At 64.5% G+C, this 47,057-nt stretch carries 48 protein-coding genes; 26 read left to right on the forward strand and 22 right to left on the reverse strand.

Annotation, left to right across the window (positions count from 1 at the left end):
- Window positions 1-619 precede the first annotated feature (619 nt).
- Window positions 620-1,402 carry a hypothetical protein gene (locus UNPF46_RS18520; protein WP_142250954.1) on the reverse strand — a complete coding sequence of 261 codons (783 nt, stop codon included), beginning with the start codon at window positions 1,400-1,402 and terminating at the stop codon, window positions 620-622.
- A gap of 899 nt (window positions 1,403-2,301) precedes the next feature.
- On the opposite strand from UNPF46_RS18520, the gene UNPF46_RS18525 reads away from it, so the two are divergent.
- Genes UNPF46_RS18525 through UNPF46_RS18545 form a run of 5 tightly spaced genes read left to right on the forward strand, consistent with a single transcriptional unit; the run spans window position 2,302 to window position 5,462 of the window.
- Window positions 2,302-2,742, forward strand: a complete 441-nt coding sequence (locus UNPF46_RS18525; RefSeq protein WP_181770001.1) for a hypothetical protein — start codon at window positions 2,302-2,304, stop codon at window positions 2,740-2,742.
- Between the two features lie 26 nt (window positions 2,743-2,768).
- On the forward strand, window positions 2,769-3,881 hold the full coding sequence (locus UNPF46_RS18530) for a tetratricopeptide repeat protein (protein WP_142250956.1): 1,113 nt from the start codon (window positions 2,769-2,771) through the stop codon (window positions 3,879-3,881).
- A 12-nt stretch (window positions 3,882-3,893) separates the two neighbouring features.
- Window positions 3,894-4,625 carry a hypothetical protein gene (locus tag UNPF46_RS18535; RefSeq protein ID WP_142250957.1) on the forward strand — a complete coding sequence of 244 codons (732 nt, stop codon included), beginning with the start codon at window positions 3,894-3,896 and terminating at the stop codon, window positions 4,623-4,625.
- A gap of 2 nt (window positions 4,626-4,627) precedes the next feature.
- Complete coding sequence (locus tag UNPF46_RS18540) at window positions 4,628-5,113, forward strand: hypothetical protein (RefSeq protein ID WP_142250958.1); 486 nt, start codon at window positions 4,628-4,630, stop codon at window positions 5,111-5,113.
- A 31-nt stretch (window positions 5,114-5,144) separates the two neighbouring features.
- Window positions 5,145-5,462, forward strand: coding sequence for a hypothetical protein (locus UNPF46_RS18545; protein ID WP_142250959.1), 318 nt, complete (start codon window positions 5,145-5,147; stop codon window positions 5,460-5,462).
- A 47-nt stretch (window positions 5,463-5,509) separates the two neighbouring features.
- Here the strand turns inward: UNPF46_RS18545 and UNPF46_RS18550 are convergent, their stop codons facing one another.
- From UNPF46_RS18550 to UNPF46_RS18580, 7 genes are all read right to left on the reverse strand, one after another.
- Complete coding sequence (locus UNPF46_RS18550) at window positions 5,510-6,205, reverse strand: branched-chain amino acid ABC transporter ATP-binding protein (protein ID WP_142250960.1); 696 nt, start codon at window positions 6,203-6,205, stop codon at window positions 5,510-5,512.
- Window positions 6,198-6,929, reverse strand: coding sequence for an ABC transporter ATP-binding protein (locus UNPF46_RS18555; RefSeq protein ID WP_142250961.1), 732 nt, complete (start codon window positions 6,927-6,929; stop codon window positions 6,198-6,200). Before UNPF46_RS18555 ends, UNPF46_RS18550 begins: the two co-directional genes overlap by 8 nt.
- The gene (locus UNPF46_RS18560) at window positions 6,919-8,019 is read right to left on the reverse strand and encodes a branched-chain amino acid ABC transporter permease (protein ID WP_142250962.1); all 1,101 of its coding nucleotides are present in this window, start codon (window positions 8,017-8,019) and stop codon (window positions 6,919-6,921) included. The genes UNPF46_RS18555 and UNPF46_RS18560 overlap by 11 nt, the downstream gene beginning before the upstream one ends.
- Window positions 8,020-8,025: 6 nt before the next feature.
- Window positions 8,026-9,243: a substrate-binding protein gene (locus UNPF46_RS18565; RefSeq protein WP_142250963.1), complete on the reverse strand. Its 1,218-nt coding sequence runs from the start codon at window positions 9,241-9,243 to the stop codon at window positions 8,026-8,028.
- A gap of 2 nt (window positions 9,244-9,245) precedes the next feature.
- Window positions 9,246-10,103 (reverse strand): branched-chain amino acid ABC transporter permease, encoded by an 858-nt coding sequence (locus tag UNPF46_RS18570; protein WP_142250964.1) that lies wholly within the window; start codon window positions 10,101-10,103, stop codon window positions 9,246-9,248.
- Window positions 10,104-10,139: 36 nt separating this feature from the next.
- On the reverse strand, window positions 10,140-11,654 hold the full coding sequence (locus UNPF46_RS18575) for an amidase (protein WP_100180808.1): 1,515 nt from the start codon (window positions 11,652-11,654) through the stop codon (window positions 10,140-10,142).
- Between the two features lie 154 nt (window positions 11,655-11,808).
- On the reverse strand, window positions 11,809-12,993 hold the full coding sequence (locus tag UNPF46_RS18580; RefSeq protein ID WP_181770002.1) for a substrate-binding domain-containing protein: 1,185 nt from the start codon (window positions 12,991-12,993) through the stop codon (window positions 11,809-11,811).
- Window positions 12,994-13,172: 179 nt separating this feature from the next.
- Between UNPF46_RS18580 and UNPF46_RS18585 the strand changes: the two genes are divergently transcribed.
- Window positions 13,173-13,616: a MarR family winged helix-turn-helix transcriptional regulator gene (locus UNPF46_RS18585; RefSeq protein WP_100180810.1), complete on the forward strand. Its 444-nt coding sequence runs from the start codon at window positions 13,173-13,175 to the stop codon at window positions 13,614-13,616.
- Window positions 13,617-13,810: 194 nt separating this feature from the next.
- Here UNPF46_RS18585 and UNPF46_RS18590 read toward each other — a convergent pair whose 3' ends face one another.
- Window positions 13,811-14,215 (reverse strand): DUF6006 family protein, encoded by a 405-nt coding sequence (locus UNPF46_RS18590; protein ID WP_142250966.1) that lies wholly within the window; start codon window positions 14,213-14,215, stop codon window positions 13,811-13,813.
- Window positions 14,216-14,750: 535 nt separating this feature from the next.
- Entirely contained in the window at window positions 14,751-17,591 is a 2,841-nt protein-coding gene (gene secA / locus UNPF46_RS18595) for a preprotein translocase subunit SecA (RefSeq protein ID WP_100180811.1), read from the reverse strand.
- 354 nt (window positions 17,592-17,945) lie between these two features.
- Here secA and UNPF46_RS18600 point away from each other — a divergent pair, with 354 nt between their 5' ends.
- Both UNPF46_RS18600 and argJ read left to right on the forward strand, forming a co-directional pair.
- Complete coding sequence (locus UNPF46_RS18600; RefSeq protein ID WP_142250967.1) at window positions 17,946-18,872, forward strand: peptidylprolyl isomerase; 927 nt, start codon at window positions 17,946-17,948, stop codon at window positions 18,870-18,872.
- A 130-nt stretch (window positions 18,873-19,002) separates the two neighbouring features.
- Complete coding sequence (gene argJ, locus UNPF46_RS18605; RefSeq protein ID WP_142250968.1) at window positions 19,003-20,244, forward strand: bifunctional glutamate N-acetyltransferase/amino-acid acetyltransferase ArgJ; 1,242 nt, start codon at window positions 19,003-19,005, stop codon at window positions 20,242-20,244.
- A 119-nt stretch (window positions 20,245-20,363) separates the two neighbouring features.
- Here the strand turns inward: argJ and UNPF46_RS18610 are convergent, their stop codons facing one another.
- Window positions 20,364-21,695: a TadE/TadG family type IV pilus assembly protein gene (locus tag UNPF46_RS18610; RefSeq protein ID WP_100180814.1), complete on the reverse strand. Its 1,332-nt coding sequence runs from the start codon at window positions 21,693-21,695 to the stop codon at window positions 20,364-20,366.
- Window positions 21,696-21,836: 141 nt separating this feature from the next.
- Between UNPF46_RS18610 and UNPF46_RS18615 the strand changes: the two genes are divergently transcribed.
- Entirely contained in the window at window positions 21,837-22,247 is a 411-nt protein-coding gene (locus UNPF46_RS18615) for a (deoxy)nucleoside triphosphate pyrophosphohydrolase (protein WP_142250969.1), read from the forward strand.
- Window positions 22,248-22,370: 123 nt separating this feature from the next.
- On the opposite strand, the gene UNPF46_RS18620 is transcribed toward UNPF46_RS18615, so the two are convergent.
- The gene (locus tag UNPF46_RS18620) at window positions 22,371-23,264 is read right to left on the reverse strand and encodes a methyltransferase domain-containing protein (protein WP_142250970.1); all 894 of its coding nucleotides are present in this window, start codon (window positions 23,262-23,264) and stop codon (window positions 22,371-22,373) included.
- A gap of 19 nt (window positions 23,265-23,283) precedes the next feature.
- Between UNPF46_RS18620 and UNPF46_RS18625 the strand changes: the two genes are divergently transcribed.
- The 5 genes from UNPF46_RS18625 to UNPF46_RS18645 are packed head-to-tail and all read left to right on the forward strand — an operon-like array spanning window position 23,284 to window position 26,099.
- Complete coding sequence (locus UNPF46_RS18625) at window positions 23,284-24,081, forward strand: ComF family protein (RefSeq protein WP_100180817.1); 798 nt, start codon at window positions 23,284-23,286, stop codon at window positions 24,079-24,081.
- 47 nt (window positions 24,082-24,128) lie between these two features.
- Window positions 24,129-24,404 (forward strand): glutaredoxin 3, encoded by a 276-nt coding sequence (grxC, locus tag UNPF46_RS18630; RefSeq protein WP_100180818.1) that lies wholly within the window; start codon window positions 24,129-24,131, stop codon window positions 24,402-24,404.
- Complete coding sequence (locus UNPF46_RS18635; protein ID WP_100180819.1) at window positions 24,401-25,279, forward strand: carbon-nitrogen hydrolase family protein; 879 nt, start codon at window positions 24,401-24,403, stop codon at window positions 25,277-25,279. The genes grxC and UNPF46_RS18635 overlap by 4 nt, the downstream gene beginning before the upstream one ends.
- Window positions 25,276-25,758, forward strand: coding sequence for a DUF1178 family protein (locus UNPF46_RS18640; protein WP_100180820.1), 483 nt, complete (start codon window positions 25,276-25,278; stop codon window positions 25,756-25,758). The genes UNPF46_RS18635 and UNPF46_RS18640 overlap by 4 nt, the downstream gene beginning before the upstream one ends.
- Before the next feature lie 8 nt (window positions 25,759-25,766).
- Complete coding sequence (locus UNPF46_RS18645) at window positions 25,767-26,099, forward strand: hypothetical protein (protein ID WP_100180821.1); 333 nt, start codon at window positions 25,767-25,769, stop codon at window positions 26,097-26,099.
- Window positions 26,100-26,105: 6 nt separating this feature from the next.
- Here UNPF46_RS18645 and UNPF46_RS18650 read toward each other — a convergent pair whose 3' ends face one another.
- The 3 genes from UNPF46_RS18650 to UNPF46_RS18660 all read right to left on the reverse strand — a co-directional run bounded on the left by UNPF46_RS18650 (window position 26,106) and on the right by UNPF46_RS18660 (window position 28,369).
- On the reverse strand, window positions 26,106-27,005 hold the full coding sequence (locus tag UNPF46_RS18650; protein ID WP_142250971.1) for an EamA family transporter: 900 nt from the start codon (window positions 27,003-27,005) through the stop codon (window positions 26,106-26,108).
- 108 nt (window positions 27,006-27,113) lie between these two features.
- Window positions 27,114-27,887, reverse strand: a complete 774-nt coding sequence (gene ubiG, locus UNPF46_RS18655) for a bifunctional 2-polyprenyl-6-hydroxyphenol methylase/3-demethylubiquinol 3-O-methyltransferase UbiG (RefSeq protein WP_181770003.1) — start codon at window positions 27,885-27,887, stop codon at window positions 27,114-27,116.
- Between the two features lie 14 nt (window positions 27,888-27,901).
- Window positions 27,902-28,369: a PH domain-containing protein gene (locus UNPF46_RS18660; RefSeq protein ID WP_100180823.1), complete on the reverse strand. Its 468-nt coding sequence runs from the start codon at window positions 28,367-28,369 to the stop codon at window positions 27,902-27,904.
- A gap of 148 nt (window positions 28,370-28,517) precedes the next feature.
- Here UNPF46_RS18660 and UNPF46_RS18665 point away from each other — a divergent pair, with 148 nt between their 5' ends.
- The 5 genes from UNPF46_RS18665 (at window position 28,518) to UNPF46_RS18685 (ending at window position 35,592) form a co-directional block, all read left to right on the forward strand.
- Entirely contained in the window at window positions 28,518-29,774 is a 1,257-nt protein-coding gene (locus UNPF46_RS18665) for an aspartate kinase (protein ID WP_100180824.1), read from the forward strand.
- Window positions 29,775-30,059: 285 nt separating this feature from the next.
- Complete coding sequence (gene ptsP, locus UNPF46_RS18670) at window positions 30,060-32,327, forward strand: phosphoenolpyruvate--protein phosphotransferase (RefSeq protein WP_100180825.1); 2,268 nt, start codon at window positions 30,060-30,062, stop codon at window positions 32,325-32,327.
- A gap of 57 nt (window positions 32,328-32,384) precedes the next feature.
- On the forward strand, window positions 32,385-33,470 hold the full coding sequence (gene prfA, locus UNPF46_RS18675) for a peptide chain release factor 1 (RefSeq protein ID WP_100180826.1): 1,086 nt from the start codon (window positions 32,385-32,387) through the stop codon (window positions 33,468-33,470).
- Between the two features lie 4 nt (window positions 33,471-33,474).
- Window positions 33,475-34,353, forward strand: a complete 879-nt coding sequence (prmC, locus tag UNPF46_RS18680) for a peptide chain release factor N(5)-glutamine methyltransferase (protein WP_142250972.1) — start codon at window positions 33,475-33,477, stop codon at window positions 34,351-34,353.
- A gap of 462 nt (window positions 34,354-34,815) precedes the next feature.
- Complete coding sequence (locus UNPF46_RS18685) at window positions 34,816-35,592, forward strand: DUF4167 domain-containing protein (protein ID WP_100180828.1); 777 nt, start codon at window positions 34,816-34,818, stop codon at window positions 35,590-35,592.
- Window positions 35,593-35,649: 57 nt separating this feature from the next.
- On the opposite strand, the gene UNPF46_RS18690 is transcribed toward UNPF46_RS18685, so the two are convergent.
- Complete coding sequence (locus UNPF46_RS18690) at window positions 35,650-36,396, reverse strand: methyltransferase domain-containing protein (protein ID WP_100180829.1); 747 nt, start codon at window positions 36,394-36,396, stop codon at window positions 35,650-35,652.
- A gap of 108 nt (window positions 36,397-36,504) precedes the next feature.
- Here UNPF46_RS18690 and gloB point away from each other — a divergent pair, with 108 nt between their 5' ends.
- The 3 genes from gloB to UNPF46_RS18705 all read left to right on the forward strand — a co-directional run bounded on the left by gloB (window position 36,505) and on the right by UNPF46_RS18705 (window position 38,461).
- On the forward strand, window positions 36,505-37,272 hold the full coding sequence (gene gloB, locus UNPF46_RS18695) for a hydroxyacylglutathione hydrolase (RefSeq protein ID WP_142250973.1): 768 nt from the start codon (window positions 36,505-36,507) through the stop codon (window positions 37,270-37,272).
- Between the two features lie 9 nt (window positions 37,273-37,281).
- Window positions 37,282-37,704, forward strand: coding sequence for a cupin domain-containing protein (locus UNPF46_RS18700; protein ID WP_100180831.1), 423 nt, complete (start codon window positions 37,282-37,284; stop codon window positions 37,702-37,704).
- 73 nt (window positions 37,705-37,777) lie between these two features.
- Window positions 37,778-38,461 carry a flavin reductase family protein gene (locus UNPF46_RS18705; protein WP_142250974.1) on the forward strand — a complete coding sequence of 228 codons (684 nt, stop codon included), beginning with the start codon at window positions 37,778-37,780 and terminating at the stop codon, window positions 38,459-38,461.
- A 7-nt stretch (window positions 38,462-38,468) separates the two neighbouring features.
- Here UNPF46_RS18705 and UNPF46_RS18710 read toward each other — a convergent pair whose 3' ends face one another.
- The 4 genes from UNPF46_RS18710 to UNPF46_RS18725 form a co-directional block, all read right to left on the reverse strand.
- On the reverse strand, window positions 38,469-38,726 hold the full coding sequence (locus UNPF46_RS18710; RefSeq protein ID WP_142250975.1) for a hypothetical protein: 258 nt from the start codon (window positions 38,724-38,726) through the stop codon (window positions 38,469-38,471).
- A 23-nt stretch (window positions 38,727-38,749) separates the two neighbouring features.
- Window positions 38,750-39,619, reverse strand: a complete 870-nt coding sequence (gene yddG / locus UNPF46_RS18715; protein WP_142250976.1) for an aromatic amino acid exporter YddG — start codon at window positions 39,617-39,619, stop codon at window positions 38,750-38,752.
- Window positions 39,620-39,761: 142 nt separating this feature from the next.
- On the reverse strand, window positions 39,762-40,487 hold the full coding sequence (gene phbB, locus UNPF46_RS18720) for an acetoacetyl-CoA reductase (RefSeq protein WP_100180835.1): 726 nt from the start codon (window positions 40,485-40,487) through the stop codon (window positions 39,762-39,764).
- A 252-nt stretch (window positions 40,488-40,739) separates the two neighbouring features.
- Window positions 40,740-41,918: an acetyl-CoA C-acetyltransferase gene (locus UNPF46_RS18725; protein ID WP_100180836.1), complete on the reverse strand. Its 1,179-nt coding sequence runs from the start codon at window positions 41,916-41,918 to the stop codon at window positions 40,740-40,742.
- A gap of 313 nt (window positions 41,919-42,231) precedes the next feature.
- Between UNPF46_RS18725 and phaR the strand changes: the two genes are divergently transcribed.
- Both phaR and UNPF46_RS18735 read left to right on the forward strand, forming a co-directional pair.
- Window positions 42,232-42,819, forward strand: a complete 588-nt coding sequence (phaR, locus tag UNPF46_RS18730) for a polyhydroxyalkanoate synthesis repressor PhaR (RefSeq protein ID WP_100180837.1) — start codon at window positions 42,232-42,234, stop codon at window positions 42,817-42,819.
- Window positions 42,820-42,861: 42 nt separating this feature from the next.
- A complete protein-coding gene (locus UNPF46_RS18735; RefSeq protein ID WP_142250977.1) occupies window positions 42,862-43,485 on the forward strand; it encodes a class I SAM-dependent methyltransferase in 624 nt (207 codons plus the stop codon).
- A gap of 117 nt (window positions 43,486-43,602) precedes the next feature.
- Here the strand turns inward: UNPF46_RS18735 and UNPF46_RS18740 are convergent, their stop codons facing one another.
- Window positions 43,603-44,490, reverse strand: a complete 888-nt coding sequence (locus tag UNPF46_RS18740) for a branched-chain amino acid aminotransferase (protein ID WP_142250978.1) — start codon at window positions 44,488-44,490, stop codon at window positions 43,603-43,605.
- A 136-nt stretch (window positions 44,491-44,626) separates the two neighbouring features.
- Here UNPF46_RS18740 and UNPF46_RS18745 point away from each other — a divergent pair, with 136 nt between their 5' ends.
- A complete protein-coding gene (locus UNPF46_RS18745) occupies window positions 44,627-45,562 on the forward strand; it encodes an alpha/beta hydrolase (RefSeq protein WP_142250979.1) in 936 nt (311 codons plus the stop codon).
- Window positions 45,563-45,568: 6 nt separating this feature from the next.
- Here the strand turns inward: UNPF46_RS18745 and UNPF46_RS18750 are convergent, their stop codons facing one another.
- The gene (locus tag UNPF46_RS18750) at window positions 45,569-45,814 is read right to left on the reverse strand and encodes a hypothetical protein (protein WP_100180840.1); all 246 of its coding nucleotides are present in this window, start codon (window positions 45,812-45,814) and stop codon (window positions 45,569-45,571) included.
- Between the two features lie 212 nt (window positions 45,815-46,026).
- Between UNPF46_RS18750 and UNPF46_RS18755 the strand changes: the two genes are divergently transcribed.
- Entirely contained in the window at window positions 46,027-46,899 is an 873-nt protein-coding gene (locus tag UNPF46_RS18755) for a hypothetical protein (protein WP_142250981.1), read from the forward strand.
- Window positions 46,900-47,057 lie beyond the last annotated feature (158 nt).

The following is a 47,057-nucleotide window of genomic DNA, read 5'->3' on the forward strand; positions in this document are numbered from 1 at the left end:
CGAGCGAAGTGGACACCGGTTCGCGTGAAGAAAACGCGTCAAAACAAGAATCTAGAGCTTCGGTTCTGATTCAATCAGAACCGAAATGCTCTAGACAGCTCATCCATCCGCAGCCACATCCGTCATCGCTCTTGGCCCGAGGGCCTGGATCCGACTTTTTGGCAAGCACTCTTTCACCCGAATGGGTGAAGACAGGGGTCGGCCCCCCGGGTTCAGCTTGTCCGGCTGGATGCAGGGCGAGAAGCGGTGACAATGGTCGATCCGGAGTTTCCAACATTCGAAGTGACGTTGGCGCCGCGCAGGCGAAAAAGATGGGCCTGGAGCATCTGCAATAGCCATGGAGCGGTCGTGGCGCAGGGGCGGGAATCGAGCCGATCTGCCGCCAGGTACCAGGCCGAACGAGCGCTTTTCATGCTGCTTCTGACCGCGCCATATCGGTCGCGACTTCCGGCATAACAAGCTCTCATTGAGGTTGCGCCTGGACTTGACTTGAGCACCAAGCGTGGCCAGGAGCGTCCGACGGGCCTTTGCTACCGTAAAGACGTAGTCGGATGAGGCCCGCTATGGGCCACAAGCGGAAGTCCCAAATTGCTCCATCACGCACCCGGCCGGATATCGGTCATCGGGGCAATCTCCTGAAATCGTCATAACTGAGATGTCTAACCTCTCGAGCATCTGGCGGCGGTTGATGGGTCGGATTGGGAAACAAATACTCAGCAACTTTGCTCGACCTCAGCCAAGGCAATCGATCTTCGATACCATGGGTGATCGGATCGTCGGTGATCTCTATAGTAGCGCCTTTGAGGATCACACCTCGACCAAAGCTCGCAGCGAGATCGTGTGGATCGAGGAGCGCGACACTCGTCGGATCGTTCAGATTAACGAACCGGACCAATGCGGGCATGGCTTCAGGCAACAGGGCGGACTTCGGTTTGAGACGGTTCAGCTCGTCGAGGTAAGCTGCGTACTTTTCATTTAAGGAAGCGTTGGAGACATAATTGCCGCGAAATTTCTCCTGCGGGAATGGTGCCAACGAAGCATTGTAGGCGTCACCTCCTCTGCGAGACAGAACTGACGGTCTTTCGAAGGTGGAAAACAACACGCCACGCTCGCCGAGATCAACCGCGACCACCTCGCCCACCAGTTGTTCGGTCAGTGCCCATCCTTGGGCCTTGGTGAGAGCACCAGGGAAGCTAATAGTGTTTTGCGTAACGGAAGAACCTGATCGTTCACCTTCAGGAGTTTCAACTACAATTGTGAGCCGTGATCGAACGACGCGAGACCGGGTCGTGCTGCCATCAAGGACAAACCAGCCGAACGCCAAAATCACCGACACAACGAACAGGCTAACCCAAAGAATCCTCAAGAGGCCTGAAATTGCTGCCTTCGCTCGCGGGGCCATTGATCCACTCAGACCTCATGTGTCATTGGTCTATAAGCTAGAAAATGGTTGTAGTAATAGTTTTCGTCAACTGAGGGCGGATAGCGTGCCCAGTTTTGAATTAAGCCATCACGACGCCCGCTAAGGGTCACAAGGCGACATAGCCGTTTATGAACACACGCGATGGTGCGTCCCCAAAAGCTCCGGACAATTCGACACTTTAACACCCCCAATTCGGATTCAACATATTTTCTCTTTACCCGAACCGCGACACACCCTATACTCCCTCGCCATCTCATCCCGCCGGAAGGGGCGGGTCGCGATCGTCACGGTTCGTGGGGTGAGTTGCGGTGGACGCGGGCGGTGTTGGCGCCAGAGGCGGTCGCAGGGCGGGGTGTCCCCGTGAGCGATCAGCGGGCGCGTGTACGACAGCGTGGCCTGCGTACGGCAAAATCGTGTGGTCCTGACGCCCGCAGGCTGGCGTCAAGTCTCCGCGGTGGTGTGCGGGCCCGACCGGGTTGCGCACATCAGCGATCTCGCGAGGCGACGGGGGCAAGAGTGCATCGCTCCCCGGGGAGAGCGCGACATAAGCCGTCAAACCACTGCGCAGGGAAGGCCGGTTATCGGGCTGCACCTGTGTTTCCCCTGTGAGCGTTGACTCACGCATCATTGCACAGGGGCTCTCGGGTGCCAGCCGGTACCCGGCCTTCCCTGCGCCCTTCCGATCTCCGGGGGCGCGAGAGCGAAGCAGAACCCGGGCGCTGCGCGCTGCGGGAGCTTTCTTGTGCGCCACCGTCCATCTGGTGTCCTGGCCATTCAGGCTTGACCATCCCTGCATGCCCCGCCGAAATTGTACGTGCGAACCGCGCGGCGAGGACATAACCAGATATCTTTCCGCTGCCTCCGATAGAGCCAAAGACATGCTGCAACGCACTTATCTTCGTCCGGTGATTTTTCTTGTTCTTCTGTCGACGGTCGCAATTCCGAACCAGCACGCGCTGGCGGGATCGCGCGACGATTTCAGGGGCACCGCCATCGTCGAGCTGATGCAGAAATACGGCCACCCTGATCAGATCGTCCCTTTCGGCCGCAAGGACCAGGACCGGGCCTATCACTGGCGACTGAAGACGACGGCCTCCTTCGAGGGAGCCGACCAAGGCGAGCGGCGAGAGGATTTCTTCTGCGATGTGACCGCCATCGTTGGACAGAACGGGCGGGTCAAGACCTTCGAAGCCAGGCCCGCGGATGTCGGGGCCGGCGCCCTCGCATCCATCGAAGCCTTCGGGCCGCTGTGCCGGAAAGCATTCGGCTCACGACCGGGCCGCGCTCGCAGCGAAAAATTGGCCAGGATGCGGCTTTGAGCGGCTTGGGTTGAACGGGGCGATCCATGGCATCCTTTTACGCAGAGAGCCACCTTCGACATATCGCCGGGCTGGAACAGCGTCACGGATCGATCAGCGACGAGGTCGTCACGGCCCTGCGGACGCTGATCAAGTTGATCTGCCGCAGTGAAGATCCCGTCGAAGCCATCCCCTTTCTCGACCGCTGCATCTCGATCCAGGAGAGCCTGCATGGGCCGCAATCCATCATGGGCGACCTCGATGACTGGATCGGTCGGGCAGGTCATATCGACTTCAAATTGGTCGAGCCGTTTCAGCTGCGGCGGCTCGCGATCAAGTCGAAGCTCTTCGGCGCAGACAGTCCGGAAGCTGCCAGGGAATGCGAAGCCATCGCCCGCCGGTGGGCCTCCCAAGGGGATTATTCCCGCGCCAGGGCTTTTCTGGAGCGCAGCATCTCGATCCTCGAGAAGCTCCATGGTGCGGCCAGCGTCGAAGTCGCAACCACGGTCGACGCGCTCGCCGAGATCGGCGCACGCCTGACGAAATGGGCGGAGGCCGAAACCAGTCTGCAGCGCAGCCTGCATCTGAAAGAGACGATCTTCGGGAAGAGAAGCGAGGAAGCGGGCCGGACGCTGCTCACCTCCGCCATTGTCCACGCCAATTCCAGCAAGCTGGAGCGACACGGGACCAGGTTCGAACGTCTGCGCAAGGCCGCGACCGCCTTCGCGGCCGGTCTCGACATCATCGAGGAACGATTTGGACCCGACAGCCTGGAGGTTCAGAAGGCCCTCGAAGCCATGATATTGGCCTATCTCGACTGTGGAGAGTTCTCGAACGCCGAGCCCTTGCTGAAGCGGCTGCTCGAGATCTGCGAGCGGACTTATGGAGACGACGCTGCGGCCCTGCTCTGGATCCTGGCGGAGCTCGCCGCGGGCTATGCGCGCGAACGGGTGGACGAGGCCGAGCCGATCCTGGAACGGGGCTTCGCGGTGCTGCGGACCTTCCTCGATGCCGGCAAGCCGATCTTTCACCGCAGCATCGTGAACATGGCCGGCAACCGGAATGTGCTCTACGGCGGCCGTCAGAAAGGCGTGCTCGAAACGCTGGTCCAGGCGTCGGAGACGCTGCGCGGCAATTTGCGGAAGCGATGGGGAGCGTAGGTCGGACCTCGGATGACGGATTACAGCACCCAGAAGCTGCAATGCTATTGCTGCGGCAAGGCTTCCGAGCACTCCGTGCTCATGAGCTCGAACACGCACGGCTCGCCCGACCTCGACCAGAGGCCGCCGAAAATGCATCGCTGGACGATCGGAAGCTGGCTGCAGGAGTGCCCCTATTGCGGCTACGTCGCCCCTGATATCGACAAGGGCGACGCGAAGGCGCGGAAATTTTTCGATAGCGACGAATTCCGCGTCGCCTCGCTCGACCCTTCGCCCGATCCGGTCACGCGCCGCTTCCTGGTGCGTGCTGCGCAGCACGCTTATCAGGGCGAGCGGAGATTGGCGTTCTTGAGCACGTTGTCGGCGGCCTGGGTCGCCGACGACGCCAACCAGCCGACTGAGGCGGCCTCCCTCCGCCTCCGGGCCGCGCGTCATCTCGAGGGACCCCGGATCACCTCGATCGACACCCGCCTGCTCCTCCTCGACGTCCTGCGGCGGGCATCCAGCTGGGAGGCGGCCGAGGCACTGACTGTCGAATTGACGGCCGAAGAGCTGGGATATCCCTTTGCCGAGATCGTTGCCTTTCATCGCGACAAGATCGCGGCCAGGGATGACGGGCGATATACGATCGGCCAGGCGCTCGAGGGCAAGCCGCCGCCGCCACCGACCGCGGCCGAGGACCAGGAACTGATCAAAGCCATCGCGCGGCACATCAAGATCGTTCCGAACCCGCGGAGAAAGTGACCATGAAAGCCGCCGCCCTTGCTCTGGCTCTCCTCACTGCTCCTTCTCTCGCGAGCGCGGGAAGCTGGAAGCTCGAATTCGACAATCGCGATCTTCCCTCGCTGAGCTACAGGGATCAGGGCAAGATCACGTTCATGCTGGGCTGCGGACGCGCCCTGGGCCTGCATGCAAGATATCCCGGCGAGGCCGGCCGCGCCGGAAAGGCGACGATCACGATCGGGAACGGCCGCAAGTCAATGAATCTCGTCGGCGAATTCGAGGAGATTTCGGCAGACGACGACGCGACCAATTTCGTCCAATGGGACCTCGGATATTCACGGCAGGACCCGGAGCTGTTCGGCAAGCGCTGGAAGCGGGCCGAAGCGCGCCTGCTGGACCTGATGGAAGGAGCGTCGCCGCTGACGATTTCGAGCGGGACCGCGAGTTACCGGCTTCCAAAAATCGATGCGGCCGGCTGGCGGGCCGCCATCGAAAAGTGCGGCCGCTAGCATCCGGCTTTGCACAAGCGGGATTTGAAGGATGGAGCCTGCTGGATTGATTCGAGCAACGATAATCGCCTTCAAGAAAGAGCTTCCTCTGATCAGGTACTCTCGCACGACCCGCCTTTCGGTTGCGGCCCTTTTTCTCGCCGCGGCTTCGATCGTCTCGGCCGCTCGGGCGGGCGATTACCGGGAGCCAAAGAGCTACGCACCCGTGACCGACCCCGCAAAGAAGACGCAGATTCACAATGACGGGGCCGCGGGCGCGATGACTCCCTACCCGAATTCATGCCTGCCTTTTCCTGAGTTGGTGGCAGCGGTGCAAAAACGGATTGCTGCTCTTCAGAACACGAACTGATGACTCTGCTCGCGGCTTCGCTCATGCGGGCTACGGCAGCTCGCCATCTACGGCGCCAGATAGCGCATCAGCTCCGGATTGCCCCGCACCTCGCCGGCTTCGCCCTGCAGCGCGACGCGGCCGCGGTCGAGCACATAGGCGTAGTCGGCAACGCGCAAAGCGAGATCGAGGTGCTGCTCGACGATGATGACGGCAATGCTCTTGGCAAGCTCGATCAGGCGCTCGGTGATCTCCTCGATCACGCCGATCCAGACACCTTCGGTCGGCTCGTCCAGCAGCAGCAGCTTGGGATCGCCGAGCAGCGCGCGGCCGATCGCGAGCATCTTGCGCTCGCCGCCGGAGAGCGTGCCGGCGGGCTGGTCGAGGCGCTGGCCGAGCTTGGGGAAGATCGTCAGCACGTGGTCGACGGCGTCGGCCTTGCTGCTCGCCAGCGAGCCGACCGCGAGATTGTCGCGCACCGACAGGCGCGCGAACACCGAATGCTCCTGCGGCACGTAGCCGATGCCGGCGCGCACGCGCTCCTGGGTGGCGCGGCGGCTGATGTCGCGGCCGTCGAAGGCGACCTCGCCTTTCCACGCCGGCAGCTCGCCGACGATGGTCTTCATCAGCGTGGTCTTGCCGGCGCCGTTGCGCCCGAGCACGGCGACGCCGCCGCGCCAGGGGATGCCGAGGGTGACGTCGAACAGGACCTGGCTGCGGCCATAGCCGGCGTCGAGATGCTTGATGTCCAAGAATTCAGGCACGGCGCAGATAAATCTCCTGAACGGCCTTGTTGGCCTGGATTTCCGCGACGGTGCCGGAGGCCAGCACCCTGCCCTGGTCGAGCACGGTGAGGCGGTCGCAGATGTCGCGGATGAAATCGAGATCGTGCTCGACGATGACGAGCGAGCAGTGCTGCTTGATCGGCTGCAGCAATTCGCCGGTGACGCGGCGTTCCTCGAGGCTCATGCCGCCGGTCGGCTCGTCCAGCAGCAAAAGTTTCGGCTTGCCGGCAAGCGCCATCGCGATCTCCAGCCATTGCTGCTGGCCGTGCGACAGCGCAGCCGCGGCTTCGAAGGCGCGGTCGGCGAGACGGAACTGCGTCAGCATGGTCATGACCTGGTCGTGCAGGAGCCCGCGTGTGCGCGAGAACACGAGGTCGACCAGCGAAGACTGCGCCTGCAGCGCGAGCAGAATGTTGTCGTACAGCGTCAGCGACGGCAGCACGGACGTGATCTGGAACTTCAGGCTCATGCCCGCCCGTGCGCGCTCGGTCGGCGTGAAGGCGGTGATGTCGGTGTTGACGAAGGAGACCTTTCCTGTCGTCGGCACTTCGGCGCCGGCGATGCACTTCATCAGCGTGCTCTTGCCGGAGCCGTTCGGGCCGATCAGCCCGTGGAATTCGTTCTCGCCGACGCTGAGCGCGGCGCCGTCGAGCGCGGTGAGCTTGCCGAAGACCTTCCTGATGCCGGCGGCTTCAAGGAGCATTGCGCTTCTCCTTGACGTTCTCCTTGGGCCTGGCACCGAAGCTGCCGACCCGTTCGCGCTCGCCGAGCACGAAGCTGATCAGGCCGAGCGGCCGGAACAGGATCACAAGCAGCAGCAAGAGACCGAGGATGATCGGCCAGATGTCGCGGTAATTGTCCGAGAGCCAGAAACTGACACCTTCGACGATGACGGCGCCGATGACGGCGCCGATCAGCGTGCCGGAGCCGCCGAACAGCACGTAGAGCACGACCTGGGTCGAGACGACGACGCCGACCATGTTGGGCCAGACAAAACCTTCGTGGAAGGCATAGAGGCTGCCGGCAAGGCCAGCAACGGCGCCGCCGATGGTGAAGATGATCGCCTTCAGGTGCTGCACCTTGTAGCCGAAGAAGGCGATACGCTGCTCGTTCTCGCGCAGCCCCGCGAGCGCGAGGCCGAACTGCGAACGGACCAGGAAGCGGCAGAGCAGGTAGACGACGACGAGGATGCCGAGCACGAGATAGTAGAACGCCGGGCCTTCCGTGAACTCGTAAGAACCGAGCGACATCGGCGCGATCGAGGGGATGCCGTTCTGGCCGCCGAGATAATACCAGCCGCGCGCGAGACGATCGGCGGCGTAGGAGCCGGTCAGCGTGCCGAGCGAGACGAAGATGACGCTCGAGGGATGCCGGCCCAAGAGCAGAAAGCCGCCGAGCAGCAGCGCGAAAGCGAGGCCGATCAGCGTGCCTGCGGGCAGCACCAGGAAGATGTTGGTGATGTCGAGGTCGCGCGCGAGCAGCGCTACGCCATAGCCGGCCGAGCCGAAGAACAGCGCCTGGCCGAAGCTCATGATGCCGGCATAGCCCCAGACCAGGTCGAACGACAGCGCGAACAGCGCGAGGATGATCACGCGCGTCGCGAACACCGTGAGGTAGTCCTGCAGCAGCAGCGGCGCGAGCAGCGCCGCGAGAAGCACGACGCCCTCGACGATCGGCAGGATTTTTCGCGTCGACGTTTGCTTCGCCGCCCCGCGGCTATCCATGGCGACGTCCGCCTCCCCGCCGATTGCGGCGGGGATCGCCTGTTTCACTGCACCCATCGACTTCGGCATTCCGCTCTAGCATTCCTTGGGATCGACGAGGCCGTTGCTGCGTCCGACGATCTCGTAGTTCCCGCCCTTGGCGACCGCGGTGTACATCTTCATCTTGCAGTGCCGCTTGCCGGGAACCATCTCGGCAGGTCCACCCGGACCTTCGGCGATCTTGGCGTGGTCGAGCGCGGCCGCGACCGAGTCGCGGTCGATCTTGCCCGCTTCCTTGACGGCGGCTTCCCACAGCTTCAGGCCGCGATAGGTGCCGGTGGCGGCGCTGCCGGCGGCGAACAGGAAGTTGCCCGGGAAATCCTTCTCGTACGCCGCCTGGATCTTGGCGTCGAACGGGTTCTCCTTGGTCAGCACCTTGAAATAGTCGAGGCAGCTGGCGAGCCCCTCGATCTCGGCGGCCTGATTGATGTTGAGCGTGTTCTCGTCGTAGTAGACGCAGGCGAGCCGGCCGCCGTTCTTGAGGAAGCCCGCTTCATAGAGCTGCTTGAAGAACGGACCGACGCCCGGCGGAATGACCGTGTTGAAGACCACGTCGACCTTGTTGGAGATGATGCGATTGACGGTCGCGGAAAAATCGACCTGGTCGAGCGGATAGTATTCCTCGAACACGACCTCGCCCCCGTTCGCCTCGATCACCTTGCGGGCGTAGACGTTGAGCGTGTGCGGCCAGACGTAGTTGGCGCTCGGCAGCGCGAACTTCTTGCCGCCGTTCTTGATCAGCCAGGGGATGAACTCGTCGCATTGCTGTGCCGGCGTCGGGCCGGTGCAGAACAGATAGGGCGTGCACTCCTTGCCCTCGTAGAGCTGCGGATAGATGTAGAGCGTCTTGCCGCGCGCCACGATCGGGTCCTTGATCGCGTTGCGCATCGAGGAGGTGATGCCGCCGAGCACCATGTCGACCTTGTCGCGCTGGATCAGTTTTCGCACGTTGCCGACGGCAACGGATTCGTTCGACGCGGTGTCCTCGATGTAGAGCTCGAGCGGACGGCCGAGCAGGCCGCCGGCGGCGTTGATCTCCTTGATCACCATCTTGGCAACGTTGGCGTCGGCGTTGCCGGCATAGGCGATCGGGCCGGTGAGGTCGGTGGCGATGCCGACCTTGATCGGCGCCTCGGCCGCATTGGCCCAGGGTGCCGGGATCACCCAGCTGCCGACCCCGGTCGCGACCGCGCCGGACGCAAAGGCGAAATTGGAGAGAAAGCGGCGGCGCGAGAGCTGCGTGCGATCGAACATGACTAAACCCCTTTTCCAGCGATGAGGCCCTGCGGGCGGAATTTGATGAAGACAATGGCGAGCACGAAGACGAGGACGTCGGCGACGACGGGCGCCATGATCCATGGCAGCGCCGCGCTGAGCGTGCCGATGACGCCGGCGCCCGCGACCGGCCCGATGAAGGAGCCGACCCCGCCGACCATGACCGCGACGAAACCCTGGATCAGGAAGCGCAGGCCGAGATCGGCATAGAGGCTGAACACCGGGACGATCAGCGCACCGGCGAGGCCGGCAAGCGCGGAGCCGAACGCGAAGGTGGCGCCGTACATGAGGGGCGTGGAAATGCCGGAGGCGCGGGCCAGCGACGGGTTCTCCAGCGTGGCGCGCATGCGCAGGCCAAAGCCGGTGCGCGACAGCAGGAGATAGCAACCGGCCATCACCAGCAGCGTGATGACGATGATGGTGAAGCGCCAGGCCGAGATGTGCATGGCGCCGATGTCGATCGAGCCGCCGATCGGCTCGGGCACGGTGAGATAGAAGCCGCCGATCAACCCGCGCACGGATTCGCGGATGATCAGGCCGAGCGCATAGGTGCCGAGCATGGCCACGATCGGCGCGGCGTAGAAGCGGCGGATGATCAGCGCCTCCAGCACGAAGCCGAGCCCGCCGACCACGAAGGGCGCGGCGACCATGCCGGTCCAGATCGGCAGTCCCTTGGCATAGGCGAGATAGGTGATGTACGCCCCTAGCAGAACGAACTCGCCCTGCGCGAAGTTGAAGATGCCCATCATGCTGGCGATGATCCCGAGCCCCAGCACGATCAGGACGATGATCGCGCCGAAGCTCAGGATCTCGAACGCTGCGACGAACGCGTTAGCCATGCTTTGCCGTTCCGCTCGTCTTCACTGAGGTTCCGCTCACATCTTCTTCCAGTCGCCGATCTGCTCGAAGGCGTGCGCGGCGCGATAGATGGTGGATTCCTCGAACATGCGTCCCACCAGCATCAGACCGACGGGCAGGCCGTCGACCATGCCGCAGGGCAGCGACATCGCGGGATGGTGGGTGATGTCGAACGGCGCGGTGTTGGAGATCATCTCCAGCGCGCGGGCAACGTATTCCTCGCGGCTGGCATTGGGCTCCGGCAGCTTGGTCGCCTTCATCGGCGTGGTCGGCATCAGCAGCAGATCGTAGTCCTTGAACGCCTTGTCGTAGGCGGCGGTCAGGCGGCGCGAGATATTGAGCGCCTTGCCGTAGAAGCGTGGGCCGAAATTGTTGTTGATGTAGGTGCCGAGCATCATGAACAGTTTCGTGGTCTCGGACAGCGAATCGGCCTGCCGGCGCCAGCCGCGATGGAAATCCATCAGCGAGGTCGAATAGAGATCGCCGCGGGACAGGCCGTAGCCGTCGCCGAACATCATGGTCTGGGTCAGGCCCTCGGTGCCGATCGGGGTCCAGATCGCGCCGCCCAGCATGTGCATCGGGATCGACACGGTCTCGACGCTGGCGCCGAGATCCTTGAAGCGCTTGGCGGCCTCGCGCACGCTCTCATTTACCGCGGCCTCTGCGACCGGCTGCTCGAAACCTTCCTTGACGATGCCGATCTTCATGCCCTTGACGCCCTGGCCGAGCGCCTTGGTGTATTCCTCGACCTTCGGTGCCTTGATGCGGGGATCGTAGCCGTCGTCGCCGGCGAGTACTTCGAGCAGCAGCGCGTTGTCGGCGACCGTCGCGGTCATCGGACCGGTATGGTCGACATAGATCTCGATCGGCATGATGCCGGTGTAAGGAACCAGGCCCCAGGTCGGCTTCATGCCGTAGACGCCGCAGAACGAGGACGGCATGCGGATCGAGCCGCCCTGGTCGCCGCCGATCGCCATGTCGACCTCGCCGAGCGATACCACGACGCCGGAGCCCGACGACGATCCGCCGGCGGAGTAGCCCATCTTGTGCGGATTGTGCACCGGCCCGTAGGAGCCGGTGTGGCTGCCGCCGGACAGGCAGAAATGCTCGCAATGCACCTTGCCCTTGATCTCGGCGCCGGCATCCAGCATGCGCGTGACGATGGTAGCGTCGAAGTCGGGCACGAAGCCTTCCAGCGTCGACGAGCCGTTGGTCATGGGAACGCCGGCCAACATGATGTTGTCCTTCAGCGCGACGGTCTTGCCCTTGAGCTTGCCGCCGGCGGCGCCCTTCACGGTCGACTTGCGGTACCAGGCGTTGCGGGGGTTCTCCTCCGCCGAGGGCCTATGGCCGGGCGTACGCGGATATTTCACCTCGGGCAGCTCGTCCGGCATCGCGGCGACGAGATTGTAGGCCTCGATCGAGCCCTGCATCAGGCCGCGGAAGGAGGTGACGTCCTCGTCGGTGAGCGAAAGGCCGCATTGCTCGGCGACACTGCGAAGCTGGGCTGGCGTAGGAAGGACAACTGTCACGGCGCTCTCCTGAAGTTTTCTGGATCCGTCTTTGGGCGTGCGGCCGCGTTTGGCGCGACGAGCGCACCGGCCCGGCGGAAACATTCAAAACGGAAATATTTTCCTTTTCAAGTATTATTTTGCAAGCCGGCCTGCAGGAATTGCCGCGGCGGGGTCAGATCGGCTTGATCAGCTTGAAATCGAGACCATCGGCTTCGGCGAGATGCATCGGCATCCGCGCGCGCCCGTCGCGGACGGTGACCGGGCCGCGGGCGCCGCTATAGACGATGTTGCGGGCCGCCGCGAGCATCGGGCCCATCGACAACGAACCGGCCTTGTTCGCGACGGCTTCGAGAAATCGCAGGCCCTCGTAGCTGGACTGCCCCACCGAGCCGATCGGCGGCGCGTTCGGCCCGAACATCGCGTGATAGCGGCTCTGGAATTCGTCATTGGCGAGCGCCCCCGTGCCGGTGAAATAGCCGGAGGCGCAGAACATGTTCTCGCTGTTGTCGGCGCCGATGCCGAGCAGCACGGTCTCGTCCATCGCGCCCGCGAGCCGCAGCGTCGTGGCGCCGAGCCCGCATTCGCCGAAGGCGCGGTTGAAGGTGACGCTGTCGGTGCCGATCAGCGAGATCAGCACCACGTCGGGCTTCGCGGCGCGGATGCGCGCCAGGTGCGGCTCGTGGTTGTCCTCGCCGAGAGGAACGAACTCTTCGCCGACGACATGGCCGCCGGTTTCCCTGATGTAGTTCTTCACCGCACGGTGCGATTGCCAGGGCCAGACGTAATCGCTGCCGATCAGGTACCAGCGCTGGGCCTTCTTGACGTCGGCAAGCCAGTGGATCGACGGCCGGCTCTGCCAGCGCGGGGTCTCGCCGATCGCCATCACGCCGGGCGTGCGCTCGCCGCCCTCGTAGACCGGCGTGTAGATGTAGGGAATGCGGTGGCGCGTGGTGACGTCGCGCAAGGCCACGCGGACCGCGCTGGTGTGCAGGCCGACGATGAGATCGACCTCGTCGAACGCGATCGCCTGCTCGGCGCGGTCCAGGACCTCATCCAGCGGCCCGCCGGCGTCGTAGATGGACAACTCGATCTCGCGACCGAGAATGCCGCCGCGCCTGTTGATCTCGGCGACGGCGAGCTGCGCGCTGTTGGTGGCGCAGGGGCCCCAGACGCCGGGGGAGCCGGAGCAGCAGATGAAGCCGCCAATGCGGAGCCTGTTGCTGCCGCGCCGTCTGAAAAGGGCATGATCGCTCGGCGACAACGCACCGTCAGCCGCCGATGACGACAGATTCCTGAGCAGCATGGACGGCGGCAACGCCGGACCGCCGTGAGCCGGGAAGTTTACCGTCGCGCGCACGCCAACTCCTGTCTGGCAGCAGACCTGAAAGCACATTCTGCGGGCGGCCGCGGCATCCGCCCTTTTGTTGGGCAATGATCCTATTTTGAAAATATTGAATATTCAACAATTGAAGTGCATATAGATGCAGCATTGATTGCAAGACATTCACTCATTTGGGTCAAGACGAAGTCTTAGCCGTGGCAAAACCGACCAAAACAAACACCCCGATCACCGAACATCTCGCCTATCTGCTCGCGCAAGCCAACCGGGAGATCAACCGGCAGCTCGAACTGCGGTTGAGCAAGGAAGGCGTGCCGGTCGAGCAATGGCGTATCCTGAAGGTGCTGTCGGATGGCAACGGCCATTCGATGGGCGAGCTCGCAGAGGCCGTGCTGCTCAACCATCCGACGCTGACCAAGATGATCGACCGCATGGTCTCGGACACGCTGGTCTATCGCGTGCAGGACCCCAACGACCGCCGCAAGGTGCTGATGTTCATCTCCGACCGCGGCAAGGTGCTGTGCAGGAAGCTCAACTCGCTCGCGGTCGACCAGGAAGAGCACATCCTGGAGAGCTATGGCGACAAGTCGACGAGCGAGCTCAAGCGGCTGCTGGAGAGCCTGATCGACAGCTCGAATTAATGCGAGCGTGGGGGCCTTGCGAAGCCGACACACTCGCCTGCCATTCAATGCATGGAGAGAGGCTCTCCACGAAAGCACGCGCGCTGGTCACGCCGGCTGGCGTTGGCGCTCACAGCGCGCATCCGGGCCTTATTCAGTCCTCAAGGCTCGCTTTCGAGTTCAGGCGGAGAATAAGCAGGCGCCACATGGTGGCATCATCGCCAGCACGAAAGGCGATAGCGTTGGCCGTTCCATGTCGTCCAGCCAGCGGCCTTGTTGCTGACCGGCTTGGCCAAATACCATTTATTGCCGTCGGCATGGTTGAAGTAGACGCCGCCCTGCGTTCCGCTGCGCGGATTTGTCAACTTCACCCATCGCGAGCCATTGTCCGAGAAGCTGCCTGCCCAGCGCGCTCCCGAACTGGTGGTGCAAGTGTCGCCGTCGCAGCTTGTTTGACTGTCATCAACGGCGGCCCATTTCATCCGGGCGGGCCGGCCGTCGATGTTGCACGACCATGTTCCGCCCCACCATCCGGCCACTTGGCTCGCAGGGGCGGAACCGCAAGCATAGAAACTCAGGGCAAGAACACACAAGGTGGTTGGCAGCGCGCGTCTGGACATTGTCTGGCTCCCAATTTTCGGCCCCCGTGCGATTCAATCAGAACATGGATTGAGCCCAGTAGAGGTGATCCAGTTCACAATGAGCAGCAGCAAAGGATTGAATGATCCACCCGCAGGCATCCTCCGAGACACGATGCCGCGCTTCGACCATCGGCTTCCGGGCTGCAGCTGCGCAGCCGAACGAGCGCGTGGCCGCCGACAATCTGCCGCAGCACCCGGAAGCGATCACAGGAACAGGCGCTGCAGGCCACGCGCCCACAACAGGGCGATCTTCTCGCGGGGGTGATGAACGGGCCAAGGACCTGTTCGCTCAACATCGGGGCCGGCTGCCAAATGGCCAAAGCGTGCTCAGCCGCGCGTGACCGAAGGCAGCTCGCCTGACAAATGTGAGGCAGCCATCCTCAATGGCGTGCGCCTACCATTCGTGATGCACCTGAAGATCAGCAGGCAACACATGGATCGGAAGCATTTCAACCCCTGGCGAACTCTTCAGCCAATACGGCACCGCGAGTTCGCCGGGTATTGAGATCATCGATCAGGCATACCGCCCGTGGCAGTGCTTGTACTTCTTGCCCGAGCCGCACGGGCAATCCTCGTTGCGACCGACCTTGCCCCAGCTCGCCGGATTCTTCGGATCGCGCAGCGCCGCGTCGGAGGCCTGCGCGCCGAGCGTGACGCTCGCAAGCGCCATCTCGTCCTCGCCGGTGTTCGGATCGAACTTGTGCGCCTCCATCGGCGGCAGCACGGGGGCTTCCTGCTCCGGCGGGACGATCTCGACGCGCATCAGCTGCGCCGTGACGGCCTCGCGCAGATGCGCGCTCATCTCCTGGAAGAGGTTGAAGGCTTCCGTCTTGTACTCCTGCAAGGGATCGCGCTGGCCGTAGCCGCGCAGGCCGATGACCTGGCGCAGATGGTCGAGCATGATCAGATGCTCGCGCCAGAGATGGTCGAGCGTCTGCAACAGAATGGTCTTCTCGACGTAACGCATCACGTCGGGACCCCATTGCGCGACCTTGGCCGCCATGTGCTCGTCCGCCTTGGTCTCGATGCGGGTGAGCAGCTCCTCGTCGGCGATGCCCTCTTCCTTGGCCCATTCGTCGACCGGCAAGTCGAGGTCGAGCACGCGCTTCAATTCTTCCTTCAGGCCGGCGACGTCCCACTGCTCGGCATAGGCATGCTCGGGCACGTGCTTGGCGACGAGGTCGTCGATGAAGGCGTGGCGCATGTCGGCGACTGTCTCGGCGACGCTCTCGTCCTTCATCAGGTCGACACGCTGGTCGAAGATCACCTTGCGCTGGTCGTTCTGGACGTTATCGAACTTCAAGAGGTTCTTGCGGATGTCGAAGTTGCGGGCCTCGACCTTCTGCTGCGCCTTCTCGAGCGCCTTGTTGATCCAGGGATGGATGATGGCCTCGCCCTCTTGCAGGCCGAGACGCTGCAGCATGCTGTCGAGACGGTCCGATCCGAAGATGCGCATCAGATCATCTTCCAGCGACAGGAAGAACTTGGAGCGGCCAGGGTCGCCCTGACGGCCGGAGCGGCCGCGCAGCTGGTTGTCGATGCGGCGGGATTCGTGACGCTCGGAGCCGATGATGTAGAGGCCGCCGGGCTTTTTCACGGTCTTGGCGGGCTTGGATCCCTTCGCCGGCTCGATCTCGACAGTCTCCTCGGCCTTCAGCACGATGTCGCGGAAATGCTCGATGTCGGCCTTGATCTGCTCGATCTTCTTGGCCTTCTCGGCTTCGTCCTCGATGCCGGCGGTCTCCTGCTGGATCCGCATTTCGAGCGACCCGCCGAGCTTGATGTCGGTACCGCGGCCGGCCATGTTGGTGGCGATCGTGATCGCACCGGGAACGCCGGCTTCCGCCACGATATAGGCTTCCTGCTCGTGGAAGCGCGCGTTCAGCACCGCGAACAGCTTTGCCGGCTTGTTGGCACGCGCTGCGGCGTACAGCTTCTGCATCGAATTCTCGTTGCCGAAATCGATCTGCCGATAGCCGTGCTTCTTGAGGTATTCGGCGATCACTTCCGACTTCTCGATCGAGGCCGTGCCGACCAGCACCGGCTGCAGCCGCGCGTTGGCGCGCTCGATCTCGGCCAGGATCGCCGCGTATTTCTCGTTCTGGGTGCGATAGACCTCGTCGTCCTCGTCGAGACGCGCGACCGCCAGATTGGTCGGGATCTCCACGACCTCGAGCTTGTAGATGTCGAACAGCTCGTCGGCTTCCGTCAGCGCCGTGCCGGTCATGCCGGCGAGCTTCTCGTACATGCGGAAGTAGTTCTGGAAGGTGATCGAGGCCAGCGTCTGATTCTCGGGCTGGACCGTCACGTGCTCCTTGGCTTCCAGCGCCTGGTGCAGGCCTTCGGAATAGCGGCGGCCCTGCATCATGCGTCCGGTGAACTCGTCGATGATGACGACCTCGTCGTCCCGAACGATGTAGTCCTTGTCGCGGGTGAACAGCGTGTGGGCGCGCAAGGCCTGGTTGATGTGGTGCACGACGGAGACGTTCTCGACGTCGTAGAGCGACTCGCCCTTGAGCTGGCCGGCATCGCGCAACAGCCCCTCGATCTTCTCCATGCCGGCTTCGGTCAGCGTCACCGTGCGCTGCTTCTCGTCGACGTCGTAGTCGGTCTTGTCGAGCCTGGGCAGGAACGAATCGATGGTGTTGTAGAAATCGGAGCGGTCGTCGAGCGGACCGGAGATGATCAGCGGCGTGCGTGCTTCGTCGATCAGGATGGAGTCGACTTCGTCGACGATGGCATAGAAGTGCGGCCGCTGGACCATGTCCTCGAGCCGGTACTTCATGTTGTCGCGCAGATAGTCGAAGCCGTATTCGTTGTTGGTGCCGTAGGTGATGTCGCAGGCATAGGCGGCCTTGCGCTCGGCATCGTCGAGGCCGTGCACGATCACGCCGGTGGTCAGGCCGAGGAAGCCGTAGATCTGGCCCATCCAGCCGGAGTCGCGGCGGGCGAGGTAATCGTTGACGGTGACGACGTGGACGCCCTTGCCGGCGAGCGCGTTGAGGTAGACCGCGAGCGTCGCGACCAGCGTCTTGCCTTCGCCGGTCTTCATCTCGGCGATGTCGCCCTCGTGCAGCACCATGCCGCCGATCAGCTGGACGTCGAAATGGCGCTGGCCGAGGGTGCGCTTGGCGGCCTCGCGCACGGTGGCGAAGGCGGGCACCAGCAGGTCGTCGAGCGTCTTGCCCTCGGCGAGCTGCTTCTTGAATTCCGCGGTGCGGGCCTTGAGCGCCTCGTCGGAGAGTTTCGAGACCTCCGCCTCCAGCGCGTTGATCGCGTTGACGCGGGACTGATATCCCTTCACCCGCCGGTCGTTGGCGGAGCCGAAAAACTTGCGGGCGAGCGCGCCGATCATGCCTAGTTCCTGTGTTCGCGAATTAACCGCGTTGCAGCCAAGAAGTTGTCACCCGCCTGCCTATCAACTCACCGTGACGCCAGATGGCGCCTTCGGCCCGGACCGCGGGGTCGTCCGCCATATGGGTGGGAATTGGGCAAGTCTGGGTTCAACGGCCAAAAACGCAGCAAAATAAACGCCATCGCCATGGTCGCGACCGGGCAGAGATATGGCCCGGTCAGGGCCTTGTCAACGGCGGGCGCATTGCGGCTAATTCATCATTTTGACAGACTTTTCGCGTTGCCAAGCCCCCCTGAATTGGGCGAGTGTCCGCCCCGCTCGAGCAGCCCCCCTGCTTCAACAAAAGGATTTTCCATGACCACCTCGTTCCCGGTATCCACCGGCCAGCGTTTCCGCCATGCGTCCGCCCTGGCGGGCTGCCTCGCTTTGGCGCTGTCCCTGGCGTTCGCGGGCCCGCTCCGGGCCGCTGACGATCCGGTCCTGGCGAAGGTCAATGGCGCTGAAATCAAGAAGAGCGACGTTGCCATGGCCGAGGAGGAACTCGGACCGAGCCTCGCCCAGATGGACCCGGCCACCAAGGACGAGAACGTCCTGTCCTTCCTGATCGACATGAAAATCGTCAGCAAGGCTGCCGAGGACAAGAAGGTCGCCGACAGCGAGGAGTTCAAGAAGCGCCTGGCGTTCGCCCGCAACCGGCTTCTGATGGACAGCCTGCTTGCCAACGAGGGCAAGGCCGCCACCACCCCGGACGCCATGAAGAAGGTCTATGAGGAGGCCTCCAAGCAGATCACCGGCGAGCAGGAGGTGCGCGCCCGCCACATCCTGGTCGAGACCGAGGACGAGGCCAAGGCGGTCAAGGCCGAGCTCGACAAGGGCGCCGATTTCGCCGAGCTGGCCAAGAAGAAGTCCAAGGATCCGGGCTCGGCCGACGGCGGCGATCTCGGCTTCTTCACCAAGGAGCAGATGGTGCCGGAATTCTCGGCCGTGGCCTTCTCGCTGGAGCCGGGCAAGATCTCCGACCCCGTGAAGTCGCAATTCGGCTGGCACATCATCAAGGTCGAGGAAAAGCGCAACCGCAAGGCGCCGGATTTCGAGCAGGTCAAGACCCAGATCGAAAGCTACGTCACCCGCAAGGCCCAGGCCGAGTACGTCGCCAAGCTGCGCGCCGAGGCCAAGGTCGAGCGGCTGGACCAGCCGGCGGCAGACGCATCGAAGGATGCGAAGCCGGCCGACGCAGCCAAGCCCTCCGACAGCAAGATGGCGCCGCCCGCGAAGAAGTAAGAATTCGCTGTCACTTCGCTGACGCCAAGAGTATTTAAGTCTTCCTGATGCCCGGCCCTGAGAGCGAAGCTCGTCTTCGCAAAGAGGGGCCGGGCATCTGCATATCCAGATCCCACCAAGGCGCCCCGCGATGTCCTCAACCGTCTCCCCCCTCGCCCCCAAGAACGTCCCCGACATGCCCGTGATCGCGGGCATCCGCCTTGCGACGGCCGAAGCCGGCATCCGCTACAAGAACCGCACCGACGTGCTGCTGGCGGTGATGGACAAGGGCACCGCGGTCGCCGGCGTCTTCACCAAGTCGAAGTGCCCCTCGGCGCCGGTGGAATGGTGCCGCGCCAAGTTGAAGGGCGGCAAGGCGCGTGCCCTCGTCGTCAATTCCGGCAACGCCAACGCCTTCACCGGAAAGACCGGCCGCGCCTCCACCGCGCTGACCGCCAAGATCGCAGCCAAGGCGGTCGGCTGCAGCGAGGGCGAAATCTTCCTGGCCTCGACCGGCGTGATCGGCGAGCCGCTGGATGCGACCAAATTCGACGGCGTGCTGGGCCGCCTCGCCGAGACCGCCGAGCCCGGCGACTATCTCGCCGCGGCCAAGGCGATCATGACCACCGACACCTTCCCGAAGGTTGCGACCGCGACCGTCAAGCTCGGCAAGGCCAAGGTCACCATCAACGGCATGGCCAAGGGCGCCGGCATGATCGCGCCCGACATGGCGACGATGCTGTCCTTCATCTTCACCGACGCACCGATCGCGCCCGCGGCGCTGCAGGCCCTGCTCAAGGCCGGCGTCGAGGGCACGTTCAACGCGGTGACGATCGACGGCGACACGTCCACGTCGGACACGTTGCTGGCCTTCGCCACCGGCGCTGCCGCCGAGCACGGCGCGCCAAAGATCAGCCGCGCCAGCGACCCGCGCCTGAAGGCCTTCGTGAAGGCGTTCAACCAGGTGCTGGCGAATCTGTCCGAGCAGGTGGCGCGCGACGGCGAAGGCGCCCGCAAGCTGGTCGAGATCACCGTCGAGGGTGCCAAGACCAAGGCCTCGGCGCGCAGAATCGCGATGTCGATCGCCAACTCGCCGCTGGTGAAGACCGCGATCGCCGGCGAGGACGCCAATTGGGGCCGCGTCGTGATGGCGGTCGGCAAGGCCGGCGAGCCGGCCGATCGCGACAAGCTCTCGATCTCCTTCAACGGCATCCGCGTCGCCAAGAGCGGCGCGCGCGATCCGTCCTATGACGAGGTGCAGGTATCGGAAGCGATGAAGGCCCCGGAGATCGCGATTCTGGTCTCGCTCGGCCTCGGCAAGGGCCGCGACCGCGTGCTGACCTGCGACCTCACCAAGGAATATGTGGCGATCAACGGGGACTACAGGTCGTAGGACCATGGTTGTCGTTCCGGGGCTCGCGAAGCGAGAACCCGGAAGCTCGAGATTCTCAGGGGCGCAATTGCGCCCCGTAGTTCGATGCCGACGCATCGCCCCGGAATGACGGGACTATCTCACCCCGAAATCCGGGCGTCCGCGACCGCTTTCCGGAACAGCGCGTTCATCGCATCCGAGATGCCTTGCGTCGGACTGACCTCGAAATACAGCCCCGGCGAGGCGCAGCTCTGCATGTTGTCGGCGATCTCGCTGTTCGGCGACGGACCGAACGGGCCCTTGTTGAAGGGGTCGATGTAGGTCATGTACCAGGAGTTGGTCGGCAACTGCAGATAGGTGGTGTAGAGCACCGCGATCTTGATGCCACGATTCTTGATGGTGGTGCAGAGCGAGACGTCGATCGGCGACTGGCAGCGTCCGCCGCTCACGAGCGGCTTGGAGCAACCGGTATTGTACTCGTCGGCGACACCGTCAGAGACGAAAAACAGATATTTCAGCGGCGCAGACGACGTGCCGGCGCCCGGCGCGGTGATTGCGGAGTTGATGGCCGGAAAGACCGTGCTGAACTGGGTGTCCTTGTCGGCGGTGTAGGAATCGTTGTTGCCGTAGACGCCCATCAGGTCGATGCCGCCCGCCGCCGTCTTGGCACTCGACAGGCTCGCCGACAGCGAGAACAGCGCGCGCAGGCCGATGTTTTTCGACGATGCGCCGAAATCGTAGATCGCCATGCGGAACTGGTTCGAATAGGTCTCGCTGGCCGCGGCGGTATCCATCAGCGACTGGGTTGCGCTGCGCAAGACGTCGATCCGCGTCGTGACGCCGAGCGTCTTGGCGAGATTGTAGTAGTTGTTCGAGTCGTTGTAGTCGTGGCATGCGAAGGCGCATTTGTCCGACGTGTTGTTGACCATCTTGGTGACGTCGGCCGGCGTCGCCGCCACGCCCATCGACGGCGAATTATCCAGCAGGAGGTAGAAGTCGATATAGAGCGGCATGCTGGCCGTCGCCGTCGACGTGCCGGTCATCGTCAGCGCCGTCTTGCCGATCACGCCGAGGAACATGGTCTTGATGCTGGCGCTGAACGCGACGGTCGAGGTGACCGTCGAGCCGCTCTTGACCACGGTCGGCGTGACGCTGTTGAGCGTGTAGCCGGTCAGGTTGGCGACGTTGGCATTGAAGATGTTCTTGGCGTCGGTGACGCCGGCCGGGATCCCTCCGTCCGAGGTCATCGTGCCCGCCGCCGCAAATCCCGGCGAGGCCTTGGCGACTGCGCCGACGCTGGCCGCATCGGCCGCGGCCTGAAGCTTGGCCCGAATCTGCGTCGCGCGGGAGTAATCGACGGCGCAGCCAACCACCGTGATCAGGGGAACGCAGGCCAGCGCGAAAATCACCGCGATATTGCCGCGCCGGTCGCGGGCGAACCGGCGGATGGTGGTGCGAAACACGGCGCGCATGGATTGGCCTGGAATGGTTTAAATATGCTTCCACTCTAGGAACCGTTGATTAAATATGACTTATGCAAACCGTAAAAACGCGGAGCCGCAACGGGGGTTAACAAACCATTGCGAACCATCTCGAGCGGGCGACAGGGACCTATGGCCGATCTCAAATTGACACTGGTGGTGGCCTGCGCGCTCGTCGATGCCGACAAACGCGTCCTGATCGCGCAGCGCCCCCCGGGCAAGACGCTGGCAGGCCTCTGGGAATTTCCCGGCGGAAAACTCGAGCCCGGCGAGCGGCCGGAGCAGAGCCTGATCCGCGAGCTCAACGAGGAGCTCGGCATCACCGTCGCCGAACCGTGCCTCGCGCCGCTGACCTTTGCCAGCCACGCCTACGAGACCTTCCATCTGTTGATGCCGCTCTACATCTGCCGGCGCTGGGAAGGGCAGGTCGCGCCGCGAGAGGGGCAGACCCTCGCCTGGGTCCGCACCAACAAGCTGCGTGACTACCCGATGCCGCCCGCGGACATTCCGCTGATCCCGCATTTGATTGACTTGTTGATGTGAGCCCGAGGTGCTCGCCACACTCTCCGCGTCATGCCCGGGCTTGTCCCGGGCATCCACGATCTTTGTGCCTGGCTGAAAGACGTGGATGGCCGGGTCAAGCCCGGCCATGACGGAGGAGAGAGCTTACGTCTCCCCAGCCTTCTTCACCGCCTCTGCCAGACTGGCTTTCGCCGATCCCGGCTTCAGCGGCTGCTGCTGGCTTGCATGCGGGGCCCAGCCGGACAGCCAGATGATGTCGAACGTGGCTCGGATGCGGCCGTCGGCATCGGCAAAGCGTTCGGCGTAGATCTCGGCCATGCGCAGCAGCGTCGCGCGCCGGCTCGGTGTGCGCCGGCGTTCGATCAACACGTTGGCGCTGCCCATGCGGCGAAGATCCTGCATCAAGGCGAACGCATTGCCATAGCGGACCACGACGCGGTCGACGTCGGTGACCGGCAGCGCAAAGCCGGCCCGCTGCAACAGCGCGCCGATGTCGCGCAGATCGGCGAACGGCGCGACGCGCGGTGAGACGCCACCCTCGCATTCGGCCTCGGCGGCCGCAAAGGCCTGCCGCAGCTCGGTCAGGCTGTCACCGCCGATCATCGCGGCGAGCAAGAGCCCGTCTGGTTTCAACGCGCGACGGACCTGCGCGAGCACGCCGGGAAGGTCGTTGACGAATTGCAGTGCCAGCGCCGAGACGACGAGATCGAGGCTTTCCGGAGAAACAGGCAGTCTCTCCGCACCGGCCGCGTCGAGCGCAATGTGCGCGGTGGAGGGCAGCCGGGCGCGCAAGCCAGCAAGCCCCTCACCGGGCGTCCAGAGATCAACCGGCGCATGAAACGCCCGCATCACCGCGGCGAGCCGGTCGGACATGTCCTCGGCGACGCGGTCGAGCAGGAAAGTCGCAGCCCCCTGCGTCTGCGCGCGCCGCTGCCGCGCATGCAGCAAGCCGCGATCGAACAGGGCGGGCGGGATTTGCGGGGTCTGAGCCATGCCGCTGGTTACGCCGATCTCCACGGTTCTGGCAATCCGGCGCATGCGGCGTTAGCCTCTCCCCATGGACGCCGACGCCGCCCCTACCCGTTCCATCGCCGCGCCGCTGCGGGCCGCGTGGACGGCTGGCCGCAACGTGCTGAACCGCGCAGCTCGGCTGGCGCTCGACATCGCGCTGCCGACGCAATGCGTGTCCTGCCGCGAGCCGGTCGATGGCGAGGGCGTTTGCGCGGCGTGCTGGGCGCGGCTGTCGTTCATCGAGCGGCCCTATTGCCCGCGGCTCGGCATTCCCTTCGTCTACGACCCCGGCCCCGACATGCTGTCGATGGAAGCGATCGCAAGCCCGCCGGCTTACCAGCGCGCCCGCGCCGCGGTGCGCTATGACGACGTCGCGCGCACGCTGGTGCATGCGCTGAAATACCAGGATCGGACCGATCTGGCGCCGGCCATGGGCCGCTGGATGGCGCGGGCGGGCGGCGAGCTGCTGGCCGGGGCCGATATGCTGGTGCCTGTTCCCTTGCATTGGCGGCGGGCCTGGCGGCGACGTTACAACCAGTCCGGGGCGCTGGCGCGCGTGATCGAGCGGCAGAGCGGCGTCAGGGCGAGGGCCGAGGTGCTGCGCCGGGTGCGCGCCACCGAACAGCAAATCGGCCTGTCGCGGGCCCAGCGCGCCACCAATGTGCAGGGCGCATTCCAGGTATCTCCAGACCGCCAGGCCGAGGTCCAGGGACGTCGCATCATCCTGATCGACGATGTCCTGACCTCGGGCGCAACGCTGGATGCCTGTGCGCGGGCGCTGCTCCGCGCCAAGGCCGCCCAGGTCGACGTGCTGGTCTTCGCCCGGGTTGTGGAGACCAAGTAAAGTCCCATATAATTCAACGAATTCATGACATGAGAGCGCCAGACGAGATGACCGCTGCTGTCGAGATCTACACCAGGCCGGGCTGCGGCTATTGCTCCGCCGCCAAGTCGCTGCTGACCCGCAAGAAGGCGACCTTCACCGAATTCGACGTCGCCAAGAACGCCTCATGGCGGGCCGAGATGTACGATCGTGCCGGCGAGGGCTCGACCTTCCCGCAGATCTGGATCGGCGGCACCCATGTGGGCGGCTGCGACGACCTCTATGCGCTCGACCGCGAGGGCAAGCTCGACGGCATGCTCGAAAGCGTGAAGGCAGTGTCATGAGCGATGACCGCACATTCACCGCCGCCATGGTGCAGATGCGCACCGGCTTGATGCCGGGGCCGAGCCTCGCGCAGGCCACGAAGCTGATCCGCCAGGCGGCAGCCAATGGCGCCGACTACGTGCAGACGCCCGAAGTCAGCAACATGATGCAGCTGAACCGCAAGGCGCTGTTCGAGCATCTGCAAAGCGAAGAGGACGACACTTCGCTGAAGGCCTATCGGGCGCTGGCGGCGGAACTGAAGATCCATCTCCATGTCGGTTCGCTGGCGCTGCGGTTTTCGCCGGAGAAGGCGGTCAACCGCTCCTTCCTGATCGGGCCCGAGGGCAATGTGCTCGCGAGCTACGACAAGATCCACATGTTCGACATCGAGCTGCCGGACGGCGAGAGCTATCGCGAATCCGCCAACTACCAGCCGGGCGAGACCGCGGTGATCTCCGACCTGCCCTGGGGCCGTGTCGGACTGACGATCTGCTACGATGTGCGCTTTCCTGCGCTGTACCGTGCCCTGGCCGAGAGCGGCGCCTATTTCATCACCGTGCCCTCGGCCTTTACCCGCAAGACCGGCGAAGCGCATTGGCATGTGCTGCTGCGTGCGCGCGCGATCGAGACCGGCTGCTTCATCTTCGCTGCGGCGCAGGCAGGCACCCACGAGAACAAGCGCGAGACCTACGGCCATTCGCTGATCATCGATCCCTGGGGCGAGATCCTCGCCGAGGGCGACGTCGAACCCGGCGTCATCATGGCCAGGATCGATCCGGCCAAGGTCGAAACCGCGCGCCGCGCGATTCCCTCGCTCCAGCATGGCCGCCGCTTCGGCGTATCCGACCCCAAGGCGGGGCCGGACCATCTGCATCTGGTGCGGGGATCGGCATGATCCGCTATGCGCTCCGCTGCGATCGGGACCACGCGTTCGAAAGCTGGTTCCAGAGCTCGTCGGCTTACGATTCGCAGGTCAAGCGCAAGCTGGTGACGTGCCCGATCTGCGGGTCCGCCAAGGTCGACAAGGCGATCATGGCCCCCCGCATCGTCGGCAAGAAGGGCCGCGGGCGCGCGACGCCACCGCCCGAGCCGGTGACGACCGCCGCGCCCGAGGCAGCGCCGTCAGGCCCGACGTCGCTGCTGATGGCGCAGGAAAAAGAGCTGCGCACCAAGCTGAAGGAATTGCGCGATCACATCGTGAAGAATGCCGATAATGTCGGCGAGCGCTTTGCCAACGAAGCCCGCGCGATGCATTACGGCGACAAGGAACACCGCCCGATTTATGGCGAGGCCTCGCCGGAGGAGGCGAAGTCGCTGATCGACGAAGGCATCGAGGTCTCGCCCCTGCCGACGCTGCCGGAAGACCGGAACTGACGCGAGCCATGAGCCGCGAATCCGTTCTTTCGTCGCTCATCCAGTTCGATGTACCCGTAGCGCAACTCAAGGCGGAACTTGGCACGTTGACTTGGGACTGCGCTCCGGTGGTTACTTTGTTGCGTAGCCATATCGCTGCTGTGCTCGACCGATATTCCAGGGGTGAGATCGATGCGCCCACCGTTGAGGATTGGGCAAATCTCGTGGAATGCCGCGAAGATATCGGCTTCGAAGCAGGGTTTGAGGAGTTGATCGATGCCGCGATATTTGATTTGGCAAACCCTATCTTGAATGGCGAGTTGAGCGCAGTGGCGCCCGTGATCCTCGCCAGGCTCCGCTGACAAATCCTACGCCCCCACCAGCACCGCCACACCGATCACGATCAGCGCGATGCCGATGATCTCGCGCGGCGCGATCGGCTGCTTGAACGAGTAGTACGCCACGGCTTGCGCGAACAGCACCTCGATCAGCGCGAGCGTGCGGACATTGGCGGCGGCGGTCAGGGCGAATGCCAGGAACCAGAATTGCGAGGCGAAGGCGCCCATGAAGCCCGCCAGCATCGACGGTTTCCACAAGCCGAGGATCGCCTGCAGCACCTTTGGCGCGCGCCAGAGCAGATAGATCGTCAGCACCAGCGTCTGCACGAACAGGCCGAGCACCAGGGTGAACGAGGCCGCAGTCACGAAGGAGACGCCTGATACGTTGATGATGGCGCCGCGAAAACCGACCGCCGACAGCGCGAAGGCCGCGGCCGCGACGAGGCCGGTGATGGTCGGCTTCAGCTCGGCAAAACTCTTCTCGCCGCCGGGCCGCAGCGCGGTGATGACGACGCCGATCGTCGCGATCACGATCGCCAGCACCTTCAGCCAGGTCAGGTGATCGCCGAGGAAGACGAAGCCGAAGATCGCGGTCTGGATCGCCTCGGTCTTCAGGTAAGCCGTCGTCACCACGAAGGAGCGATCGTTCATCGCCAGCAGCATCAGGCCGGTCGCGACGATCTGGCTGAGCGCACCGAGCAGCAGCCACGGCCAGAACACGGTCGGCGGCAAGCCGAGATGATCGCCGGTCGCGATCAGCACCACGCCGAGGAACAGCAGCGAGAACGGGAAGCCGAACAGGAAGCGGATGTTGGTCGCGCCCCACGTGCCCAGCGGCTTCGTCAGCGACCGCTGCATCGCATTGCGCGCGACCTGCCCGAGCGCGGCAACGACGGTGAAGGGGATCCAGAGGCTGGTGACGGTGAGCATGGGTGGAGGGCTGCGGCTGGAGAGGCGTGCAGCCAACCTGCCGTCAGCGTGGCGACAGGTCAATCACACCCAAGTCATAGGAGCGATGCTCGGAGCTCGCTCGCACCCTCACACCATCGCTTCCGCCACCACCATGTAGTTCACGTCCATGTCGGACGAGAGCGACCATTTGTCGGCGAAGGGGGAGTAGACCACGCCGGTCTGCTCGGTGATGACGAGGCGGTTGTCGAGCAGATATTTCGTCAGCTCGTCGGGCGTGACGAACTTGTTCCATTCGTGGGTGCCGCGCGGCAGCCATCGCAGGACGTATTCGGCGCCGACGATGGCGAGCGCGAAGCTCTTCCAATTGCGGTTCAGCGTCGAGACCACCATGAGGCCGTTCGGCTTCAGCATCGCGGCGCAGCGTTTCAGGAAGACGCCGACATCGACGACGTGCTCGACCACCTCCATCGCCAGCACGATGTCGAAGCGCTCGCGCGGGTCGATCTCCTCGACCGTGGTGCAGCGATAGTCGATCGCAAGATGGCTCTTGTCGGCATGCAGCTTGGCCGCGGCGATGTTGCTCTGGGAAGGATCGACACCGATGACCTGCGCGCCGAGGCGCGACAGCGGCTCGCACAGCAGGCCGGCGCCGCAGCCGATGTCGAGCACGCGCAAGCCCCCGAGGCAGTTCAGGCTGCGCACATTGCGCTCGAACTTGCGGCAGGCGGCATCGCGGATATAGCCGAGCCGCAGCGGGTTGATCCGGTGCAGTGGCGCCATCTTGCCGTTGGGGTCCCACCACTCTGCCGAGAGCTTTGAGAATTTCGCGATCTCGGCGGCATCGACGGTCGAGCCCGGCTGCGGGCTGGCGGAAAGGGAAGTATCTTGCTGCATGCTCATGGTCAGGCGCGGTCCTACCGCGTGGTGATCGAACTACGGAAGGCGAGCGGCGAGGCGATGGTCCGGATGGTTTCGCGGCCTTCGCCGACCCCGTTGATGGTCACATCGCCGTAATTGAGAATACGTCCAAGGATGGTCTGGTTGACGTCGACACTCTCGACCTTGTCCAGCGCCATCTCGAAGGTGCGGCGCTTGATGAAGCCGGTCTTGTGCACGACCCGGAGGTTGGTGACGTCGGTCTCGGTGGTGAAGCGGTGGAACCAGCCTTTCAAGGTCCAGTACAGCGCAGCCAACGCGACGAGGCCGGCGGCGACGAGACAGAGAAGCACGAGCCCTTCGACCACCGTTTGCCGGGACGCAACGAAGAGTGCGACGGCCACGATCCAGGCCAGGATGGCCGGGAAATAGAATATCCAGTGCGCATTGGTCGAATACAGCACCCGTTCGCCGGGCTGCAGAATCTCGTCGATGTAACGCGCCATGACCTCGGTTAACCCATTGCCCGCACCCGGCCCGCAGGAACCCGCTTGCCCCCGGCCCCGCCCCTCTGTATACGCGCGGTCGGGTGCTCGCGGCATCGTTTCGCGCGGGCCACCATACTGATCCCTTTGAAGGAATGCACGCGTCGTCATGAGCCGCCTCGTGATGAAATTCGGCGGCACATCCGTCGCCAACATCGAACGTATCCGCAACGTCGCACGCCATGTGAAGCGTGAGGTCGATGCCGGCCATGAGGTGGCCGTGGTCGTCTCGGCGATGTCGGGCAAGACCAACGAGCTGGTGGCCTGGTGCACCGAGGCCTCGCCGATGCACGATGCGCGCGAATACGACGCCGTCGTCGCCTCGGGCGAGCAGGTGACGTCCGGCCTGCTGGCCATCGTGCTGCAGGGCATGGGCATCCAGGCCCGCTCCTGGCAGGGCTGGCAGATCCCGATCAAGACCAGCGACGCCCATGCCTCGGCCCGCATCGAGGACATCGACGGCAGCGAGATCATCAAGCGCTTTAAGGAGCGCAAGGAGGTCGCGGTCATCGCCGGCTTCCAGGGCATCGAACCGAACACCAACCGCATCACCACGCTCGGCCGCGGCGGCTCGGACACCTCGGCCGTGGCGGTTGCCGCCGCCGTCAAGGCCGACCGCTGCGACATCTACACCGACGTCGACGGCGTCTACACCACCGACCCGCGAATCGTGCCGAAGGCCAAGAGGCTCGACAAGATCGCGTTCGAGGACATGCTGGAACTGGCTTCCCAGGGCGCCAAGGTGCTCCAGGTCCGCTCGGTGGAACTCGGCATGGTCCACAACATGCCGATCTTCGTCCGCTCGAGCTTCGACAAGCCCGAGGATATCGACCCGCATGCCAACCAGCCGCCCGGCACGCTGATCTGCAGCGAGGAGGAGATCATGGAAAGCCACGTCGTCACCGGTATCGCCTTCTCCAAGGACGAGGCCCAGATCTCGGTGCGCCAGATCGAGGACAAGCCGGGCGTTGCCGCCTCGATCTTCGGCCCGCTGGCGGATGCCAACATCAACGTCGACATGATCGTGCAGAACGTGTCTGAAGACGGCAAGACCACCGATCTGACCTTCACGGTGCCGGCCGCCGACTACACCCGCGCCAAGGACACGATTACCGCCGCCAAGGGCAAGATCGGTTATGCACGGCTCGATACCGCCACCGACGTCGCAAAAATCTCGGTGATCGGCAGCGGCATGCGCAGCCATGCCGGCGTCGCCGCCCAGGCGTTCTCGGCCCTCGCGGGGCGGAATATCAACATCCGGGCCATTACAACCTCCGAGATCAAATTCTCGGTTTTGATCGACACGGCCTATACCGAGCTTGCGGTGCGCACGCTGCACACGCTCTACGGTCTCGATCAGGCCTAGACGAATTTTCTCTTAGCGGCCGCAGCAAACGCGAGGTGTCCACACTTTCGCGTTTGGCAGGCGTTTTGCTTGGCAAAACAAGCCCCAATTCGCTATACGGCGAACAGGGTGGGCTGCCGCAGACTGTGTCCCAGTTCAGGCCGCTGATTCGGTGCAGGCACTAAATTTTCAAGAAAATTTGGGTTTGCGCCTGCGCCGGACGAACAATTTGGTTGTTTTTCTGGGATTTTGGCCAGCCGCCGGCCGATACCGCCGGGCCGGGCAGACGAAGGAGATTGAGGGGACATGCGGAGCGCGTCGGGAGGTCCCCGCGTCTTGTTGAGACGGCTCCGCGAAACCATGGCGGAGCAGGTCTCGGCCCAGGAGCGGCTGGACAAGATCGTGGTGCTGATCGCCGCCAACATGGTGGCCGAAGTGTGCTCGGTCTATGTGCTGCGCATCGACAACACGCTCGAGCTCTACGCCACCGAAGGTCTCAACCGCGAGGCGGTGCACCACACCGTGCTGAGCGCCCATGAGGGCCTGGTCGGCCTCGTCGCCAGCGAGGCGACGCCGCTCAATTTGAGCGATGCGCAGAGCCATCCGGCCTTCTCGTTCCGCCCCGAGACCGGCGAAGAAATCTACCATTCCTTCCTCGGCGTGCCGATCCTGCGGGCCGGCAACACGCTCGGCGTGCTGGTGGTGCAGAACCGCGCCAAGCGCAATTATGTCGAGGAGGAGCTCGAGGCGCTGCAGACCACCGCGATGGTGCTGGCCGAGCTGATCGCCTCCGGCGAGCTCTCCGCACTGGCCCAGCCGGGCCAGGAGCCGGCCGCGCGCCATTCCGCGCAGAAGGTCGGCGCGATCCTCTCGGAGGGCATCGCGCTCGGCCATGTGGTGCTGCACGAGCCGCGCGTCGTCATCAAGGACTACATCGCCGAGGACCTGCCGAAGGAGATCAAGCGGCTCGACACCGCGCTCGCCAAGCTGCGCGCCGATCTCGATCGCATGCTGGAGCGCGGCGACGTCGCCGAAGGCGGCGAGCATCGCGAGGTGCTGGAAGCCTACCGCATGTTCGCCAACGACCAGGGCTGGTCGCACAAGCTGCACGAGGCGGTCGCCACCGGCCTCACCGCGGAAGCCGCGGTCGAGCGCGTGCAGTCCGACACCCGCGCGCGCATGCTGCGCTCGACCGACCCTTATTTGCGCGACCGCCTGCACGACCTCGAGGATCTCGGCTACCGCCTGATGCGGCAGCTGGTCGGGCAGGACCACGCACCGTCGCGTGAACAGCTGCCCGACAACGCCATCGTCATCGCGCGCGCGATGGGCCCGGCGGCGCTGCTCGACTACGACCGCAAGCGCCTGCGCGGCATCGTGCTGGAGGAAGGCACCGCCAACTCCCACGTCTCGATCGTGGCGCGCGCGCTCGGCATCCCCGCGGTCGGCGAGGTGCCGAACGCGCCCGGCATTGCCGATCCCGGCGATGCCATCATCGTCGACGGCACCTCCGGCTCGATCTATGTGCGGCCCTCTCAGGAGGTCGAGGCGGCCTTCGCCGAGCGCGTGCGCTTCCGCGCCCGCCGCCAGGCGCAATATCTGGCGCTGCGCGACCGGCCCTGCGTCACCAAGGACGGCCAGAAGGTCGAGCTGATGATCAACGCCGGGCTCGCGATCGACCTGCCGCATATCGAGGACACCGGCAGCGCCGGCATCGGCCTGTTCCGCACCGAGCTGCAATTCATGGTGGGCCAGAGCCTGCCGCGCACCAGCGACCAGCTGGCGCTCTACCGTACCGTGCTGGATGCCGCCGGCACCAAGCCGGTCACCTTCCGCACCCTCGACATCGGCGGCGACAAGGCGCTGCCCTATATGGAAGCGGTGATCGAGGAAAATCCCGCGCTCGGCTGGCGTGCGATCCGGCTCGGCCTGGACCGTCCCGGCCTGTTGCGCGGCCAGATCCGCGCGCTCTTACGCGCCGGCGGCGGCCGCGCGCTGCGCATCATGTTCCCGATGATCTCGGAGGTCGCCGAGTTCGATGCGGCGAAGGCGCTGGTCGAGCGCGAGCTCACTTATCTGCGCCAGCACGGCCACACGCTGCCTGAACGAATCGACATCGGCACCATGGTCGAGGTTCCCGCGCTGCTCTATCAGCTCGACGAGCTCCTGAAGAAGGTCGACTTCATCTCGGTCGGTTCCAACGATCTGTTCCAGTTCCTGTTCGCGGTCGACCGCGGCAATGCCAAGGTCTCCGAGCGCTTCGACACCATGTCGGCGCCGATCCTGCGCGCGCTGCGCGATATCTCGCGCAAGTGCCAGGAGGCGAAGAAGTCTCTCTCGCTCTGCGGCGAGATGGCGTCGAAGCCGATCGGCGCGCTGGCGCTGATTGCGCTGGGCTACCGCTCGCTGTCGCTTTCGGCGACCGCGCTCGGCCCGGTCAAGGCCATGGTGATCGATCTCGATGCCAAGAAGGCCGAAGCCATGCTCGGCCCGCTCCTGGACGCGCCGGCAGGCAGCGTCTCGATCCGGCAGAAGCTGACGGAATTTGCCGAGGCCGAAGGCTTGGCATTGTAGCGGGCCTGTCGCCGCTCCCTGCCGCCCCGCCCCTTTTCCGCATTTGAGACCGTACCGATGTCGTCACTCCCCGAAGCCAAACTGGACGTCCTGCTCGCGCATCACGCCTCGCTCGAGGCCGAATCGCTGGGGCAGCTCGCCTCCGAGCGCTACGTCCAGATCACGCGCGAGCTCGCCGAGCTCACGCCGCTGATCGAAGCGGTGAAGACCTACCGTTCCGCCGTCAAGGAGCTCGCCGACACCGAGGCGCTGATCGCCGATCCCGCAACCGATGCCGAGATGCGCGGCATGGCGGAAGCCGAACGCGACGAGCTGACGCCGAGGATCGAGGAGCTGGTCCAGAAGATCCGCGTCGCGCTGCTGCCCAAGGACGCCATGGACGATCGCAACGTGGTGCTGGAAATCCGCGCCGGCACCGGCGGCGACGAGGCCTCGCTGTTCGCCGGCGATTTGTTCCGGATGTACGAACGCTTCGCCAGCCTGCAGGGCTGGAAGGTCGAGGTGATCTCGGCCAGCGAAGGCACCGTCGGCGGCTACAAGGAAATTATCGCGGAGGTGCAGGGCCGCGGCGCGTTCTCCAAGCTGAAATTCGAATCCGGCGTGCACCGCGTGCAGCGCGTGCCCGACACCGAGACGCAGGGGCGCATCCACACTTCGGCCGCGACGGTGGCCGTGCTGCCGGAGGTCGAGGATGTCGACGTCGACATCAAGAACGACGATCTGCGCATCGAGACCATGCGCGCGCAAGGCGCGGGCGGCCAGCACGTCAACAAGACGGAATCGGCGATCCGCATCACCCACATTCCGACCGGCATCGTGGTGATGATGCAGGACAGCCGCTCGCAGCACAAGAACCGCGCCTCCGCCATGAACATCCTGCGCTCGCGCATCTACGATGCCGAACGCCAGCGCGTCGACGCCGCGCGGTCGGCCGAACGCAAGGAGAAGGTCGGCTCCGGCGATCGCTCCGAACGCATCCGCACCTATAACTTCCCGCAAGGGCGCGTCACCGACCACCGCATCAACCTGACGCTCTACAAGCTGCCGCAGGTGATCGCGGGCGAAGCGCTCGGCGAATTGATCGACGCGCTGACCACCGAGCACCAGGCCGCACAGCTCGCCGCACAAGGCGCGGCGGCGTAGCGGCGTGGGCAATTCCTTCACCGGACAATCCATCGAGAGCGCGCGGCGCGCACTGGCTGCGCAACTGAGGTCGGGACTGCTTGATGACGCCGAACTCGATGCCCGTATTTTGCTTGGCGCGGTCCTCGGTCTCGATCTGACCGGCCTGATCACGCAGGCCACCCGGCCGCTCACCGACGCCGAGGCGTCGCGGCTTGCGCAATACGCGCAGCGCCGGGTCGCCGGCGAACCGGTGGCACGGATTCTCGGGACCAAGGAATTCTGGGGCCTTCCGTTTCGTCTGTCGGATGCCACCCTGGTGCCGCGCCCCGATACCGAGACCGTGGTCGAGCTTGCGCTCGAGGTCCTTCGCGACCGGGAGGTCAAGCAGCCGCGAATCGCCGACATCGGCACCGGCTCGGGCGCGATCCTGCTGGCGCTGTTGCACGAAATTCCCGATGCCTTCGGCGTCGGCACCGATCTCAGCCTCACCGCCCTCGGCACGGCGCGGGACAATGCCCGCGCGCTCGGCCTTGCCGGCCGCGCGGTCTTTGTCGCCTGCTCCTATGCGTCGGCGCTGCGCGGCCCGTTCGACCTCATCGTGTCGAACCCGCCCTATATCCCCTCGGCCGAAATCCCGACATTGAGCATCGAGGTGCGTGAGCACGACCCGCATCTGGCGCTGGATGGCGGCAATGACGGATATGACGCCTATCGCGCCCTGATCCCTCAGGCGAGCGAGTGCCTCGCCCCCGGCGGCGCGCTGATTGTCGAGGCCGGACAGGGCCAGGCGAGAAACATTGAGACCCTTATGGCAGCCGCTGGGTTAACGGTGGACAGGCCAGCGAAGGCCGACCTGGCGGGCATTCCGCGGGCCGTTTCGGCCCGAAAAATGCCCCCATAAAAGCCGGATTGGCGTGCAAAAAGCTCTTGGAATATCCCTTGGGAACGACTACGTTCCGATCAACAGATCGGTGCCGGCCCCGTAGACCTACGGGCGAAAGCCGGGCTCTCGGGCGAGAGCTTTACTGATTATAGGTTCCAAGCCGCAGGTCCTGTTGAGCGCGATGGCCATTGGAGCTGTGCTGCTCTCCGACCGCAACGTGAACGAAAGCCTGATATTGCGCTTGAAGACTTACGCAACAAAGCTGGGCTTGTTTCGGCAGGCAAAATGAATGGGTTCGCTGGCGATCAGTGCTGGCGGGTGGGGAACGCGTCTTTGTTGAGCGCGACGGTCGACGAACATCGGCAGGGATCAATCCGCTCGTGCGCGCGGTGCGCGTGAGCAATGTGAACCGCTGTCACCAGGTCACTCCTAGCAATCAGTAATGCGTGCAACCTTTAGGGCTGGAATTAAAGGCAGGACATGAGAAACGGTCAGAACAAGCAGCGGATGCGCAACCGCAACAACAACAATAACAACAACCGGCGCAGCCAGAACCCGATGACCCGGGTCTACGAGTCCAACGGACCCGACATCAAGATCCGCGGCACCGCCTCGCACATCGCCGAGAAATATCTGCAGCTTGCGCGCGACGCGCGCTCCTCCGGCGACCCCGTTGCGGCCGAGAACTACTACCAGCATGCCGAGCATTATTTCCGCCTGATCGCGGCCGCTCAGGAGCAGTTCCGCCAGAACCAGCAGCCGCGCGGTGACGAGCCCGTCAGCAGCCATGGCGACGACGGCGAAGACGACGGCGAGAATTTCTCGAATTTCGGCCAGGAGCCGGGCTTCGTCCCGCAGCCGCCGCAGCAGCAGTCCTTCATGCGCGACCGCGACGGCCAGCGCGAACATCATCAGCGTGACCATCAGCAGCGCGACAACCAGCAGCCGCGCGAGCACCGCGAACGCGACCATCGCCCGCAGCCGCAATTCCAGCCCCAACCGCAATATCAGCCGCAGCCTGCGAACCAGCCGCAGCCCGTCATCGGCGACGCCGGCAGCGTCGATCGCCTGCCATCCTTCATCACCGGCCCGCAACCGCAAGTGAATGTCGGCGCCAATGGCGGTCAGGCCGGCTTCGAAGGCGGTGCCGGCGGTGGCGAACGCTATCCGCGCCGGCGGCGCCGGCCGCATGGCCCGCGCCCCGAGCGCGAGGCAGCTCCAGCCGCCTCGAGCGACGAAGTCGCCCCCGGCGAGTGAGCCTGTTCTGAATTTTGAACTGCAACCGTCCCGGCCTCGCGCCGGGACGTTTTGTTTTCAGCTGCGTGTCACCGTGGTCGAGGACGGCACCAGCACCGGCTTTGCCAGCGAGGGAATCAACCGCGCCCGTTCGCGCTTGGCGGGGATTGCGCGATAGACCTGCTTGGTGGCCTCGACGATGTGCACGCCGGCAAAAGGCAGTGACAGCGCTGCGCCGGCACGCTCCCACATTTGCGCCGATCTCAGCACCCAGCCGCCGGCATAGGGCGGCATGAACAGGGCCTCGCCCCAGGCGGTCGGCGTGAACCAGGTCTGGCGCAAGAGGTCGGTGATCTGCGAGCGTGAATAGGGCCGGCCGTGACCGAACGGCGTGCTGTCGGTGCGGGTCCACACCCCGCGCCGATTCGGAATCACCGCGATCACGCGGCCCGAGGGCGACAGCACCCGCCAGACCTCGCGCAGCAGCGCGGCCGGATCATCCGACATCTCCAGCGCATGGATCAGCAGGATGCGGTCGACCGCGGCGTCGGGAAGCGGCAACGAGAATTCGTCGACCAGCGAGGCCAGCGCCGGCCGCCCCGTCGGCCATTTCAGGACGCCCTGGGCCGCCGGCATGAAGGCGATGCAGCGCTCGGCATCCTCCCGGAACAACCCCAGATAGGGCGTGGGATAGCCGATGCCGAGCACGCGCTGGCCTTGCGCGCCCGGCCAGCGCTCCCTGATGCCGCGGTTGATCATTTGCCGCGCCACGATCCCGAGGCGGCGGGAATAGAACTCGCGGAGGTCGACGACGTCGATGGTCATGACGGCAATGTAACATGCACGAGAGCGTCGCCGCGCGCGGAATATTGCATTGCCTGCGCAACGTTAACGCCATATTTGTCTGGCGGGGCTGAGCCCGATGGAGATGACATGGCCGCCGAAATTCGTACTTTCACCTGTTTAAACGACAATTTCGGTTATCTGATCCACGATGTCGAAACCAAGGCGACGGCGTCGATTGACGCGCCGGAGGCGGGCCCCATCATCAAGGCGCTGGAGCGCGAGGGCTGGCAGCTCACCGACATCCTGATCACCCATCATCACGGCGATCATGTCGGCGGGGTCGCCGAGCTCAAGCAGAAATACGATTGCCGCGTCGTCGCGCCGCACGACAAGACCACGGGGATCGCGAACGTCGATCTGCGCGTCGCCAATGCCGACGTGGTCAAGATCGGCAATCTGCTGGCGCGCGTCATCGAGACGCCCGGCCACACGCTCGACCATATCTCCTACGTGTTCGACAACGAAAAAACGGTATTCGCCGCCGACACGCTGTTCTCGATCGGCTGCGGCCGCGTGTTCGAGGGCACCTACCCGATGATGTGGGATTCGCTGCTGAAGCTGCGCGCCCTGCCGGACGACTTCAAGCTCTATTGCGGCCACGAGTACACGGCGTCCAACGTCAAGTTCGCCCTCACCGTCGAGCCCGACAATGCGGCGCTCCAGGCGCGCGCGGCGGAGGTGGCGAAGCTGCGGGCCGAGAACAAGCCGACCATTCCCACCCTGCTTGGCGAGGAGAAGCGGGCCAACGTGTTCCTGCGGGCCGACGAACCGCAGGTCGCAGCCAGGCTGCACATGAAGGGCGCGGATGCCGCCGCGGTGTTCGGCGAATTGCGCGAGCGCAAGAACAAGTCCTGACGAGGATCGATGCCGACAGCAGCCGAGATCATCGCGCGCCTCGAACTCCGCCCGCATCCCGAAGGCGGGCACTATCGCGAGACGTTTCGCGACCAGACTACGGACGCCAACGGCCGCTCGCGCTCGACCCTGATCTACTTCCTGCTGGCACGCGGCGAGCGCTCGCACTGGCATCGCGTCGATGCGGTCGAGACCTGGCACTATTACGCCGGCAGCCCCCTGATGCTGCGCATCGCCCATGAGGGTTGCTCGCAGCACGAGGTGCGGCTGGGCGCGGACCTCGTCCATGGCGAACGGCCGCAGGCGATCGTGCCGGCGCAGGCCTGGCAGATGGCGGAAACCACGGGCGAGTGGACGCTGGTCGGCTGCACCGTGGCACCCGCGTTCGAATTCGCCGGCTTCGAGCTCGCACCTCAGGGCTGGGAGCCGTAACGCGATCTGGAATCGGGTGGGATCGATCCGTCGCGCATCGTAGGACGGCGCTCGCAGCGAACAGGAGCGCAAGATGCACGGTACATTCGATCCCCCGACGGTTCAGATCGACCCGGCCATTCTCTATTTCGGAACGCCCGTCGTCCTGATCGGATCGACCAACGACGACGGCTCGCACAATCTCGCGCCGATGTCGTCAGCGTGGTGGATCGGATGGCGCTGCATGCTCGGCCTCGCCCGCAATTCCAAGACCACCGAGAATCTGATTCGCACCGGCGAATGCGTACTCAATCTGCCGTCGGCGGACCTCGTTGCCGCCGTCGATCGCCTCGCCCGCACCACCGGATCGAATCCCGTGCCGCCGGGAAAGCTCTATCGTGGCTATCGGCACGAGAGGGACAAATTCAATCTCAGCGGTCTGACGGCGCTGCCGGGCGAAACAGTCCGCGCGCCGCGTGCGGTCGAATGTCCGGTGCAGATGGAGGCGAAGCTCGCGCATGTGCACGACATGGCACAGGACGACGCGGTCTGGCGCGGCAACCTCGCGGCCATCGAGGTCCGCATCACCCGCGTGCACGCACACCCCGATATCATGATGGACGGCGCGCCCAACCGCATCGATCCCGACAAATGGCGCCCGCTGATCCTCAGCTTCCAGGAGTTCTACGGCCTGACGCCGCAACGCCTGCAGCGCTCCGAGCTCGGACAGATCCCGGAAGCGATGTACCGGCCGCCGGGCTGGCAGCCCGCGCCTTAGCTGCAGATCAGTCGTGATTGGCCGAAGCGCGGCTCCGCACAGGCAATCGTCGGACGATGATCGTGGGCAATGTCTCGTAAGGCGGCCAAAAGCCGCCTGTCCGATATCGCCGCTCAGTCAGCTGAACGAAGGATTTGCCGTCACTGACCGTGGCGGTCTCGGAACGGCCGCGTACGCGCTCCTTCCGATGGATGCCGGTGAATGTTTCGGGCTTCGCCACGACCTGTGCCACGGCGCCCGGACAAGCGAGGTCGGCAAGCAGCATGAGCGATATCGCGAGCGGACGAATCATCGTTTGCGCAGCACCATGTCCTTGGCGGCGATCAACCCTCCGCCGGCGATCAGGATCGCGGCGATGGCGATGTTGGCGCTGGCTTTTGCGAATCCTGCGGCGATGAGGAAGCCGGTCGAGAGCAGCGGCGTTGCGTAGGAGGCGGCGCCGAGCACGCGGATGTCGCCGCGCTTCATGCCGATGTCCCAGGCGTAGAAGGCGGCGCCGACGGGACCGATGCCGAGCGCAATCACCGAGAGCCATTGCACCGCGGTCTCCGGCCAGACCGTCGTCTCGAGCAGGCCATGCATCAGTGCGGCGAGCACGGCCGTTGCAAGGCAGAAGCCCGCGACCGCGTCGGTCGGCACCGCTTTCAACCGACGCGACAGCACCGAATAGGTTGCCCAGACGAAGGCCGCGATGAAAGCCGCGATCAATCCCGGCACCGCTCCCGGCGCAAACCCACTGGTATTGCCGGCGAACAGCAGCACGGTGCCGACGAGACCGAGCACGGCGCCGATGATGTGATGCAGGGCGAGCCGCTCGCCGGGCAGGAACGACGAGAACAGCACGATCAGAAGCGGCCACATGTAGTTCAGGAGGCCGGCTTCGGCCGGCGGCGCGAAGCGCAGCGCCAGAAAATACAGCGCGTGATAGCCGAACAGGCCGCCGACGCCGACGACCCAGACGACGAGCGGCTGACGCAGGCTTTTCGCCGCATCGCCGCGGCCGATCCAGGTGAGCAGGCCGACCAGACCGCCGATCGCAAACGTCATCGCAGCGAGCTGGAACGCCGGGATCTTTCCGGTCGCCACCGTCATCACCGAGAGCAGCGACCACATCAGGATCGCGGTCAGGCCGATCAGCGTGGCGGTGCGGGGAGTCATTGGCCCAATGTTTCCGTCATGGCCGGGCTTGTCCCGGCCATCCACGTTCTTCCGTGGCGACGGCTGTTGTAAGGCCGTGGATGCCCGGGACAAGCCCGGGCACGTCGATGGCGACAATATCAGCCGGCGTGATGCGATCGCATCACACCATGTACTGACCGCCGTTGACCGTCAGGGTCGAGCCGGTGATGAAGCCGGACTCGTCGGCCGCGAGAAACACGACCGCGCGCGCGATCTCCTCGGGCTCGCCGAGCCGGTTGGCCGGGATCTGCGGGATCACGTTCTTCTCCAGAACGTCCTTCGGCACCGCCTGCACCATCTCGGTGTTGATGTAGCCGGGACAGATCGCGTTCACGGTGATGCCGCCCTTGGCATTCTCCAGCGCCAGCGCCTTGGTGAAGCCGATGTCGCCGGCCTTCGCCGCGGAATAGTTGACCTGGCCGAACTGTCCCTTCTGTCCGTTGATCGACGAGATCGAGATGATGCGGCCGAACTTGCGCGAGCGCATGCCCTCGATGACCTGGCGCGTCATGTTGAAGAGCGAGCCGAGATTGGTGTTGATGACGGCGTTCCACTGCTCGAGCGTCATCTTGTGGAAGGCGGTGTCTCGGGTGATGCCGGCATTGTTGACGAGCACCTCGATCGGTCCGAGATCGGCCTCGACCTTCTTCACGCCTTCGGCACAGGCGTCGAAACTGCTGACATCCCATTTGTAGACGGCAATGCCGGTCTCGGCCTTGAACTTCTCCGCGGCCGCATCGTTGCCGGCATAGCTCGCCGCAACCTTGTATCCAGCCGCCTTCAGTGCCTTGCTGATCGCAGCACCGATGCCCCGCGTACCACCCGTGACCAATGCAACACGTGCCATATCCCATTCCTTCCCTTGGACTCTTCGGACGTTTCTGGAGTGATTGCTTTTTAGCGTTGGATTATGCGGTTGGTTTGACGGACATCAAGAACAAAACGCCCGGCGTTGAGCCGGGCGTTTGTATTTAGTCGAGGCCTGCGCGCTTGCGAAGAATATTTGATTTGCAACCGCTGCCTTTTTAGTCGCGTGCAACGCACTCACCGAGGTGTGCAGCGCACGCGCAACAGCACCTCAGCTACGCGTCAGTTACCGTCAGTCGCGCGCCAGACACATCGCGATACCCATGCCGCCGCCGATGCACAGCGTGGCAAGGCCCTTCTTCGAATCGCGCTTCTGCATCTCGTGCAGCAGGGTCACCAGCACGCGGGCGCCGGAGGCACCGACCGGATGACCGATCGCGATCGCGCCGCCATTGACGTTGACCTTCGAGGTATCCCAGCCGAGGTCCTTGTTGACGGCGCAGGCCTGCGCCGCGAAGGCCTCGTTGGCCTCGATCAGGTCGAGATCGCCGACATTCCAGCCGGCCTTCTTCAGCGCGGCGCGCGAGGCCGGGATCGGGCCTGAGCCCATGATCTTCGGATCGACGCCGGCCTGCGCCCAGGACACGATGCGCGCGAGCGGCTTCTTGCCTTCCTTGGCCGCCTGCTTGGCGGTCATCAGCACCACGGCGGCAGCACCGTCATTGATGCCGGACGCGGAGCCCGCGGTGACCGTGCCGTCCTTCTCGAAGGCTGGCTTGAGCTTGGCCATCGCATCGAGCGTTGCGCCATGGCGCGGATATTCGTCGGCGCTGACGACGACGTCGCCCTTGCGGGTCTTGATGGTGACGGGGACGATCTCGTCGTTGAACTTGCCGGCCTTCTGCGCCGCCTCGGCCTTTTGCTGCGAGGCGACCGCGAACTCGTCCTGCTGGGCACGGGTGATCTGCCACTGCCGCGCGACGTTCTCGGCGGTGTTGCCCATGTGGTAGCCGTTGAAGGCATCCCACAGGCCGTCCTTGATCATGGTGTCGACGAACTCGACGGGACCCATCTTGACGCCGCCGCGCAGATATTGGGCGTGCGGGGCCATGCTCATGGATTCCTGGCCGCCGGCAACCACGATCTCGGAATCGCCGTTGAGCAGCGCCTGATAGCCGAGCGCGACCGTGCGCAGGCCCGAGCCGCAAAGCTGGTTGACGCCCCAGGCCGGGCTCTCCACCGGGATGCCGGCGCCGATCGACGCCTGGCGGGCCGGGTTCTGGCCCTGGGCGGCGGTCAGAATCTGGCCCATGATGACTTCGGAGACGCGGCCGGGCTCGATGCCAGCGCGCTCCAGCGCGGCCTTGATGGCGACGGCACCGAGATCATGAGCGGGAAGGGTCGCGAACGCTCCGTTGAAGCTTCCGACCGGGGTGCGGGCGGCGCTGACGATGACGACATCGTCTGACATGGGCATCTCCTGAGGCTTGAGGTTCTTTGAAGGGGCAGGCGGGGCTAGAGAAACGGCTCGCCAGTGTCGTGAGCCATCCTGTTAACGTCGTTGAGGCATGTCAATCGGCCGGCGACCGAATTCATGCCGCAGCGCATTCAAAATAGCGTTCTTGGCGCTTTCGCAAGCAGGATTTTGCTCCGCGATTAACCGTGCCGCACAAAACGGTAGCGTGAGCCCTTTGAAAATGCTTATTTTGTTGCGTTGCGTACTCTTCCCGCCCTGCGGCATGGCCCGCCGGGTTCCCGTTCTCCGCGTTTGCAAGTGAGAGCCCATGGCGAAATCAGACCAACCCACAACCATCAAGAAATACGCGAACCGCCGGCTCTATAACACCGGGACGAGCACCTACGTGACGCTGGAAGACCTCGCCGCGATGGTCAAGGATGGCGAGGATTTCCTGGTCTATGACGCCAAGACCGGCGACGACATCACCCGCTCCGTGCTCGCCCAGATCATCTTCGAGCAGGAGAACAAGGCCGGCCAGAACCTGCTGCCGACCACCTTCCTGCGTCAGCTCATCCGCTTCTACGGCGACAGCATGCAGATGGTGGTGCCGAAATATCTGGAGCAGTCGATCGCGACCCTGACCCAGGAGCAAGAGAAGTTCCGCAAGCAGATCGCCAACACCCTGTCCGGCACTCCCTTTGCTCCTTTGGAAGAACAGGTCCGCCGCAACATGGAGCTGTTCCAGCAGACCTTCTCGATGTTCAAGCCCTTCGCCCCGCCCCGCCCGGCGACCGCCGAGCCGGAGCCCGATGCGAATGCGGAGACGCCGAAGGACAGCAACATCGACGATCTGCGCCAGCAGATGAAGGAAATGCAGGACCGCCTGGAGCGGATGTCGAAGAAGGACGAATAGGTCTTTCCTTACCTCCGCACCCAATGCGCCGGAGGATGCGCGATGTCCGACCGAAGTTCCCATTGGGACGGAGTCTACGCCACCAAGGGCGAGGCCGAGGTCAGCTGGTTTCAGAATAGCCCCTCGACCTCGCTCGCGATGATCCGGGCGGCCGGTCCAGATCATGACGCGGCCATCATCGATATCGGCGGCGGCGCGTCCCGTCTGGTCGATGCATTGTTGCAGGATGGATATCGCGACGTCTCCGTGCTGGACCTCTCCGCGAACGCGCTTGACGCCGCCAGGAAGCGCATCGGCCCCGCCGCAGCATCAGCCAGCTGGATCGTTGCCGATGCCACGACATGGCAGCCCGCAAAGACCTACGAGGTCTGGCACGATCGCGCCGCCTTTCACTTCCTGACCGATCCCCGCGACAGGGCGGCCTACGTCGAACGGCTGCGGTCGGCGCTCGCGCCCGGCGGCCATGTCATCATCGCAACGTTCGCACCCGACGGTCCGGAGAAGTGCAGCGGCCTGCCGGTGCAGCGCCATGACAGCGCGAGCCTCGCAGCGGAGCTCGGGCCAGATTTCGCGCTGATCGAGACCCAGCGCGAGACGCATCATACGCCGTGGGATTCGACGCAGGCGTTTCAGTTCAGCCGGTTTCGAAGGCGCGGCCAGAAGTAGCCGTCGTGCCCCGCGAAGGCGCATCCAGTACGCCGCGGCTTATCGAGGAATCACAACCGTCTCTGGAATACTGGATCGCCCGATCAAGTCAGGCGATGACAGCGGAGTAAACAGCAACTACGCCGCCAGCTTCACCGCATGCGCAAAGTCCCAATAGAGCTTTCGTGCCTTGGTGTAGAACGGGCCCGGCGTCAGCTCGCGCTCGTCGATACGGATCACCGGCGCGACCTTGGCGAAATTGCCGGTGGAGAAGATCTCGTCGGCCGCCAGGAAATCGGCGTAGCGCAGCGTCTTCTCGACCACCGTGACGCCGTCGCCGCGCAGCAGGCTGATGACGCGCTGGCGCGTGATGCCGTTGAGGAAGGTACCGTTCGGCACGGGCGTGAAGACCACACCGTCCTTGGCCATGAACACGTTGGAATTGCCGAACTCGGCGACGTTGCCGAGCATGTCGAGCATCAAGGCGTTCTGGAAGCCGCGGGAGGCGGCTTCGGCGAGCGCGCGCGAATTGTTCGGATAGAGGCAGGCCGCTTTCGCCTCGACCGGCGCGCATTCGGCCGTGGGCCGGCGGAACGGCGACAAGGTGATGGCGTTGCCGACGGGTTTGGGCATCGGCGCCTCGTAGATGCACAGGCACCAGTTGGTCGTTTCGGGATCGAACAGCACGCCGCCGCCGCTTCCGTTCTCGGCCCAGTACATCGGGCGGATGTAGAGCTCGGCATTCGCCGCGAAGCGCGCGATGCCTTCGCTTGCGAGCGTGAGCCAGGTCCCGGCATCGACCACCGGCTTCAGGCCGAAATTGATCGCGGATTGATTGGCGCGGGCGACGTGACGGTCGAGATCTGGCGCGACGCCCTCGAAGGCACGTGCACCGTCGAACACCACCGAGCCGAGCCAGGCCGCGTGCGTGCGCGGGCCCATGATCGGCACGTTGCCGTCGTGCCATTTGCCCTCGAAGAAGGTCCAGCTCGGCGAATATTCGATCGGTCTCTTGATCTCGGCCATGTCAGGCCTCCCCTGGCAAATATCCCGGCACTATTGCCCCAATTTCTAAACGATTTGCGTAGGGGGCCGGGACACTTCCCTGGAGGGTAAGACATGACAAATCGGCTATAATGTCGGCTACGATATGGAGTCCGCCATGCCGCTCGATCCGCTCGCAAAGCGCTTGTTGACCATGATGGCCGCGGCTGCGCCGCAGGCGAGAACCCGGCCGAGCGTGGAGGCGCGGCGGCAATCGCTGGCAAAGCTGATGCAGTTCGCCCGCACCGATGCGCCTGACGTGACGACGCGCGACGGCGTGCTGCCCGGCCGCGACCACGAGGTGCCCTATCGGCTCTACACGCCTGCAAGTGCCGAGGAGCTTGCGCCGGGCTTCGTGTTCTTCCACGGCGGCGGTCTCGTTGCCGGCGGCATTGCCACGCATGACCGCATCGCGGCGGCGCTGGCGCATGCCACCGGCTGCCGCCTCGTCTCGGTCGACTACCGGCTCGCGCCGGAGCATCCCTTTCCGGCCGCGATCGAGGACGCGATCACCGCCACCGAATGGGTTGCGCGCGAGGCCGCCTCGCTCGGCATCGACGCCGACCGCCTGGTGGTCGGCGGCGATTCCGCCGGGGCAACGCTCGCGGCGATCGTATGCCAGGAGGCGGCGCAGACCGCAGGCCTTGCCATCGCCGCGCAATGTCTGATCTGCCCGGTGCTGGATTTCGAGGAAACCTCGCCCTCACGCGAAGCCTTTGCCGAGGGCCATCTGATCGACCGCGTCACGATCGAGGCCGATCTCGCCGACTATCTGCCCGAGGGAATCGACACGGCAGATCCCCGCGTGTCTCCGCTGCGCGCAACACGGGTCGCTGGCCTGCCGACCGCGATCATCCACACCGCCGAATACGACCCGATGCGCGATGAAGGCAACGCCTATGCCCGCAAGCTGCTCGCCGCAGGCGTCGCCGTCGAGCATGTCTGTCACGACGGCATGGTTCACAATTTCCACGCCATGGGCGCGATCCTGCCGCAAGCGCAGCTGGTGCTGTCGCAGATCGGCGAGCAGGTGCGGCGAGCGGTGGAGAGGTAGTGCGGATTACGCGCGCGCGTCGATCACGGCCCGGGCGGCCATGACGTAGTCAGGCCAATGCGCGTCCGCATAGCGCTCCGCCTGGCGGGCGCAGCTGACATCGGGCGCATGCGCGGCGGCAATCATGCGCGCAAAGCGTTCCTCGGCAACCGTCGTGTCATCGGGCACCGGCGCGGGCGCAGCCGCCACGGCGGTCGGAGCGACGGCGAGCCCCGCCATTCCAGCGAGCAGGATGCGGCGTGACGTGGTCATGGCTGTCGTCCTCCGTTGTCCGGCCTATCTCGGCCGGCGAGCGAGTCTGTGCGATCCCGGCAAGGTAGCCGCGCCTGTCGATGCCGTCCATGGTCTGCCGATAGCGCTTGACCGCGGGAACAATCACGTTCCATCTAGCTCACGATTTCGCCACCACGACCCACGCGTCGGATTGTCACGTGTCCCCTCGCCGCCCGTCAAATCGTCCAGTCTTGCGCGCTGTCGCGATGGGACTGGCCTGTCTGATGGTTTCGGCCGGCGCGGCCTTCGCCGCCGACGACGAGGAGGATGCGCCGGCGAAACCCGCGATCCCGAACCTCTATCTCGATCTGCGTACGACCTATGCGTCGATCCCTGCGGGGACGCTCGGGCTCGGCTTCGGCACCACGTCGCTGTCGACCGCCCTCGAAGCCCTGGCGGTGCGCAGAGGCGCGACGCTGCCGAACGGCCTGCCGGCCGCGAAGTCGATTGCCGTCGACCTGCCGCTGACCGTCGACGTCAACGACCGCGTCTCGCTCTATGGCGGCGTATCGGGCTCGACGACCGACATCGGCGGCGGCTGGTCGACGTTCGACGTCACGAGCTGGAACATTGGCGTGCAGGCTGACCTTTATCAGCAGAATGGCGGCAGGATCCCGACCATCACGCTGCAATCGACCCTGACGCAGTCGGTGCCGAACGAGCAGGGCATGACGAACTCGTTCAACAACATCCTGGAATTCGACTACGCGCTCGACGAGGACGAGACGCGGGGCTGGCTGGCCGGCATGCAATATACCTACACCACCATCGCCAGCCCGTTCGCCAGCATCCGGCCAAACACGATCCTCTATGCCGGCGGCTATTACCAATGGCCGAGCAACTGGAAGTTCACCGGGCGCCTCGGCGTGCAGTCGTTCGGCGGCGCGCAGCTCGCGGGCCGGACGCTGGCGGAGTCTTTCACGCAGCCGATCCTGCGGCTCGACCTCGATCGCATGGACGACAACGACAACCGCCTGTTCGGCATCACCGCGCAGATCGCCTGGATGCCGAAGCCGTCCTACCAGCTGACCCTGCGAACCCCGCTCTACGCCGTGCGGAACTAGAGCATTTTCGGTTCTGATTGAATCAGAACCGAAGCTCTAGATTGTTGTTTTGACGCGTTTTCTTCACGCGACCCGGTGTCCACTTCGCTCGAAAACGCTCTAGCAGTCTGCTGAAAAACCGGCAAATTCGTTGCTGATTGGCGTTTGGGTTGGACCTT

The organism is Bradyrhizobium sp. UNPF46 (genome assembly GCF_006658625.1).
GTDB classification, from domain to species: Bacteria; Pseudomonadota; Alphaproteobacteria; order Rhizobiales; family Xanthobacteraceae; genus Bradyrhizobium; species Bradyrhizobium nitroreducens.

Excerpts from the sequence above, each read along its gene's own strand:
- UNPF46_RS18620 (WP_142250970.1), bottom strand. The coding sequence starts at position 23,264 with ATGCGCCGGATTGCCAGAACCGTGGAGATCGGCGTAACCAGCGGCATG.
- UNPF46_RS18690 (WP_100180829.1), bottom strand. The coding sequence starts at position 36,396 with ATGACCATCGACGTCGTCGACCTCCGCGAGTTCTATTCCCGCCGCCTC.
- UNPF46_RS18570 (WP_142250964.1), bottom strand. The coding sequence starts at position 10,103 with ATGGCTAACGCGTTCGTCGCAGCGTTCGAGATCCTGAGCTTCGGCGCG.
- UNPF46_RS18600 (WP_142250967.1), top strand. The coding sequence starts at position 17,946 with ATGACCACCTCGTTCCCGGTATCCACCGGCCAGCGTTTCCGCCATGCG.
- UNPF46_RS18640 (WP_100180820.1), top strand. The coding sequence starts at position 25,276 with ATGATCCGCTATGCGCTCCGCTGCGATCGGGACCACGCGTTCGAAAGC.
- UNPF46_RS18745 (WP_142250979.1), top strand. The coding sequence starts at position 44,627 with ATGCCGCTCGATCCGCTCGCAAAGCGCTTGTTGACCATGATGGCCGCG.
- yddG (WP_142250976.1), bottom strand. The coding sequence starts at position 39,619 with ATGACTCCCCGCACCGCCACGCTGATCGGCCTGACCGCGATCCTGATG.
- UNPF46_RS18705 (WP_142250974.1), top strand. The coding sequence starts at position 37,778 with ATGCACGGTACATTCGATCCCCCGACGGTTCAGATCGACCCGGCCATT.
- UNPF46_RS18740 (WP_142250978.1), bottom strand. The coding sequence starts at position 44,490 with ATGGCCGAGATCAAGAGACCGATCGAATATTCGCCGAGCTGGACCTTC.
- UNPF46_RS18650 (WP_142250971.1), bottom strand. The coding sequence starts at position 27,005 with ATGCTCACCGTCACCAGCCTCTGGATCCCCTTCACCGTCGTTGCCGCG.
- UNPF46_RS18665 (WP_100180824.1), top strand. The coding sequence starts at position 28,518 with ATGAGCCGCCTCGTGATGAAATTCGGCGGCACATCCGTCGCCAACATC.
- UNPF46_RS18685 (WP_100180828.1), top strand. The coding sequence starts at position 34,816 with ATGAGAAACGGTCAGAACAAGCAGCGGATGCGCAACCGCAACAACAAC.
- UNPF46_RS18525 (WP_181770001.1), top strand. The coding sequence starts at position 2,302 with ATGCTGCAACGCACTTATCTTCGTCCGGTGATTTTTCTTGTTCTTCTG.
- UNPF46_RS18625 (WP_100180817.1), top strand. The coding sequence starts at position 23,284 with ATGGACGCCGACGCCGCCCCTACCCGTTCCATCGCCGCGCCGCTGCGG.
- ptsP (WP_100180825.1), top strand. The coding sequence starts at position 30,060 with ATGCGGAGCGCGTCGGGAGGTCCCCGCGTCTTGTTGAGACGGCTCCGC.
- UNPF46_RS18560 (WP_142250962.1), bottom strand. The coding sequence starts at position 8,019 with ATGCCGAAGTCGATGGGTGCAGTGAAACAGGCGATCCCCGCCGCAATC.
- UNPF46_RS18635 (WP_100180819.1), top strand. The coding sequence starts at position 24,401 with ATGAGCGATGACCGCACATTCACCGCCGCCATGGTGCAGATGCGCACC.
- UNPF46_RS18725 (WP_100180836.1), bottom strand. The coding sequence starts at position 41,918 with ATGTCAGACGATGTCGTCATCGTCAGCGCCGCCCGCACCCCGGTCGGA.
- UNPF46_RS18590 (WP_142250966.1), bottom strand. The coding sequence starts at position 14,215 with ATGTCCAGACGCGCGCTGCCAACCACCTTGTGTGTTCTTGCCCTGAGT.
- UNPF46_RS18660 (WP_100180823.1), bottom strand. The coding sequence starts at position 28,369 with ATGGCGCGTTACATCGACGAGATTCTGCAGCCCGGCGAACGGGTGCTG.
- ubiG (WP_181770003.1), bottom strand. The coding sequence starts at position 27,887 with ATGAGCATGCAGCAAGATACTTCCCTTTCCGCCAGCCCGCAGCCGGGC.
- UNPF46_RS18645 (WP_100180821.1), top strand. The coding sequence starts at position 25,767 with ATGAGCCGCGAATCCGTTCTTTCGTCGCTCATCCAGTTCGATGTACCC.
- grxC (WP_100180818.1), top strand. The coding sequence starts at position 24,129 with ATGACCGCTGCTGTCGAGATCTACACCAGGCCGGGCTGCGGCTATTGC.
- secA (WP_100180811.1), bottom strand. The coding sequence starts at position 17,591 with ATGATCGGCGCGCTCGCCCGCAAGTTTTTCGGCTCCGCCAACGACCGG.
- UNPF46_RS18735 (WP_142250977.1), top strand. The coding sequence starts at position 42,862 with ATGTCCGACCGAAGTTCCCATTGGGACGGAGTCTACGCCACCAAGGGC.
- UNPF46_RS18710 (WP_142250975.1), bottom strand. The coding sequence starts at position 38,726 with ATGCTGCTTGCCGACCTCGCTTGTCCGGGCGCCGTGGCACAGGTCGTG.
- UNPF46_RS18530 (WP_142250956.1), top strand. The coding sequence starts at position 2,769 with ATGGCATCCTTTTACGCAGAGAGCCACCTTCGACATATCGCCGGGCTG.
- UNPF46_RS18520 (WP_142250954.1), bottom strand. The coding sequence starts at position 1,402 with ATGGCCCCGCGAGCGAAGGCAGCAATTTCAGGCCTCTTGAGGATTCTT.
- UNPF46_RS18540 (WP_142250958.1), top strand. The coding sequence starts at position 4,628 with ATGAAAGCCGCCGCCCTTGCTCTGGCTCTCCTCACTGCTCCTTCTCTC.
- prfA (WP_100180826.1), top strand. The coding sequence starts at position 32,385 with ATGTCGTCACTCCCCGAAGCCAAACTGGACGTCCTGCTCGCGCATCAC.
- UNPF46_RS18545 (WP_142250959.1), top strand. The coding sequence starts at position 5,145 with ATGGAGCCTGCTGGATTGATTCGAGCAACGATAATCGCCTTCAAGAAA.
- UNPF46_RS18700 (WP_100180831.1), top strand. The coding sequence starts at position 37,282 with ATGCCGACAGCAGCCGAGATCATCGCGCGCCTCGAACTCCGCCCGCAT.
- UNPF46_RS18750 (WP_100180840.1), bottom strand. The coding sequence starts at position 45,814 with ATGACCACGTCACGCCGCATCCTGCTCGCTGGAATGGCGGGGCTCGCC.
- UNPF46_RS18565 (WP_142250963.1), bottom strand. The coding sequence starts at position 9,243 with ATGTTCGATCGCACGCAGCTCTCGCGCCGCCGCTTTCTCTCCAATTTC.
- phaR (WP_100180837.1), top strand. The coding sequence starts at position 42,232 with ATGGCGAAATCAGACCAACCCACAACCATCAAGAAATACGCGAACCGC.
- UNPF46_RS18615 (WP_142250969.1), top strand. The coding sequence starts at position 21,837 with ATGGCCGATCTCAAATTGACACTGGTGGTGGCCTGCGCGCTCGTCGAT.
- UNPF46_RS18610 (WP_100180814.1), bottom strand. The coding sequence starts at position 21,695 with ATGCGCGCCGTGTTTCGCACCACCATCCGCCGGTTCGCCCGCGACCGG.
- UNPF46_RS18555 (WP_142250961.1), bottom strand. The coding sequence starts at position 6,929 with ATGCTCCTTGAAGCCGCCGGCATCAGGAAGGTCTTCGGCAAGCTCACC.
- gloB (WP_142250973.1), top strand. The coding sequence starts at position 36,505 with ATGGCCGCCGAAATTCGTACTTTCACCTGTTTAAACGACAATTTCGGT.
- UNPF46_RS18535 (WP_142250957.1), top strand. The coding sequence starts at position 3,894 with ATGACGGATTACAGCACCCAGAAGCTGCAATGCTATTGCTGCGGCAAG.
- phbB (WP_100180835.1), bottom strand. The coding sequence starts at position 40,487 with ATGGCACGTGTTGCATTGGTCACGGGTGGTACGCGGGGCATCGGTGCT.
- argJ (WP_142250968.1), top strand. The coding sequence starts at position 19,003 with ATGTCCTCAACCGTCTCCCCCCTCGCCCCCAAGAACGTCCCCGACATG.